Here is a 48,713-nt window from a genome sequence, read left to right on the forward strand (position 1 = left end):
CATGCCCTTGTGCCAGCATCCCTGCTGGCCCATCCGGGTCTTCCTCTCTGCGCTCAGCGCTGCGGATTGCCTGTCACCGGGCCCCACCCGCCTGCTCTTTTTGCTTTGTGCTGGCTGCGGGTAACGGCGGTTTCGGGGGTTACACAAGATCTTTCGGCAAGTTTTAAAAGGAAGAACTCTGCAAATAAGAAAATGGATGAGCATTGCTACAGCTCAAAAGCCTGAATGTTATTAGGGCTTAACTGGACGTCGTGCTGATGATAACTGCGNTCTGCAAATAAGAAAATGGATGAGCATTGCTACAGCTCAAAAGCCTGAATGTTATTAGGGCTTAACTGGACGTCGTGCTGATGATAACTGCGGATAGATAAACGGTTTTACTTAAAGCAGCTCAGCAGCGTGAGAGGTGGATAATCCCAGCGGTTGACGGGCATCCCGCAGCGCTGCGGCGAGGACGGAGGGCCAGGCGAGGGCAGCAGGGATGCTGCACTCAGGGAGCGGCGGGCAGGGATGCCCGCTCGCGACCAGGCCGTCCGGCCCGGAGTCGGAGCCAAAGGCACCAGGCAAAGCCTGGCGTGAGGACGCCCGGCAAACGCTGGGATTGTCCACCGGGATCGCAGGTATTACAGCTAACCAGCTAACCAGCTAACCAGCTAACCAGCTAACCAGCTAACCAGCTAACCAGCTAACCAGTGGAGTATAGGAATATGAGATATCTTCCCCCCACCTGTTCTTTTATAAACATCAGGGTGTGAAAAGGCTCATTTTCTTCATAGAAAAAGTGGTGTAACTGAAAGCAATTCAGAAGCCCGAGAGGTGGACAATCCCTGCGATTGACGGGCAATCCCTGCGATTGACGGGCAATCCCTGCGATTGACGGGCAATCCGCAGCGCTGCGGCGCAGACGGAAGGCCAGGCGAGGGCAGCAGGGATGCTGCTCTCAGGGAGCGGCGGGCAGCCCCCTACTTCATACCAAAGATCGGCTCCGGCAGGCCTGCCACCTCTACCCTGACCGCAAAAAGATCGCCAGACTGTGGGTATGTCTCCAGCTCCTCGGCGCTACGATCCTCACGGGAGCTGGTGATATACAGCGTCTTAAGATCCGCTCCGCCAAATGCGACCATCGTCGGCCAACGAACCGGCAATGGGATCTCATCAACAATTCGGCCATCCGCCGGATCGAGGCGGACAACCCGCGACCCATCGAACATTGCCGCCCAGTAAAAACCTTCGCTATCTACCGCTGCACCGTCGGGCTGACCGCCCTCACCCTGCGCAAATTGACGGACCACCTCACGCGGACCAATCTCGCCCTGCTCGTCCATTGGGTAGCGATAAAGCAGCCCGTGTGGCGTATCAGTCTGGTACATCCAGCGCCCGTCCGGCGAAAATGCAACGCCGTTAGAAATCATGATATCTTCAGCCTGAACGGTCAGTTGAAGAGCCTCGTCCACCCGACACAGCTTCGCGCCGTTACGATCCTGCGGCTCCCACAGGCTGCCGCACCAGAAACGACCAAGGCGATCTACGCCTCCGTCATTGAACCGACTGCGCTCAGCATCACCGGGATTAGGCGCAATACGACTAACAACCTGCCCCTGCTTATCCAGCTGAAAAACGCCGCTGCGCATCGCGGCGATAAAGCCCCCCTGGTGATGCAGCCCGAAACAGCCGATATGCTCCGCTACCGGCATAACCTGATGAGCGCCACTCTGCGGATCGAAGCGATGCAGCGCGGGGGCCAAAATATCGACAAAATAAAGCGCCTGCTCACTGACCGACCAGACCGGGCATTCCCCCAGTTCAGCCTGCACTGCAAGTACATTTTCTACCTGATAACGCATAACGTCTCCTTTAAATGAATGCGAATAGTTTAGGTCATCACCGCCAGTTTGCCTGGTTCAAAAGGGCAGTAGGTAAATAACACAGAATAAAAAGGGTTTCATTTAGGATAATTCTGCCGTCAATGGTTTTTTTCATCATTGTCTGATGTCCATTAATTGTACAGCCATGCAAAATAAACTGAATTACCTGGACATATCTTTATAAAAAAAACGACAAATGCGGCATTATTTCTCCACTATTTGTCGCTAACCTTGTTGGCGTAAGATAAATGAAGTTCTAACATTCAGATAAAGATGCCTGAACGGAAGGATGTACCATGCAGGGCAGTAGATGCGGTCTACAATAAGTATCAGGGCATGGGTGAAAACACCTTGCCCGGCATGGGGTTCGTACAGATTTGATATCGCTAATTACGGGAAAAAGCTCACTTCCCTGGCGGGCAAAGCCTGCGCACAGCAATATAACAATAAAGAAATAACGCTATTCAGGGCGGGGGATTTCCCCGCCCTTTTTTATATTTTATCCCTTAATACTGTAATTACACTGATACCATGCTTTCATTAATCCCGGAAGACGGCTCGCCTGAGGTTTAATCGGTTCGACGGTGTCAAAACCCCGATCGGCACAATAGCGTTGCACATCTTCTCGCATCGCCGTTTTATTTACCGTTGTCGGATTAAAACGATACTGAACGGTATTTACAGCCGGGTCTTCATCCACTCTTTCAAACGCCCCAGGTTTACCTGACGTACAGCCTGCTAATAGCAGTGCAGCCAGGGCAACAAGGCAGGGAATACTCTTTTTCATCTCATTACTCTCCTCTGGTGCGGCATGATATCAGCCCCGGCTCTCCTCGCTATCGGAAAAAGCTATATTTGCGCTTTCTTTAGCCGACATTTGCATTAACTTACCTATTGATTCGATTCAGCGAACCATCTGGCGTCATTGGCGAGGGAATGCGATTATGCAGTCAGACACAGTAACGAGTCTGCACCACACCAGGATTTACTATAAAATTACAATGATTTATGCCCGCGGCGAGCGGGCTTTTTTTTTGCTTAATTTGCATTTCCGCTGAGTATGATACGCAAAACGGCCGCAGAACGCTTAACCGGAAGTGCCAGCACGGATTGATACAGATCGAGGGTCATATCACAGAGTTTAGTCCGGTTAATGTCTGGCTCGGCGGGTGTATTGAGCGTTTGCAGGTCGCTGCCCCATTTCCGATAGAGCGTTCGGACAGTCGTGTGTAAATCCCGATTTGCACCCGACACATCCTGCTGCGTTACCGTTTCGCTGGCGTGTTGCAGAAAGCTGTCCATTGCATCTTTCTCACGACTTAACAGCGATTCCGGCAACAGTTCATCGGTATTGATCCCGCCGCTGACCTGAGGAAAAAGGAATTTGAAACACAGATTGGGATCTTTCTGCCGCAGTACCATCATCTCTTCGACTGAAATACGCATATAGGCAACCACATCGCTGTCGCTGGCATAAGCGAGTCGCTGATTAAGCAGGTCAGCAAGATCCGGGCGCAGCCGCTGCTGGGCTTCCGCTTCATTGGCCCCCTCTTTCAGCGCCGTCAGATATTCCTGCTCTATTTTTTTATAGAGGTCAGGCTGCTGGGCTTTTACCGTGCGCCAGACCGGCTGCAGGGCCAGATGCCTGACTGCCTCAGCAATTTTCTCTGCATGCTGCTCCTGCGGCAGCCGCCAGCCGAAATAATAGAAATTTCCGACAAAGAGCAGGGCAAATGCCAGTATGGCGGCGGTTGTCTTACTGAAGGCGCCGCGTTTTTGCAGCAGGGAGAGCACGAGAATAACGGCAAGGCCGAAGATAAAGGAAATAAGGGTAGGCTGTGAAATCAAAATGGCATCCTGTTATGCAGGGCCAGCTTGCGCCAGCCCTGATAATAAAGCGCTAGTCGGCGCGTACGTCCACCAGCACCGGACAGCTGGCATGTTCGATCACGGCCGCACTCACCGACCCTTTAAGCAGCCGGTTAAATGAGGAGAGATGGCGGCGCCCCATAATAATCATCGCCGCGTGCAGCTCGTTCGCCACCGCTACAATCGTTTCCGCCGATTCACCGGCTACCACGCGTCCGGTTGCCGTAACGCCAGCGGCCTGTAAGCCCGCCAGCGCCTGACGCACGGCGGCCTCGGCGGTGTTCTGCTCGTCCAGGGCCGCGCCAAAGTCACCCGGGTCTTCCCCGGCCTCAATAATCCAGGCGCCAGTCGTGCTGGCGTAGCTGGCATCAACGCAGCATAACACCACCACCTGTGCCTGAAGTGCGCAGGCCTGCTCACTGGCCAGCTGTACGACCTTACGGGCAATAGCCGAGTTATCAACGGCCACTAAAAGCGTTTTCATATCCCTCTCCTGTCAGTTACGAAGGGTCACCTTGCCTATCTCATCCACCAGCGCCTCTTTGCATTTAAGGATCTCGGTACGATAGAGCGCCTCATGCTTTTGAAAACGGGTGGATGGAACCAGTAAGCTAATGGAAAAGCGCCCCAAAATAGTATCGATCGCTACCGCCATAGTAGAAATCCCTTCCAGCGTCTCACCGCGGTCATAGGATAATCCGGTACGGCGGATCTCATGCAGCCGCGCAAGCAGCTCTGGAAATGCCTTTACGGTAAGGTCTGTCATCGCCTTATAGGCATCGCCCACCAGCGCCCGGGCCTGCTCATCGCTGTCCAGCGCCAGCAGCGCTTTGCCGCCTGAAGTGCTGTACAACGGCAGGTTAAGACCGATGCGCGGTACCACCCGCAGCTCGCGGTCGGCCACCACGCAGTGAACAATCGCCAGCTGAACGCCACTTGCCCGCGCCAGCGACACGGTTTCGCCAGTAGCATCACTCAGCGCCTGTAGCCACGGCTGAGCAATGGCCACCACGTCAGTATGCAGCGTAGCAATGAGTCGCAGCAGCGCCGGGCCCAGTCGCACTCCGCCAACGCCGTGGCTGCGCACCAGCTGTACCGAGTCCAGCGCACTCACGATCCGCTGTACCGTCGAGCGCGGCAGGGAAACCGCCTGAGCGATTTCACCCAGGCTCATGCCGTTCGGACAGTCACCCAGGGCATTCAATATTTTAGCCGCCCGTGCGATGACCTGAATCCCACCCGCTCGATCTTCATCCCGCGGGATTGAAAGTTCAGACATAAGCGTTCCTTCTTTTTGGATGGCGATACTTTAGCACTAATTTATCCTCACCGGCACGCTGTACCGCATTGCAATACAGGTTATCGCAGAGTAATATCGTCAGCCACTGTATCGCTATGCAATACAGTGCACCAATAACCCTATTTTTCCTGCGGAACCCTGTTATGAATGCTGTACCGGCCCCGGCCCCTCATCCTTTTACCCTGCGTCTGGCGCTGGGAATGGTGGGCGTGCTGATAGCGGCGATGACCTCGGGGCTTAATGACCGCGTCACCGACCTGGCACTGGCCGACGTGCGTGCGGCGATTGGCTTTAGCTACGACAGTGCAACCTGGGTAACTTCAGCATGGCAGGCAGCGGAAGTCTCAGCGATGATGGTTGCACCCTGGTTTGCCGTCACTTTCTCACTGCGCCGGTTTGCGCTGGTGATGACCTTTGGCTTCGCCGCCACCGGCCTGCTGCAACCCTTTGCGCCCACGCCCGGCCTGTTTGTCGCCCTGCGGGTCGTTCAGGGCCTGTTCGGCGGCGCGCTGCCGCCGCTGCTGATGACCGTGGCGCTGCGTTTTTTACCGCCGCCGTTCAAACTCTATGGCCTTGCCGCCTATGCGCTGACTGCGACCTTCGGTCCCAATATCGCTGCCTCGCTGGCCGCTTTCTGGACCGACTCTGTCGGCTGGCAGTTTGTTTTCTGGCAGGTAATACCGCCCAGCCTGGTGGCTGGCCTGCTGATTGGCTGGGGGATCCCTCAGGATCCGCTGCGACTGGCCCGTTTTCAGCAGATCGATCTGTTCGGCATGCTGACCGGCTGTAGCGGAATGGCGCTGTTGATCCTGGCACTCGGCCAGGGTGAACGACTGGACTGGCTGAACTCACCGCTAATCGCCGCCATGCTGCTGGCTGCGGCCGCCCTGCTGGTGGTGTTCTTTATCAATGAGTGGTTTCACCCCGTGCCGCTGTTCAAATTGCAGATGCTGGCGCGCAGAAACCTGAGCCACGGGCTGCTGGTGCTGGCGGGCGTACTGCTGGTCGCGCTTTCCGGGTCCGCCCTGCCATCGGCCTGGTTTGCTCAGGTAGGAGGGTTCCGCCCCGCACAGTTTGCTCCGCTGGCGCTGACTATCGGTCTGCCTCAGCTGCTAATCGCACCACTGCTCGCCGCCCTGCTTAATCTGCGCTGGATTGACTGCCGCTGGATGCTGACCCTTGGCGCGATCCTGCTCAGTCTCTCCTGCCTGATGGGTATGCAGCTGACGGATGAGTGGAGCAGACAGAACTTCTGGCTGATCCAGACGCTTCAGGCTTTTGGGCAACCAATGCTTATTTTGCCAGTGCTGATGAGCGCCACCAGCGTCGTTCAGCCGCCGGAAGGGCCTTACGCCTCGGCGATGTTCAATACCGTGCGGGGGTTCTCCAGCGTGGCGGCCGGTAGCCTGGTCGAAAACTTCCTTACCCACCGCGAGAAGTTTCATTCTCATATCCTGGTCGATCAGCTGGGGAATCGGCCCTGGCTGATTACGGCGGATAATGCTGCCAGTGCGGGCCCGCTCTCGCCACTCCTGCCGGACGGATCAGTCAGCTCGGTGGAAAATGTAGGCCACTTTGCCACGCTGGTTAAACATCAGGCGGTGATCCTCAGCATCAGCGATGGCTACCTGCTGATTATCGGTGCCGCCCTGCTGTTGGTCCTGCTGACGGCGTGGCTCCCAAAACGCGTGTATCCGCCACAAACGCTTCTTCAACATCCTATCCAGGTGCCAGGAAAATTATCATGAGTTTAGTCACTGCAAAACGCCCTCTGCTTTTAGCGCTGCTGCTGATCCTGCTGCTGGCCTGCGCCTTTGTGATCTGGTCAGCAATGCGCCACCATCATGCCCGGACCGATGATGCGACGGTGGTGGCCGATTACACGCTGGTCGCACCCAAAGTGTCGGGCTATATCCGTAGGGTGAACGTCAGCGATAATCAGCAGGTGAAGGCGGGCGACACGCTGGCCACGATTGACGACAGCGATTACCGCGTGGCGCTGGAAACGGCACTGGCAAACCTGGAAATCAGTCAGGCAAAGTTAAGCAGCGTACAGGCTCAGCTGGAACAGCAGCAGGCGGCGATCGCGCAAAGCGATGCGGCAGTCAGCGCCAGCGAAGCCACCCTTAACTATGCGCAGCAGAATGCCGGGCGCTACCGTCGCCTTCTGAACACCGGCACCGGCACTGCGGATGAGCAGCAAAAAACCCAGGCGGCCATGCAGGAAGCCGCCTCCCAGCTGCGTCAGAGCCAGGCAGCCGCGCTTTCGGCTCGTAAACAGACCGGTGTCCTGCGCGCCAGCCTCCGCCAGGCGAATGCCGATATCGCGGCTTCGACGGCGGCAGTAGATCAGGCCCGCCTCAACCTTTCTTACACTATTATTCGTTCACCGGTTGATGGCACCGTCGGCCAGCGTACGGTGCGGCAGGGCGCGTGGGTGACGGCAGGCACGCGCCTGCTGGCGGTCGTGCCCCTCAGCCAGTCTTACGTGCTGGCTAACTTCCTGGAAACGCAGCTGGGCGACGTCAGATCCGGTCAGCCCGTGACCCTCAGCGTCGATGCCCTGCCCGGCGTCACCCTGCATGGGCGCGTTGACAGTATTGCACCGGCTACCGGCTCAACCTTTGCGGCGATTACCGCTGATAACGCCACCGGTAATTACACTAAAGTCACCCAGCGCCTGCCGGTAAAAATTGTGCTGGAACCGGGTCAGGTTGACCGGACGCGTCTGCGAGTGGGAATGTCAGTCATTGCGGAAATTGAACCGCGTTAACGGTGGGGGTATTCTCAGCGTATCCGACTTTATTCAGGCGAGAATAACGGGTAAATTGACCCGCTGTTCTGCCATCACCGCTCAGAGGACGCGTTTGTGAAATATGCACTGATGGGAATTTCGTTCATTCTGCTGATTTGGGTTGGCACTTTTTTACTGATGCTGTAACCCCTGGACAGGGGCCAGGCCTGACGGCCCGGCCCTCGTCGTTAAACGTCCTCTTCGCTGACTTTAGTGGTCACAGGAAGAAGGCCGTCCGCACGAAACATCGCCTTGATCCCTCTTACCGCCTGACGAATGCGATCGCTATTTTCAATCAGCGCAAAGCGCACGTGGGTGTCACCGTAATCACCAAATCCGATGCCTGGGGAAACGCACACTTTCGCTTCCTGTAGCATATGTTTGGCGAAGTCCAGCGATCCCATTGCGCGGTAGTGGTCGGGGATCTTCGCCCAGACGTACATGGAGGCTTTAGGGATTTCAACCATCCACCCCGCCTCATGCAGACCTTTAACCAGCACGTCACGGCGGCGTTTATACTGCTCAGCAATATCGCGCACGCACTGCTGATCGCCCTCCAGCGCGGCGATGGCCGCCACCTGTAGCGGCGTAAAGGTGCCGTAGTCGTGATAGCTTTTGATGCGCGCCAGCGCAGCAACCAGCTCCTTATTCCCCACCATAAAGCCAATACGCCAGCCGGCCATATTGTAACTTTTCGACAGGGTAAAGAACTCTACCGCCACCTCGCGCGCACCGGGCACTTCCATAATAGAGGGCGCTTTCCAGCCGTCATAAACGATATCCGCATAAGCGAGGTCGTGGATCACCAGCACGTTGTACTGCTTCGCCAGCGCGATAACCCGTTCAAAAAAATCCAGCTCCACGCACTGGGCGGTGGGATTTGACGGGAAGCCGAGGATCATCATTTTCGGCTTCGGATAGCTTTCCCGGATCGCCCGCTCCAGCTCGTTAAAAAAATCTACGCCCTCAACCAGCGGTACCGAACGGACCTGAGCACCGGCAATCACGGCGCCATAGATATGAATCGGATAGCTGGGATTTGGCACCAGCACCGTATCACCGTGATCCAGCGTCGCCAGCATCAAATGGGCCAGCCCCTCTTTCGAGCCAATGGTGACAATCGCCTCTGTTTCAGGATCGATATCAACCTGATAGCGGTCGGCATACCAGCGAGAAATGGCGCGGCGCAGGCGGGGAATACCGCGCGAGGTGGAGTAGCCGTGCGTATCATCGCGCTGGGCGACGGTGCACAGTTTTTCTACGATATGCGGCGGCGTGGGGCCATCGGGATTCCCCATGCTGAAATCAATAATATCTTCACCGCGACGGCGCGCAGCCATCTTCAGTTCGGCGGTAATATTGAAAACATAGGGCGGTAGACGTTCGATACGGGAAAAACGACGTGCAGAGCTGATGTCAGCCATTGAAACCTCTGATTTACGTTAGCGCCCGGACCGTCCGAGCGACGCCGACCAGAAACTGGTCTGTCAGTGAACATATCGCAGGCAGCCCGGGTCTGTCGAGATGAGGCGTAACATTTTTTTAACGATCGCGCGCCAGGCAACCAAAGGTCCAGTCATTTACCCACTGACCGCGCAGCAGGTAATTCTCGCGCAGCGTGCCCTCAAGCTGGAAGCCGTTTTTCTCCAGCACCCGGCGCGAAGGCCAGTTCCCCTCCACCACCTGCGCCCTGAGCTTATGGAACTCACAGGTCTCAAACAGGTAGTCCACCATCGCCGACAGCGCTTCGGTGCCATAGCCCTGGTTAAAATGCCCGCTGAGCAGCGAGTAGCCCACTTCAGCCTGACGCCAGGGGATCCATTCGGCATTCGCGCCAATCAGGCCAATGGCTTCACCCGTTTCCGCCAGGCGGATCGTCAGGCATAGCATATGGTAGCTGGTCACCTGCCAGGGCGCGAGGCGCAGGGTAAAGCGTTGGCGAATATCGGCCTCCTGCGGGATCTCGCTGATAAATGCCATGCTAGTTTTATCCCGGTGTACCTGTTGAAACAGCTGCCAGTCGTCTGGCACCAGCCGGGTCAGTCGAAGCCTGTCAGTGGTCAGTTGCATAAATATCCTCTGGCGGTCTGCAAGGTGAAAATTGATCAAGATACCTGTTCGGGGTAATCCACGACCTCATGCCTGGCACAACCTCCCCACTTTACATATTATAGGCGATGACTTTTTCACGTCTGCCGAGGCGCCCGTGCACACTACCTTTGATATGCTGCTTGCCGTATTAGAACGCGCTGCCCTGATGCTGATTTGCCTGTTTTTTATGACCCGCATTCATCAATTTCGTCAGCTGCTGCAAAAAGATGAGCACTCATGGCAGGAGCTGGTTGCGGTCACGGCGATTTTCAGCCTGTTTGCCCTGTTTGGTACCTGGAGCGGCATCAACGTTGAGGGCTCGCTGGTCAACGTGCGCACCATCGCGATTATGTCCGGCGGCATTTTATTTGGGCCCTGGGTCGGCATCATTACCGGGGTGATTGCCGGTCTGCACCGTTTTCTGACGGACGTTCACGGCGTCAGCGCGGTTCCCTGTCTGATCACCAGCATCATCGCCGGATTTGTTTCCGGTGCGATTAACCTTAAGGTTATCAAGGAAAAGCGCTGGAGCGTAGGTATTCTTGGCGGCATGCTGTGTGAATCACTGACCATGCTGCTGATCGTGCTCTGGGCGAGGCCGTTTTCTCTTGGCCTGGAGATTATTAGCGAAATTGCCCTGCCGATGATCCTCGGTGCCGCCAGTATTGGCCTGATTGTGCTGCTTATTCAGAGCGTTGAGGGGGAAAAAGAGGCCATTGCTGCCCAACAGGCCAAGCTGGCTCTGGATATCGCCAATAAAACGCTGCCGCTGTTTCGCCAGGTGAACAGCCAGTCGATGCGCAGCGTATGCGATATTATCCGCAGCGATATCAAAGCGGATGCGGTAGCCATCACCAATAAGAACCAGATCCTCGCCTATGTCGGCGTGGGGGAAGAGAACTACGAAAACGGTGATGATGACATCAGCCCGACTACGGCCAAAGCCATCGCCTACGGTCAAATCATTATCAAAAATAACGATGAGGCGCACCGAACGCCGGAAATTCATTCGATGATCGTCATTCCCCTGTGGGAAAAAGGCGAGGTCACCGGCACGCTGAAAATCTATTATCGCCATGCCCACCGCATTACCTGGTCGCTACGGGCGATGGCGATTGGCCTGTCGCAAATTATCTCTACGCAGCTGGAAGTCTCCCGCGCCGAGCAGCTGCGGGAGATGGCTAACAAGGCGGAGCTGCGGGCGCTCCAGAGCAAGATAAATCCCCACTTTCTCTTCAACGCCCTTAACGCCATCTCCTCCTCCATTCGCATCAATCCCGATACTGCCCGCCAGCTGATCAGTAATCTCGCCCGTTATCTACGCTATAACCTTGAGCTGAACGATGATGAGATGATTGATATCAGGAAAGAGCTGTATCAGATAAAAGATTATATCGCCATTGAACAGGCGCGCTTTGGCGACAAGCTCACCGTGATTTACGATATTGATGAAGAGGTTAACGGCGTGCTGCCCAGCCTGCTGATCCAGCCGCTGGTGGAAAACGCCATCGTACACGGCATCCACCCCTGTCGGGGTAAAGGGGTGGTCACGCTCAGCGTGAGGGACCAGGGCGACCGGCTGCGTATTTCGGTGCGCGATACCGGTCATGGCATCAGCGAGGAGGTGGTCGCCAGAGTCGAAAAAAACGAAATGCCCGGCAACAAGATTGGTCTGCTTAACGTCCATCACCGGGTCAAACTGCTGTACGGTGAAGGGCTGCATATACACCGGCTGATGCCGGGCACGGAAATTGCCTTTTACATCAGTAAAAACGGGGCGATCCTGCCGGAAAAACAGCGTATGTCACTGACGGCCTGAGGTCGTATTAAGCGGAAATAAGCCTGTGAAAGCGATTATAGTCGAAGATGAATTTCTGGCGCAGCAGGAGCTGAGCTGGATGATTGAGCAGCATAGCCAGCTGACCATCGAGGCAACCTTCGATGACGGACTGGATGTCCTGAAGTATCTGCAAACGCACCAGACGGATGTCATTTTTCTGGATATTAATATCCCCTCGCTGGACGGCGTACTGCTGGCACAGAATATCAGTAAATTCGCCGTCAGGCCGCTCATTGTCTTTATCACCGCCTGTAAAGAGCATGCGGTGGAAGCCTTTGAGCTGGAGGCATTTGACTACATCCTTAAGCCCTACCATGAGATGCGTATTGTCACTATGCTGCATAAGGTGGAGAACACGCTGCAGCAGGCAAAACTGCACACCGCGCCCGGGGCCATACGCCCCCAGCCCCGCACGGTAAATCTGGTGAAGGATGAGCGCATTATCGTGACCGATATTAACGATATCTACTATGTCGAAGCGCACGAGAAGTTAACGTTTGTTTATACCCGGCGTGAAGAGTATGTGATGTCGATGAATATCTCAGAGTTTTGCAACCGCCTGCCCGAGGATGCCTTCTTTCGCTGCCATCGCTCCTGGTGCATCAACCTGAGCAAAATTCGCGAAATCGAACCCTGGTTTAATAACACCTATATGCTCAAACTGCGCGATCGGGACTTCCAGGTGCCGGTCAGCCGCAGCAAGGTGAAAGCGTTCCGCCAGTTAATGGGGCTGTAAACGGGAAGCGTGGATGCCAGCCGGGCAGTGGTTAAAGATATTCGTGGATGTCTGAGACCGCAGTTTAGGGTAAGTGACAGCTCCAGCGGCCCATGCCGCTGTCGCCTGTCAGGGGGTGATGCCCCCAGGGCCGCTGTGGCCCCTGAGGGTGGCGCATTTACAGAATGCTGCCCAACACCTGGCGCAGGTGAGCCCCGGCACCCAGCAGGCCCGGCTGGTCGTGGGTGATAAGGTAAACGGGGATATTCTGCACGTAATCCTTGAAGCGCCCTTTATCCTCAAACGCCGCGCGGAAGCCGGACGCTTTGAAGAAGGAGAGGAAGCGCGGCACAATGCCACCGGCAATATAGACGCCGCCAAAGGTACCCAGATTTAGCGCCAGGTTACCGCCAAAGCGGCCCATGATCACACAGAACATCGCCAGCGCGCGACGGCAGTCGGTGCAGCTATCGTCCAGCGCACGGGATGAAACGTCCTTCGGCTTCAGGTTATCCGGCTCCCGCCCGTCGGATTTGACAATCGCCCGATAGAGGTTAACCAGGCCCGCGCCCGACAGCACGCGCTCGGCAGAGACGTGGCCCAGCTCGGCGCGCAGCACTTCAAGGATCAGGTCTTCCTCTTCGCTATTGGCAGCGAAATCGACGTGGCCGCCCTCGCCCGGCAGGCTGACCCAGCGCTGGTCAACGTGCACCAGATGCGCCACACCCAACCCGGTTCCCGCACCGTAGACGGCAATCGGCTTGTCCTTCACCGGTTCGGTCCCGCCGAACTGCATAACGTCCTCTTCCGAGAGCATCGGAATGGCCATCGACACGGCGGTGAAGTCATTGATAATTTCCAGATGCTCAAAGCCAAGATTAGCCTTCATTTTGCTGCTGGAAAATGCCCAGTCGTGGTTGGTCATCTCAACCCAGTCTTCCGTGATCGGGCAGGCGATAGCGATACAGCCATCGGTTATGTCCTGCTGCTGCTCGTCAAGATAAGCGCGGATCACCGCTTCCAGGCTTGCAAAATCTGCTGTGGAGAACGTTTTGGCTTGTGACAGGGCACCGTTCTCAACTTCACACAGTGCCAGGCGGGCGTTAGTGCCGCCGACATCACCTACCAAAGCATACTTAGTCATTATTGTTTTGCTCCGCTTACGTCATTTAAACACACTATAAATTTCCCCCGCTGAAACAACAACGTCCTCCACACAATGGAGAGCGTAAAAAGCGCTGCCGCCGCCTACCTTACCTGCCTGCGCGCCACTTGCCCACGGGCATCAATCCTAATTACGTCTTTAACCACCGTTACGCTGGCTCATGGATGCGCTGACCGACTGTAACAAAGGGGGGATATCCATCTGCGGCAGTACCACTTCAACCAGCGACAATCGGGAAGTTTGCGCGATAACCTGCATAACCTCAACCAGCTGCGCCGTTTCCGTTATCCGCCAGCTCTGGGCTTCGTTGCGCACGCTAAGACCGCCGGGAAGCTGGGTCCAGTTCCACTCAGCAATATCATTGTAGCGCTGATGCTCGCCATGGATAGCCCGCTCCACGGTATATCCGCTGTTATTCAGCACAAAGATCACCGGTTTCAGCCCATCACGCAGCATTGAGCCCAGCTCCTGTATCGTTAACTGTGCAGCACCGTCACCGATAAGCAGCACTACCCTGCGTTCAGGGGCGGCAATCTGCGCACCATAGGCAGCGGGAAGCGTGTAACCAATCGATCCCCACAGCGGCTGGCAGATAAAGGTCACCTCCTCAGGGAGCCGCAGCACCGCTGCACCAAAGGCGGCGGTCCCCTGATCGGCCAGCACGATATCACCGGGCCGGAGAAAATCCTGCATGGCCTGCCAGAGCGTACTCTGGGTCAGCCTGTCGGAGGGCGCGTTGCTTGAGGCGGGCGGCGTGGGCAGCGTCAGATTCCAGCCGCTGGTATAACGCCGCGCGAGCTGATGGACGATCTCCAGCGCCTGCGCCATGGGTAAGGGCGAGAACGCCTCCTCACCTATCTGACTTTCGTGAAGGTCTATCGCAATGGTTTTGGCACTGTCGATTTGCTGGGTAAACCCGGCGGTAATGGAGTCAGTGTAGCGCACGCCCAGGGTAATAATCACTTCAGCCCGTTCGATAATCGACTGCGTCTTGCCCGCACTCGCTGCCCCGGCGTAGGTTCCGGCAAAGCCATTCAGAGACTCCGGCAGTACGCTCTTACCCATCAGCAGGGTGGCAAAGGGCATCGGTATTTCGGTCAGAAACTGGTGTAGCGCGGGCCTCAGCCCTGCCCGGTCGGCGAGAAAATCAGCCAGCAGCGCGACGCTCTTTGCCGCAGCGAACCGCTGCTCAACGGCGCGGGAAAACGCTTCTGCTACCTGCGGGGCAGCCAGCTGCGGCGTGGAAAGCGCTGCGGCAGGCGCAGCGATGCTGGCCTCCGCCACGTCGGTGGCAAGATAAATGTAAACCGGTCGACGCGCGTGCAGGGCAATCTGCAACAGGCGATCGATCTCCGCTGCGGCATTTTCTGGCGTTAGCACCGCCTGCGCGGCCGTCACCTCCTGAGAGATACGCAGAAAGTGATCGTAGTCGCCGTCTCCCAGCGTATGGTGCAGCAGCAGCCTGCTGCGGCTGTTCTCCCGGGCGGGGGCGCCGACGATATGCACCACCGGCAGATATTCAGCATAGCTACCCGCTACCCCGTTGAGGGCGCTAAGTTCGCCGACGCCAAAGGTGGTCAACAAGGCACCTGCCCCCCGGCAGCGTGCATAGCCATCCGCCGCGTAGGCCGCATTCAACTCATTGGCGCAGCCTACCCATGCGATATCCGGGCTGTTGATAACCTGGTCAAGAAAGCGAAGATTGTAATCCCCCGGCACGCCGAAAAGATGATCGATCCCTGACTGGTGTAAGCGAGAAAGCAGATACTCCCCAACGGTGCAGCTTTTCATGGTTTTCCCCGGTAAACAGCAAACGTAGTAGAGAGTATTACCGATAATTTTCACTGCGTTAAAGATGCACGCCAGCGCTAAACGGCAACAAAGCGTTACGCCTCGGAATTTTCCTCAAGTTGCGATCGGCCCCGCTATTCCATTTAGTGTAACCGTATACACTGCTATGCTTTAGGTAAAATCGGCCCGACACTTACAGGAAATTTCAATGGTTTATCAGGCAGATGCACAGCGTTACGGCGGAATGGTCTATCACCGCTGCGGACGAAGCGGACTTAAGCTCCCGGCCATCTCACTGGGGCTGTGGCACAATTTTGGCGATGCCACCCGGCTGGACAACAGTCGTCAACTGTTACGACATGCCTTTGATAACGGTATCACCCATTTTGACCTGGCCAATAATTACGGCCCCCCTCCCGGCTCGGCTGAGGAGAATTTTGGCCGCCTGCTGCGGGAAGATTTTGCCCCCTATCGGGACGAGCTGATTATCTCCTCCAAGGCGGGCTATACCATGTGGGATGGCCCCTATGGCGACTGGGGATCGCGGAAATATCTGGTCGCCAGCCTTAACCAGAGCCTTAAGCGCATGGGCATTGATTACGTCGATATTTTTTATCATCACCGGCCTGACCCGGAAACCCCGCTGGAAGAGACGATGATGGCGCTGGACCACATCGTGCGCCAGGGCAAAGCCCTGTATATCGCGCTCTCTAATTATCCGGCCGACCGCGCAGCAGAAGCCATCGGCCTGCTGAAGCAGCTGGGAACGCCCTGCCTTATCCACCAGCCGAAATACTCCATGCTCGAGCGCGCGCCAGAGCAGGGTCTGCTGGATGTGCTACAACAAGAGGGGGTCGGCTGCATTGGCTTCTCTCCGCTGGCGGGAGGCATACTTACCGATCGCTACCTGAACGGCATTCCGGATGACTCGCGAATCGCCAGCGGGAGCCAGTTCCTCAGCGCCGATCGGCTGACGCCGGAAAATATGATCCGAGTGCGTGAGCTTAATGAGCTGGCGGCGCAGCGCGGTCAGAAACTGTCGCAAATGGCGCTGGCATGGGTGCTGCGCGGCAACCGCGTCACCTCTGTACTGATTGGGGCCAGCAAAACCAGCCAGATCGACGATGCCGTTGGCATGCTCGCGAATCCTGATTTCACTGAGCAGGAGCTGGCGCGCATCGACGCCATACTCGGCTAAAAGCATGAGGGGCTGGACACCGCGTCAGCCCCACTATCAACACGCCGGCTTTATCGTTAAAGATTAAGCGCCATCGCGACCAGCAGGTAGAGATTCAGCGCGACCACTATGGCTACGATCACCTTACCCACCGTCTGCATCAGGCGGGAGTTCACCATATCCCCCATCAGTTCGCGATTGCCGGTGAAAGCCAGCAGCGGCACCAGCGCCAGGGCAATACCAAAACTCAGCAGAACCTGACTCATCACCAGGATCCGGGTAGGCTCCCACCCGGCCAAAATCACAATGAAAGAGGGCAGCATAGTAATGACCCGGCGTACCAGCAGCGGAATATGAATATGGGTAAACCCCTGCATCACCACCTGCCCGGCCAGGGTGCCCACCACGGTCGATGAGAGGCCAGCTGCCAGCAGGCTCAGGCCAAAGACCAGCGCAGCTGCGCGTCCCAGCAGCGGATCGAGCGTAAGCCAGGCCTGCTCAAGGTCCGCAATCCCGGTATGACCGCTGAAATGAAAGGCCGCCGCCGCCGTTGCCATCATCGCCAGATTCACAAATCCAGCAATGGTCATGGCGATAGCCACATCCAGCTTGGTCGAGCGATAACGCTCCGCCCGCGTGCCGCCATCCGGACTTTGAGTCAGCGAGGAGTGCAGGTAGATGACGTGCGGCATAATGGTGGCACCCAGCACGCCCGCTGCCAGCAGCACCGCATCCGCGCCAGGCAAAGCAGGAACGGCCATCCCGCGCACCAGAGCGGCAATGTCAGGCTGGGAAAAAAACAGCTCTATGACATAGGCTGCCGCCACAAACAGCAGCAGGCCGCCAATCACCAGCTCAAGGGGCTTTTGCCCACGCCGTTGCAGCATCAGGATCAGAAAGGTCACCACCCCGGTCAGGACGGCGCCCTGTAACAGACTGACGCCAAATATCAGCTTGAAGCCGATCGCCGCCCCGATAAATTCTGCCAGGTCGGTCGCCATCGCAATGATTTCAGCCTGCACCCAGTAAAACCAGACGGCAGGACGGGGAAAACGGTCACGGATGTGTTCGGCCAGATTCTTACCGGTGGCGATCCCCAGCTTGGCTGACATCAGCTGGATAACCATCGCCATAATATTCGCCCACACCACCACCCACAGTAGTTTATAACCATAGGAGGCACCCGCCTGGATATTGGTGGCGAAGTTGCCGGGATCGATATAGCCGATAGCAGCAATAAAGGCCGGCCCCATGAGCGCGAACTTAATTTTACGGGAACCACGGGCAATTTGCTCCACGGTGCGGCCTTCCAACATAGTTATTTCCCCTGCTAATCACCTTAGAATCGCATTGTCTTTTAGATGATAATGATTATCAAGTGCACGTAGATGGGTTGTTGTTATCGCTGTGATAGCCAACGGTAAGAAACATAGCAAAGGCTATACCTCAGGGCAAATTACGTTACTGCTAACAAATGAGCAACTCTTTTAACTCTAGGTGAGAGAGTAAGACCTCACAAGCCGTCGGGTGTCTTTTAATTAAGGGTAGCCTTCGACAGAGCAGTGACTCGCCTTCCCTCTGTCACCAACGCACCGGTTTATGGATGCACTAATGCCTGGCACAGGAGACAGTATGGAGACACATTTGTCCTAAACCGCCATGGATTAACCGCTATTCTGTCGTATTCCATAAATTGCAGTATGTCAGGCCAGTGTTCCCGTGTAATCATGGCTACAAAAGAAGCAATGGAGAAGCGCATGGCTAACAGGAAAGCTAAAAGTAGTGCAAAGGGTACCCCGACCCCACATGACCTGGTGTTTAAACAGTTTCTTACGCATTCCGATACCGCACGGGATTTCATGCAGCTGCATCTGCCCACAGAACTGCAGGCTGTCTGTGACTTCAGTACCCTCAAGCTGGAGTCAGGCAGCTTTGTGGAGGAAAGCTTACGCCCTTACTTTAGCGACGTACTCTACAGCCTGAGAACCACAGCCGGTGATGAGAGTTATATCCACGTACTCATCGAGCACCAGTCCACACCTGACAGACATATGGCGTTCCGGCTTCTTCGTTACTCAATTGCGGCTATGCAACGCCATCTGGACGCCGGGCATAAAAAGCTGCCGCTGGTGATCCCGGTGCTGTTCTACACGGGCAGGCGCAGCCCCTACCCTTATTCTACCCGCTGGCTGGACGAATTTAACGATCCTGAGCTGGCCGAAAAGCTCTATAGCGCTGACTTTCCAGTGGTCGATGTGACAGTCATACCTGATGAAGAGATTATGGGCCACCGCAGTATGGCCGCGTTGACGCTGCTGCAGAAACATATTCACCGGCGCGATCTGGCTGACCTGCTGGACAATCTGGTCAGCCTGCTGCTGGCAGAACACATGACAGGACAGCAGCTGATTTCACTGATAAACTATCTCGTACAGGCAGGCGAAACTTCAGACGCAGAGGCCTTTGTACGTGAACTGGCACAGCGGGTGCCGCAACATGAGGACGAACTGATGACCATCGCGCAACAGCTTGAACAGAAGGGTATCGAGAAAGGTATCCAGCTGGGCAGACAGGTAGGTCGCAATGAAGCCAAACTCGAAGTTGCCCGTACCATGCTGCAGAACGGCCTTGACCGCGACACCGTTATGAAAATGACGGGTCTGACCGCAGACGATCTGGCGCAGATCCGCCACTGATCGTTGTCCCTGTCCCATCAGCGTACACTGACAGGACAGGGACATTACGTTCAGCCTGCCCCCTAACCCTGAGGGATGTACGGAAAGAGCAAATCAGCCCCGCGTTCTCCTAACCCACCAACCCTGCCCGAAAAACCCTTCACCTACCTTTCCCTGCAGTTATGCTTCAGACCCTCAACAGCGTCAGGATGTGATCGCGAAGAGAGTTCTCAACAGAGAGGCGATAGGTAATTGTTATATTGTGGATTAGCTCTCGTTTTTCCATGTCCCGTTACATAGAATGTGCAGCGAAATATAACAGCCTTCAAATTTGGAGCATACATGTCCCGCATTCTGCATTTTGCTTTAGCACTGGGTGTCGTCACGCTGCTGGCCCTGCTGGTGAGTAGCGATCGCAAGAACATTCGTATACGTTTTGTTATCCAGCTTCTGGTTATTGAGGTGCTGCTGGCGTGGTTCTTTCTCAACTCAGAAGTCGGCCTCGGGTTCGTGCAGGGCTTTGCCGGGTTTTTCGACAAGCTGCTCTCCTATGCTGCACAGGGAACCGGTTTTGTCTTTGGCAACATGAGCGATAAAGGGCTGGCCTTCTTCTGGCTGAACGTGCTCTGCCCGATCGTCTTTATCTCCGCGCTGATCGGCATTTTGCAGCATTTCCGCATTCTACCGGTTGTCATCCGCGCGATTGGCACCGTACTGTCGAAAGTAAACGGCATGGGTAAGCTGGAGTCTTTCAACGCGGTAAGCTCGCTGATTTTGGGACAGTCAGAAAACTTTATCGCCTACAAAGATATCCTTGGAAAAATGTCGCAGCGCCGCATGTACACCATGGCGGCTACCGCGATGTCGACCGTATCAATGTCTATCGTCGGTGCCTATATGACGATGCTCCAGCCGAAGTACGTGGTGGCGGCGCTGATCCTGAATATGTTCAGCACCTTTATCGTACTCTCGCTGATTAATCCCTATCGCGTCGAGAGTGAAGAAGACCTTAAGCTGAACGATCTGCATAAAGGGCAAAGCTTCTTTGAAATGCTGGGCGAATACATCCTGGCCGGTTTCAAGGTGGCCGTGATAGTGGCGGCGATGCTGATTGGCTTTATTGCGCTGATCTCCGCCATTAACGCACTGTTTGACACCATTTTTGGCATCAGCTTCCAGGGCGTGCTGGGCTATGTGTTCTATCCGTTTGCCTGGGTGATGGGCGTGCCTGCGGGAGAAGCCCTGCAGGTTGGCAGCATTATGGCCACCAAGCTGGTTTCAAACGAATTTGTGGCCATGATGGACCTGCAAAAAGTGGCCGGTACCCTGTCGCCGCGCGGCGTGGGCATCCTTTCCGTGTTCCTTGTGTCGTTCGCCAACTTCTCGTCTATCGGCATCGTGGCCGGTGCGATTAAGGGCCTGAACGAGCAGCAGGGTAATGTGGTTTCCCGCTTTGGTCTGAAGCTGCTGTACGGCTCAACGCTGGTGAGCATACTGTCCGCCTCTATTGCCGGGCTGGTGCTGGGCTAAATTGTCCCCTGCCCAGTCGGTTATCAAGGCGACCCCTGTCGGGTCGCCTTTTTTATTGCAGCGGCAGGTTGAGATGGTCGCGCAGCGTCTTCCCCGCGTAATCCTGACGAAAAGCCTCCCGCTGTTGCAGCTCCGGCACAACGTAGTCCGCAAAATCATTGAGCGATGCGGGCATATCGGCGGGCATCAATACAAAACCGTCGCAGGCTCCGCTGTCCACCCAGAGCGTCATTTCATTGGCTATCTCTGCCGCGGTGCCGACCATCACCGGGAACGACGCGCTCGCCGCGTAAGTTTTGGCGACCTGCGCCAGGGTTTTTCCCTCCCTGCGCGCCTGAGCGATAACATACTCAAAGCGCCCTTTACTGCCGCTGATATGCGGGAAAATATCCGGGAAAAGCGCATCAGGATCGTGCTGTGACAAATCGTAATTCATGCTGGCGGACATAAAGCTTAGCCCGGCCAGCGGGTTGACCAGCTCGTCCAGCAGCCGCCGCTTTTCCTCTGCCTCCCGGCGCGTTGCGCCCACTATCGGCATCATGCCGGGCAGGATTTTACAGGCTTCCGGCTGGCGGCCCTGCGCGAGCATCTCTGCTTTAAACTGCTGGTAAAACTGCTGCGCCCGCGCCCGCTCCGGCTGCACGGTAAAAATAACTTCGCCCACGCGGGTGGCCACATCGCGGAAATCCTGTGAGACCCCGGCCAGAATCTGCACCGGCCTTCCCTGGGGAGAGGCTGCCACCGTCAGCGGCCCCTGGATCTGGAAATGCTCGCCGTGGAAATGGGTGTAGCTGACCTTTTGCGGATCGACCCAGACCCCTGAGGCTTTATCAGCCACGCGCGCATCGGGCTGCCAGCTCGCCAGCAGCCGGTGTACTGCATCAATAAACTCCCCGGCACGCTGATAGCGCGCGTTGTGCCCCATATGCTGCGAGCGGCTGAAGTTACGCGCTTCACCGTCGTTAGTGGAGGTAACGGCATTCCACGCCATGCGCCCGGCGCTAAAGTGATCGAGGGTCGCCAGCGTGCGGGCGGCGTGAAAGGGTTCGCCGTAGGTGGTGGAGAGCGTGCCGCCCAGCCCGATGCGATCGGTAAACAGGCCAAGCGCGGTAAGCAGCGCCATCGGTTCCGGGCGGGCATAGCCGGGACGATACTGCACGGTGGTGGCGATATCGCCGCCGTAGATATCATCGATTGACAGCTTATCGGCCACGAAAGCGAAATCAAACTTCGCCTCCTCAGCTTTTTTAACCAGCGTCAGCCAGGTGCTGAGCTGCATCGGATCCGGGTTTTGCGCCTCGGGATGGCGCCAGCCGCCTGCATGCAGCCCGGTATCGCTAAGATAGAGTGCAAGATGCATATTACTTCCTCTGCGACAGGCTGAGATCGATGAAGGCTGCGGCGCTGAGCGGTTTGGGGATCAGGCCATTTTTCACGTACAGGTCAGCGGTATTCTGCTGCACTTTAAGCACCTCCTGACTGTTGTCATCAATGCTATTCACCTCCCGCTTCACCTTGAGCAGCGCCACCGCCTGCGGAATACGCAGCAGCTTACTGATTGACGCCGCATACGCCTCAGGATGCTGCTCACCCCACGCGCGGGCGCGCGTCAGGCGCTGGCTGAAATCAACCAGCTCGGCCCGTTTGCTGGCGATGGCGCTGTTGCTGGCTATCAGGTAGTTGATCGCCGGGTAGTCACAGCCGTCGGCAATAATCTGCGCGCCGGACTGGGACGTGGCGAAAGAGACGTAGGGTTCCCAGGTCGACACCGCATCCACTCCACCCTGATCCAGCACCAGCGTCGCTTCGGCTGGCGTGGTAAAGACAAATGAGACGCTGGCCGGATCGACACCCGCGCGCTTCAGTGCCTGTAGAGCCAGGTTATGGCCGGATGACCCTTTCACCGTCGCAATGCGCTTTCCGCGCAGATCCTCCACCCGATGGATCGCACTGCCCTTTTTGACAATCAGCGCATTACCGGCATAGCGCGTGGCCAGGATCCCCTTTGCATCCAGTCCAGCGGCCACGGCAAAGGTTAGCGGCGCATCGCCGACCGAACCCGCATCAATAGAGCCGGCACGCATCGCCTCCAGCAGCGGTGCCGCATTAGCAAATTCATGCCATTCCAGCGTATAGGGGGTATTTTTTAGCTCTCCGGCGGCCTCGAGGATGGCGCGGGCGTTGCCGCGCTGATCGCCGACGGCCAGCGTATTGGCCGCCAGCGTTGGCGTTGACAGTAACGCCGCGATCAGGCCGAGGGTACTCAGGGTGAATGCTTTCATCTGGTGTCTCAATATGAGTAAAAAACTGAGACTACCACCGGCTTTTTTATTCTCTAAATGCATTTTACGCGCATTCAATATGCAAAATTGACATATCTGTTTGCGGGCGCGCTGCTTATGCTGAGCCTCTTTGCCGGTGGAAAATGGAAAATGAAACTCGACGATCTGCAAGCCTTTGTCACCCTTGTTCAGCTACAGTCGACCCAGCAGACGGCTGAAAAACTGGGTCTGACGCAGCCCGCGGTGACCCGCCGCGTGCAAAATTTTGAAGAGTCGCTTGGCGTTCAACTGCTCGACAGACAGACCAAGCCCCTGAAACCCACGTCGCTGGGCTGGCAGGTTTATCAGCAGTGTCAGCGTATTGCCGGGCAGGTGAATGAACTCAATCAGCTGGTGGCGACAGACGCGCCACCCAGCGGCGTGCTGCGCTTCGGCCTGCCTCACACGCTTTCCGATACCACGCTGCTGCCCGCGCTGGCACTGATGCAGTCTCGCTATCCCCACCTCCAGCTGCGGCTAAACAGCGGCTGGGGCGATCGGCTGCTGGGCTCCCTCGATCAGGCCGCGCTGGATGCGGCGCTGCTGCTGGCCCCCGCCGATAAAATTTTCAATGACGCCCTCAACGCGACGGCGCTGGGAACCGTGCCGCTGGCAATCGTCACCGCTGACGACGGCGAGCCACTGCCTGCCACGCTGGCGGCCTGCTATAAGACGGGGTGGATCCTCAACCCTGACGGCTGCGGCTTTCGCGCAACTCTTGCGCGAGCGCTGGCCGATCGCGGGCTTCCCCTGACGCTGAATGTCGAAGTTCAGGGCGTGGCGATGCAGCTGGCGCTGATTGCCGCAGGACGCGGGCTGGGTATTATGCCGGAGATACTGGTGAAGCACGGTTCCCCTCAGCATCGGGTGCGCAGCGTACCGCTGGCTGACTTTGCTCCCATTAGCCAACTCTGGCTCGTGCACCCTTCCCTTCCCGCAAATCAACAGGCGGCGGTGGCGGTATTTGCTACTGAACTGGCGAAGGGGTATCACCCGGGCGGGGACCGACATTAGTTAGTTTTTATATTAGCTACGTACAATTATGAATTTCACACATATTAGAATTCAGCTTAGGGTTTTCTCTCTGTCGGTAATTTGCCGGCCTTCCTCCAGGAGAAAACATCATGGGCATTCAGTTCCTTGGTATGATCGGCCATAGGCTGGCGTCAGAAATCATCGCTCCCCGCGGCCCGCTTTTTAATAAGCAGTATATTGCAGACTTCGCCCAGGCCCATGAGCAGGCAGGCTTTGACCGCGTGCTGGTCGGTTACTGGTCAGATCAGCCTGATGGCTTTCTGGTTACCGCACATGCGGCGGCGAATACGTCGCGCCTCAAATTCTTACTGGCGCATCGGCCCGGCTTCGTCTCTCCGACGCTGGCCGCCCGCAAGCTGGCCACGCTGGACCAGCTAACCGATGGCCGACTGGCCGTGCATATCATCAGCGGGGGCAGCGACGCGGAGCAGCGTCGCGACGGCGACTTTCTCAACAAGACGCAGCGCTACGCGCGCACCGATGACTTCCTCAGCGTACTGCGACAGAGCCTGGAAGCCGATCATCCCTGGGATCATCAGGGAGAGTATTTCCAGACTGAACAGGCGTTTTCCGCCATCAAGCCGGTGCAGGCGCACCTTCCCGTCTATTTCGGCGGCTCATCGCCCGAGGCTATTGCAGTTGCCGCGCGTCATGCCGATGTGTTCGCTCTCTGGGGCGAGCCGCTGGCGGGCGCGGCGGAAACGGTGCGCACCGTGCGCGCCGCCGCCGCTAAGCAGGGCCGTGAAATCGGCTTCAATATCTCTTTCCGTCCCATTATTGCCCCAACGGAGAAGGAAGCCTGGGAGAAGGCGGAACATATTCTGGAGACGGCGCGCAACAAGTTGACCGCGTCCGGTCACGATTTTGGCCTGCCGAAACCGCAAAGCGTGGGTGCGCAGCGGCTGCTGGCAGCGGCGAATGAAGGGGCGCGGCTGGACAAGGTTCTGTGGACCGGCATTGCCAAACTGGTGAGCGGCGGCTACAACTCCACCGCCCTGGTCGGCACGCCGGACCAGGTGTCTGATGCCCTGCTGGACTATTACAACCTGGGCATTAAAAGCGTACTGATCCGCGGCTTTGATCCCCTCAACGATGCACGGGAGTATGGTAAAGAGCTAATCCCGCTTACGCGGGAAAAAGTGGCGGCACGTCGCGTAGCAAGGAGTGCCTGATGCGATTTTCACTGCTTGTTTTCGGGCTGGCCGCTGCCCTCTCACTGAGTGCCAGCGCGGCGGAGAAGGTTACCCTTAAGCTGGGGGACGTTAAGGGCGACCGGTTCATCTCGCTGCGCGAATCGGGCCAGCTAAAGGATCTGCCCTACGACCTGAAACTGACCTCGTTTGACTCCGGCGCGCCGGTGCAGGAAGCGTTAAACGCCGGTGCGCTGGACATTGGCTTCACCGGCGATCTGCCGTTCCTTTTCGTGTTCGCGGCAGGCGCGCCGGTGAAGGCGGTGGGCGCCTGGCAAAACAATCCGGACAGTATTGCGCTGCTTACGCGACCTGACAGCGGTATTCACAGCCTGAAGGATCTCAAAGGTAAACAGATCGCCGTAAACCGCGGTGGCTGGGGCCATTATCTGCTGCTGGGCCTGCTGGAGCGCGCGGGCCTGAAACTCTCGGACGTGACGCTGCGTTTTCTTGGCCCGGTCGATGGCCGGGCGGCGCTTGCCAGCCATGCCGTGGATGCCTGGGCCACCTGGGAACCCTACGTTTCCTCTGCGGAGGAAGTGGATAAAGATGTGAGGGTGCCGGAGGGCGGCGGCAAAGGGATCCTTTCCGGCTACTCCTATGCGCTGGCTCGGGAGGAGGCGCTAAAGGATCCGGCTAAGCGGGAAGCCATTGCCGATTTAATGACCCGCCTTGCCAGAGCACAGGTCTGGGCCGCGCAGCATCCGCAGGCGTTTGCCAACGCCCTCTCAACATCACTGGGCTTTCCACCCGCGATCGCCGCCCGCTGNCCGGCTGCGCGACTTTGTCGGAAGCCTGGCCTCGCTGCTGGATAGCCATCCCAGCGAGGAAACCATTCTGCACCAGGGTCGTCAGCTCCTCGGTGAACTTATCCGCCATGATGACTGGCTTGGGCCGGAATTCGCCCAGCCGGATCCTGAACGTTATCAGCAATATCTGCTGCACGCCGATGCGCAACAGCGTTTTTCGGTCGTGAGCTTCGTCTGGGGGCCTGGTCAGCGCACGCCGATACACGATCACCGCGTCTGGGGGCTGATTGGCATGCTGCGCGGCAGTGAAATTTCTCAGGGGTATCGACGGGAGGCTCAGGGCCTGACGCCCGACGGCGAGCCGGTTCGCCTCGAACCTGGCAGCGTGGAGGCCGTCTCGCCCGCAGCAGGGGATATCCACCGCGTCAGCAATGGGCAGGATCGCGTTTCGATCAGTATTCACGTTTACGGCGGCAATATTGGTGCCGTAAAGCGGGCCGTCTATCAGCCCGATGGCAGTGAAAAAACCTTTATTTCTGGCTACAACAACGCTTTTTTACCCAATATATGGGATCTTTCACATGACTGACACACCACTACATTTTCGTCGCGCAGCCGAGATTCGTTCCGCCCTCCTTCAGCACCAGGAGGTGGCGCTCATCGACGTGCGCGAAGAGGCGTACTACGCCACCGGCCATCCGCTGTTTGCGGTTAATATCCCCCTTTCGAAGCTGGAGATTGAAATCCTCAACCGCGTGCCCCGGCTGGCAACGCCGGTGACGATCTACGACGGCGGTGAAGGACTGGCGGCCGTCGCGGCCGCGCGCTTATCCGCGCTTGGCTACGCTGATGTAGCGCTGCTGGAGAATAACCTGGCAGGCTGGCAGGCGGGCGGCGGCGAGCTGTTTATTGACGTCAACTCCCCCAGCAAGGCCTTCGGCGAGCTGGTCGAAAGTCGTCGTCACACGCCCTCTCTGCCTGCGGAAGAGGTGAACGCCCTGCTGCACAGCGGCAGCCCGGTGGTGGTGCTGGACAGCCGTCGCTTTGATGAGTATCAGACGATGAGTATTCCCGGCGGCATCAGCGTACCGGGTGCTGAGCTGGTATTGCGCGTACGGGATCTGGCTCCCTCGGCGGAAACAACCATCGTCGTTAACTGTGCGGGACGCACCCGCAGTATTATCGGTACGCAGTCCCTGATTAATGCCGGGATTGATAATCCTGTTTATGCACTGCGTAACGGCACTATCGGCTGGACGCTGGCCGGATTGAAGCTGGATCATGGGCAAACGCGCCGCTTTAGCAAGGTGAGCGAGAATGCAAAAATTCAGGCTGCAAAGGGCGCGCGAAAAGTCGCCGATAGCGTCGGCGTTAAGCGTTTGTCAGGCACGCAGCTCAGCCAGTGGCAGCAGCAGGAAACACGTACGCGCTATCTTTTCGACGTGCGTGACGCCGAGGAGTATGCCGGGGGGCATCTGCCAGGCGCGCGTCACGTGCCGGGCGGCCAGCTGGTTCAGGAAACCGATCACTACGCCAGCGTCAGAGGGGCGCAGGTGATATTGGTTGATGATGATGGCGTACGGGCCAATATGAGCGCTTCCTGGCTGGCGCAGATGGGCTGGGATGTGGCGGTAGTGGACGGGCTCAGCGCCGGCGATTTCAGTGCCACCGGGGCCTGGTCACCTACAATCCCTGCCCTGCCCCACCAGGAGGAGGTTGAGCCTGCCGTACTGGCAACGTGGCTGGATCAGGGAGGCACCCAGCTGCTGGACTTCACCACCAGCGCTAACTACGTTAACGGCCATATACCCGGTGCCGCCTGGCTACAGCGGGCGCTGCTGACCCAGAAAGGGAAAGAGGCGATACCGGCTGCGCAACGCTATGTGGTGACCTGCGGCAGCAGCATGCTGGCGCGCTTTGCGGTTCAGCAGATCTCCGAGCTGACCGGCAGGCCGGTGGTGGTGCTGAAGGGCGGCAACACGGCCTGGAAAGCCGCAGGGCTGCCCGTGGAGCAGGGAGAGACAAGGCTACTCCAGCCGCGCGACGATCGCTATCGCCGCCCCTATGAGGGCACCGACAACGCCCCCGAAGCGATGCAGGCTTACCTCGACTGGGAGTTTGGTCTCATTGCCCAGCTGGATCGCGATGGCACCCACGGCTTTCACGTATTGACGGAAAACGTTGCCGGGGCGTAGAGCGTTCATCAGACAGCGTCGCGGGATAAGGGCCCATCGGGCCCTGAACACCAGAGACAGGCGTGGTCAGTCAGCTTTGTATTGATGCCCCTGGATTAAAGACCCAGATCTGACAGACCGGGATGGTCATCCGGGCGGCGCCCTGCCGGCCAGTGGAATTTGCGGTCTGACGCGTTGATCGGCATATCATTAATACAGGCAAATCGCCGGGTCATCAGGCCATCTTCGTCAAACTCCCAGTTTTCATTGCCATAGGAACGAAACCAGTTTCCTGAATCGTCATGCCACTCATAGGCATAGCGAACGGCAATGCGGTTATCGGCAAAGGCCCACAGCTCTTTTATCAGGCGGTAATCCAGCTCTTTACGCCATTTCCGTTCAAGAAAGGCTTTACACTCATCGCGGCTCTCGACGAATTCGGCGCGATTTCGCCACCGGGTATCGACGGAGTAAGCCAGCGAGACTTTTTCTGGATCGCGGCTGTTCCAGCCATCCTCGGCCAGACGAACCTTCTCAATGGCTGATTCGCGCGTAAAAGGGGGAAGCGGTGGGCGTGGGGTCTGACGATCGGACATAGCAACTCCTCGGTATAAAATACAATCAGATCAGTTGATCAAGCGGCATCAGGCTGGCGCAGAACAGGCCCTCTCCAGCAACGTTATGGCAATCGTTTTGGCACTCTCAGCGGCTTCGGGATCGCCCATCACTTTTGCCACGGTAATGGCCCCATCTATCAGGATTAGCAGCTGTCTGGCCAGGGCTTCCGGCTGTGCGCACTCTGCCCGTTCACACAGTAAAAGCGCATAATTGAGTAATTTCTTCTTGTGTGACTGACTTATCAAACGCACCGGATCGGCGGGGTTACCCACCTCGCCTGCCGTGTTAATAAACGCACAGCCGTGAAAATCGGACAACGTTTAGAGGAACACCGACAAAGACAGGATAAGGAGGGGCTGCCAGAAAAATCGGTCAGGGAAAGTACAATGAGAAACAACACCATTTTATCAGACACAATAACGTGAGCGGTATGACCCGGCGTGATTTCGCGGACTTAATGTTGAATTACGATTGATTTGAGCGTTGAAAATCTGGCGAACCCACACGACAGGGCTGGTGGCCATCATAGCGGGAGCAGAAATGTGCTTTTTTGGAACGGAGAAATTCGATATCAAGAGATGATTGGTGGAGATAAGCGGGATCGAACCGCTGACCTCTTGCATGCCATGCAAGCGCTCTCCCAGCTGAGCTATACCCCCACAACAAAGAAACTGCTTTTCAGTCCAAATCTGCTGGTGAAGATTTGGTGGAGCTAAGCGGGATCGAACCGCTGACCTCTTGCATGCCATGCAAGCGCTCTCCCAGCTGAGCTATAGCCCCGTACCGAAAAACCTTGTCGTCTTGACGGCGGGGATAATATGAAACAGCGTCTGCGGTGTCAACGGCAAATTACCGATCTGCGGTCAATCGCTGAAAAAGCCGCCACAATGCGTTTTTTTTGGCAGCCTGGCCCTCAGACCCGACAGCATAAACGCGCTCAGGCCTGCATGCCGGGATGCATAATATGCCGCGTCGAAGCAAATTAAGCCGCAATATGACTACACCCCTCTTTTGTCCGCCGCAATCATGTAAACAAGGCGTTAAAAACAGCTCTAATCGGCCTTGTTTTTGTTAAGACCGCGTGTAAAACTGCGACGTTTTTGACGGCCAGCCCGCACACAGCAAGGTTCAGGCGCATTTTCCTGACGCGATGCCTTTGGCCATTTTCATTATCACACCAGAAACTTAGAGCTACTATGTCCTCCTATTCACCTAAAGAAATTGCGGCGTTCGCCATTCAGTCAGGCGTTGCCAAAAGCCAGTATTCCGTCGCCACGCTGATTATCCTCGGTTTTATGGCCGGTGCATTTATTGCCGTTGGATTTCTGCTGGATATTCACGTTATCAACTCCCTTCCTGCTGACTGGGGTTCGTTCAGCGGGCTGTTAGGGGCCGCCGTGTTCCCGGTCGGCATCATTCTGACTATTCTGGCGGGAGGGGAGCTTCTGACCGGTAATATGATGACCCTGCCCATCGCCTGGTTTGCCCGCCAGATAAGTGGCTTAAGCCTGCTGCGTAACTGGTTCTGGGTCACCCTGGCGAACTTTGTCGGCAGCCTGGCCGTCGCCTGGTTCTTTGGCCATATCCTGGGCATGACCGAAGGTGACTACCTGAAAAAGACCGTTGCCATCGCCACGGCCAAAGTAAATGCCGATTTCACCCACGCTTTTATCTCAGGTATTGGCTGTAACTGGCTGGTGTGCCTGGCGACGTGGCTGGCCTTTGCCAGTAAAGACGTGGTGGGTAAAATTTTTGGTATGTGGTTCCCGGTCATGGCCTTCGTTGCCATCGGCTTCCAGCACGTCGTCGCCAATATGTTTATCGTCCCCGCCGCTATTTTCGCCGGTCAATTAAGCTGGGCTGCCTACCTGCCTAATTTTACAGCTGTTTTTCTGGGTAACACCGTCGGCGGTGCCGTCTTTGTTGGCCTGGCCTATTTTATGGCTTACCGCTCACAGCTGAATGCCGTAGTCCCCCGCTAATACCAATACCCCCCTGTCTTCAGGACCGGGGGGTATTGTTCTCCCGATCTGCCTGCCAAATTTTCTGCCCCTTTTAAGGCTTCCTGTTAGTTGTTCTGGGAACATTTTGCTGTAATATGATCGTGTTACATAACTCGCAAAAGGGATTGCACAATGAAAAAGGAATGGTTAACGCCAGAAGAACTGGCGCAGGAAACGGGTTTCAGTCGTCAGACCATCAACAAATGGGTTAAGAAAGAGCAATGGACAACCGCGCCTAAACCCGGCGTTCAGGGCGGTAAAGCACGGATGATATTTATTGATGAGCGGGTTAAAAACTTCCTCAAATCTACACGTCACGCCGCAGAGCCCACCGCTACCTATCGCGTAACCCATAACTCCCTTCCTGCCCTGCTAATGACGTCACTCCAGCAGATGAATGCCGAAGAACAGGATCAGCTTTACTCACTGTTATTACGCGAAGGCATACAGGGATTATTGAATCGGCTGAGTATTCGCGGTAACGATCAATAATAGCGGTTCGCCGGGCGGGAGATGACCTTTCGTCCGGTTGTTCCGGGAGCTAACATGGGTTAATACGATTGTGGCCCCTGGAATCGGCAGCACATGCTTTCATCACAAATCATTCAGTTACCTCACTGCCAGATGAAAAGCTGCCTGCCGGGCTGCATTACCCTGACGTGTCTCAGCACTAAGGATGACGGGTCCATTCGGCGCTGGCTAAAAAAAAGCCGTTCACCCGATCTCGGGTGAACGGCTTTTCGCTGCACGATTTTATCAGACTGACTGCTGAACTTCCCGCGCCTCAATCCAGCTGAGGGCCTGATTAATGCGGGCGACACAGCGCGCCTTACCGATAGCATGGACCGTAACATCAAGCGCCGGAGACTGGCCCGCGCCGGTTACCGCGACGCGTAAAGGCATGCCCACTTTGCCCATGCCCACTGCAAGGTCGTCAGCGGTAGCCTGAATAGCCTGATGTACGCTTTCAGCCGTCCAGTCGGTTAACGCGCTAAGTTTGTCACGCACGACCTCAAGCGGCTGGCGTGCCACTGGTCGCAGATGTTTCTTCGCAGCGTCAGGATCAAAGGCGTCAAAGTCCTCATAGAAGTAGCGGCAGGATGCAGCCATCTCTTTCAGCGTCTTACAGCGCTCACCCAGCAGCTTCACCAACTGGGCCAGTTCAGGACCGGTGCGGGTATCAATCTTCTCCTGCTCGATATGCCATTGCAGGTGCGTCGCCACGTATTCCGGTGCCAGCGAATTGATGTAGTGATGATTCAGCCACTGTAACTTTTCAGTGTTAAACGCGCTGGCTGATTTGCTGACCGCGTCCAGACCAAACAGCTGCTTCATCTCATCGATGCTGAAAATTTCCTGATCGCCATGCGACCAGCCCAGACGGACAAGATAGTTCAGCAACGCTTCCGGCAGATAACCGTCGTCACGATACTGCATCACCCCTACCGCACCGTGGCGCTTGGAGAGCTTTTTACCGTCGTCGCCGAGGATCATGGATACGTGTGCGTAGACCGGTACCTGAGCACCGATTGCCTTCAGGATATTAATCTGACGGGGCGTATTATTGATGTGATCCTCACCGCGGATAACGTGGGTAATTTCCATATCCCAGTCGTCGATCACCACGCAGAAGTTGTAGGTCGGCGCACCATCGGTACGACGAATGATCAGATCGTCCAGCTCCTGGTTACTGAATTCAATCGGCCCACGGATCTGATCGTCGAAAATAACCGAACCTTCCTGAGGGTTACGGAAACGCACCACGCAGGGTTCATCAGCAGCATGATGCTCATGGCTGTCACGGCAGCGACCGTCATAGCGCGGCTTCTCATTATTAGCCATCTGCGTTTCACGCAGCGTCTCAAGGCGCTCTTTGGAGCAGTAGCACTTATAGGCCGTGCCTGCTTCCAGCATCTGGTCAATGACTGTGTTGTAGCGATCAAAACGTTTGGTCTGATAGTACGGGCCTTCATCCCAGTCCAGACCCAGCCAGTTCATTCCGTCCATAATGGCATCAATAGCCTGTTGGGTAGAACGTTCCAGATCGGTATCTTCAATACGCAGCACGAACTCACCGCCCTGATTACGGGCAAACAGCCACGAGTATAGCGCGGTGCGCGCGCCGCCAACGTGCAGGTAGCCCGTGGGGCTGGGAGCGAAGCGGGTTTTGATTTTCATTAACAGCTGCCTTATTACGCTATCAGATTCGGCCATTGCCGGAGGAGGTCTGATAAAGACCAAAAGAGAGTGGGCAACATTCTACCATCTGCAAGCGAATCCTCAACGCCATTCCCCCGCTTACTGCCAGGGTTAGCGGTAACCCCCCCCGGCAGACGGCCGTTTTTGCATAAAAGCCCAACATCTTGTTTAAATTTAAGACGAACAGTGATTTTCGTTTCAAAAACCGTTGACTCATTTCCCGCGATCCCTATAATGCGACTCCACACAGCGGGGGTGATTAGCTCAGTTGGTAGAGCATCTCCTTTACACGGAGGGGGTCGGCGGTTCGAGCCCGTCATCACCCACCACTCTAAACCGGTGGCTCCGCAGTGTAGGCAGTACCAGACGTGTACAGAAATGGGTGATTAGCTCAGTTGGTAGAGCATCTCCTTTACACGGAGGGGGTCGGCGGTTCGAGCCCGTCATCACCCACCATTTCTGAACAGGTTGTTATGAAGTACCGAAGTGGGTGATTAGCTCAGTTGGTAGAGCATCTCCTTTACACGGAGGGGGTCGGCGGTTCGAGCCCGTCATCACCCACCACTTCGGGTCGTTAGCTCAGTTGGTAGAGCAGTTGACTTTTAATCAATTGGTCGCAGGTTCGAATCCTGCACGACCCACCAATGTAAAAAGGCGCCCTAAAGGCGCCTTTTTGCTTTTCTGCATTTGCTCATTTGCTCATTTGCTCATTTGCTCATTTGCTCATTTGCTCATTTGCTCAGCATTTGACCCTGCGGCACCATTACTTTCACTGACAGTCAGAGAGATAAACCCATGGCTTGCCGTACGGCGCAGAGTTAATATCGGGCGGCATATCCACCGAGTAGAAGTTCTGCCTGTAAATCTTCTCTTTATATGAAACCTTTTCGCCATAAACACTATAGGTTTTTTTACTCTCCCACTCTGTGTAGCCCGGACAGTTACCTGTAGGATTGGGGACGGGATCTGGAGATGTGGTATAAAAGTTGGCAACTGCTTCGCGGCGTTCATTTAGCCGACGGGCATTATCCTCGTATTTGGCACTCCCCATGGGAACACCATTGTAGGTGATGCGCGGATTAGAGAAATAATTCAGGCGCGGACAGCTCCCGGTCTGACAATTATAGGACATGATAGTACGCCACTTAGGCTGACTCGCTGCCACTTCATATTTAAATCCATGCCGGTAACAGGGTTCACGCGTTGGCGCTCCCCCGTACTGATACAGATCGTGGCTGGCTCCTATGTTGTGACCCATTTCATGAGCAAAAGTATAGGTGCCCGTCAGAGACGAATATCGGATGACCGACGCAGCATTTGCCTTAGTGGCGTCTACCGTTCCATTCCCCGTACCCGAGGTATCTTTCACCAGCATCACTACCAGATCGGCACCGGTTTTATCCCTGAAGGCATTAATCTCTTTGCTCAGCGCGGAACCCGAACTGACCAGCATTTGCCTGCGCATACTGGAATAATCGCCCATTTCATTATATGTCGCATCCAATATGCCCGCATTTTCAAAGGTTATTTTAACATCACTGTTTTTCGCGCCCTGATTCGCTTCGGCAAAGGCAACCGATGCCAGCGCGTTGATGTTCAGTGAAGCCATTACCGCTCGGGACTGGTTGGTCGTCACTAATGCCACTCTGATCGTACTTTGCTCTTTAACCGGATCAACGAATTGTCCTGGATTATCCGGGCAGACGATAGCGGCTTTGCTGCCGGAGAAAACAGGCAAGGATTCGTCGTTGTTATCTTCCGAAACTTTAGCTTCATCTACCCTGACGATAGCAACCTGCCCAGTGCCACCGCTGAGTGGAAAGATCTGATAAAGCTGACCGCGGGTTCTGAACGTTCCAGCCAGCGTATGATGATTAAATACCAGGGTAGCCACATTTTCAGGATCGCTAATGGCCCCTTTTCCCATTTCACCTCTTACTAACATCGGGTCTGTTGAGGCATGCTTTGTTGCTGTCCCCGTCCAGGTATAACTCCCATCGTTATTGAGGATCGAGGACCACCGCTTATATTCAACGGTATTACCTGCTGTAGTCAGCAACGTCAGTTTAGCGCTGTCGGGATTTAATATAGAATAGTCAATGCTTGCTAAACGTATTTCACGGGTGGAACGAGAAACAGTAATATCTGAAAGAAATGTGTTGTTTGATTTATTAAGGCCACCCTGCATGCCTGGGTTTTTTAGATGTGAGATAAGTGGAGGCGCAGCATGTGCCAGCGTAACCAGACATATTGCGATATAAATAGCATTAAAAAGAAACGCTCCAACTGCCCATTTTTTTTGCATTATAGTTTACCTGTTTGAAATGAAAAACAGTCAGCCACCTGACAGGCCCCTGTTTCCTATTCTGGCAAAGCACAGAGGGATAGCAAATTCACTCAGTGATATTATCAATTATTTTTTATTGATAAATTTATTATTATTATTCTCTGAATAACAGGAAATATATTAATCACGCCTGACCGCTAACCACATTTTTTCTTATACTGCTCACGAGAGGCGTTCATCGTCTCCGCCGCCCTGCACGCCACCGGGCCTCAGGTCCTGCCTGCGCACCTTTTCGAATTCTTAGCGATTTTTTTACGAATTCTCTTATCAAGTATCTCCTTCAACCCTCCGATAACCGTACTGGTCTATTACAAAGGAGAATACGATGACGACTATCAGTGGTAGCAGCACAAGTTCAATTGGGTCGGCAAGCTCGGGCGGCGGTTCAACCTCCCAGATTGCCACGCTGACCAAGCAGATTACTCAGCTGGAAAATCAGCTTAAGAGTCTGGGCACTGACGATTCGCTCACTACCGAGCAAAAGTCAGAGCAGGAACAGCTTATCCAGAGCCAGATTCAGATGATCGAATCTCAAATCGCCCAGATTGAGCAGCAGCAGGCGCAGAAGGCTCAGGAAAAGCAGGAAGCGAAAAAAGAGACGGCCAGCACCAACGTAGCCGATGGCATCAACCGTCCAACCGCGACCAACTCAATTAACGTTTACGTCTAAAACGCTGGCATAACGCGGCGTTGCTGCGTCAGCAGGGTTGCCTGCTGACGCACTTCCTGCCAGATAGCCTCTGCTGCCGGCGTGAGCGAGCGGTTTTTACGTCGTACCAGCATAATCGTCCTGTTGATTTCCGGTACCATTCGCCTGACAAGCAGCGGCCTGCCCTGCGGCAACGGTAGCGCCAGCGCGGGCAAAATGCTGATACCTATCCCCGCCTCCACCATCGGATAGAGCGTGGCCGGATGACCGATTTCCTGCACAATCTCCGCCCTCACCTGCTGCGCGCGCAGCGCTTCATCGATCAGCACCCGACTGCCAGAGGTATAATCCTGAAGCACCAGCGGCCGGTCGTTCAGCATTTCCCAGCTGATGGTTTGCTCTGCGGCCAGCGGATCGTCCTGACGGCAAAGCAGGAGAAAAGGCTCATCGAGGATCGGTTCACAGGTGAAATCCTCAACCGTTAAAGGGCCAATGACGATGCCGAAATCCACTTCCGCGTTACGCACGCTTTGCAGTACCCACTGCTGTGGCCGGTCGCGCAGCATTATCCTGATGTCAGGGTAGTTTTGCTGGCTGGCCGCCAGGCACTGGGGCATCAGATGAGCTGATATCGTCTGGCTGGCCGCAACTCTTACCGTGCCGCTGCGCTGCTGCCCATAGCTGCGAACATCCAGCAGCGTGGTATTCAGCTCCTCCAGCAAACGCTCAAGCCGACTGGCAAGCTGTTCGCCCGCCTCGGTCAGCATCACCTCCCGGGTGGTGCGGTCCAGCAGGCGAATCCCCATTTCCCCCTCCAGTTCCTTGATGCTGTGACTGACCGCAGACTGGCTCAGGCCAATCTGTTGACCCGCCTGGCTAAAACTACCCTGCTGTGCCACGGCAACAAATACCCGCAGCTGGCGAAGCGTATAATTCATCTATTTTATTCATATATGGATTCAATAAATCAATTTTATTTCTAAACACGTCCGGCGCACAATAGCCACATTGTTTTTTAACCAGGCATTAACAATGGGACTCTTCCGCATCGATCCACTGATGTTAAAATTGATTATCACCGTGCTGCTGGCGACGTTCATCCCCGCGCGCGGTCATTTCGTCGATATATTTGAATGGCTGACGACGGCGGCTATCGCCTTGCTGTTCTTTATGCACGGCGCCAAGCTGTCGCGGGAGAAAATTATCGCAGGCGGCGGCCACTGGCGGCTTCACCTCTGGGTGATGTGCAGCACCTTTGTGCTCTTCCCCCTGCTGGGACTACTGTTTGTCTGGTGGCATCCGCTGCCGGTCAGCGCGGAGATTTACACTGGCTTCCTCTATTTATGCATCCTGCCTGCCACCGTTCAGTCGGCTATTGCCCTGACCTCACTGGCAGGCGGTAACGTTGCGGCGGCGGTTTGTAGCGCCTCTGCATCCAGCCTGTTAGGCGTATTTATCTCTCCGCTGCTGGTCAGTCTGGTGATGGACGTCCATAACGACGCTGCCAGTGGTAACCTGGAGCAGATCGGTAAGATTATGCTACAACTACTGGTACCCTTTTTGGTCGGGCACCTTTCACGACGCTGGATCGCCGGATGGGTGGAAAAACACCGTGGGCTGATTGGTAAAACGGATCAGGCCTCCATTCTGCTGGTCGTCTATTCCGCCTTTAGTGAAGCCGTTGTAAATGGTATCTGGCACCGCGTCGGCGTCAGCACCCTGCTGTATATCGTGGCGGGTAGCCTGGGTATCCTGTTTGTGGTGTTACTGATCAACCTGCTGGCGGCCAGAATCTTCGGGTTTAACCGTCCGGATGAGATCACCATTCTGTTCTGCGGCTCGAAAAAAAGCCTCGCAAACGGCGTCCCGATGGCCAATATCCTTTTCCCGTCGGCATCGGTAGGGATTATCGTACTGCCGCTGATGATCTTCCATCAGGTGCAGCTGATGGTCTGTTCGCTGCTGGCACAGCGCTATAAGAAGGCCGGAGAAAAGCTGGCGCAGGAGAAGCAGGCGCAGAATGAAAAAGCGCCTCAAAACGTGGTCCAGTCGCAAAAATAGTTACGCTGTGAGCCTGTCGAAGAATCAGCCTGGCGGCTATTCTTCGCTGGGCTCAAAAGCTTCGCGTCTCTGTTTTGTTCACATCCGCCTGCTGATGCGCATTACCTAGCCCGCGACCGGGCAACGTCTGACAGGCCCCACCCTTATTCAGCGGCGCAGCATCAGGATAGCTTTCATCCGGCGTAATATAGACTTCGGTGGTTGCCACATAGCCATCCCGAAATATCGCTTCAACGTAAGCGGCCTGCCAGCCTTTATGCGGCTTCACCAGCGTCAGCGTTATCCTGCTTTTAACCGGTAGAGTAGAAGACTCATAGTTAACGCCGCAGGCCAGACGGAAGTCGCGATCGTTCGCGTTATAAGCCCGCCACAGGGTTAACTGTTTAGGATATTCTGAAAGCTTAATATCCAGCAGCCCTTTTTTTAACGACGTATGGATTTTGGGTAAGGGCTTTCCGCTCTGAATACGGTTGATAAAGGGAATCAGTGACGATTCGGCGAATCGACGAATACCCGCATGGTCGCTATTAGGAACGACCCTTAAAGACTTCATACCCGGCAGCTGGTCATAATAGTAGCGGGAATTATCAGGCACGTAGAAATCGTCACCGCTGGCATTGATAATGTATTTTTTAACAGCCAGCCGTTTTTTATAGGCCGAAGACTGATATTCAAGCGGATCCTGTATCTTCAGCAGCTTGCTGAAATTCGGCATATCAATGCTGGTATCAATACCCTCCTGATAATAAGGCGAGAACGCCACTGGCCAGTTGTGTCCATATACCCGATACATATGCTTGAGTGCCTGCCGGGTACCCAGCATATCCATCACAAAGGGCGCGATTGCCTCGACCCGGGGATCGGCTATGGCAGCCAGCCAGCTGCTCCAGCCACGTTTGGAAAGCCCGGTGACGATAAACTCTTTAATTCTCCACTCCCTCAGCTCTCTTTCAGCCAGCGACATCGCCTGAGATACGCTGGCGGCCATAGGGATATGCAGCGGTAAAAGTGACCGCTCCGTCGGGTTTTGCATAAACAGAGACCAGCTATGGGCTACGCTGTTATCCTCCGCCCGTGTTTTATTATCGTCACGCCAGGTCTGATACTGATTAGGGACATCACTCAGAGAGAGGATAATGGTGCGCGTTGCCTGAGCCAGCGCCGTCAGCTGGGGAGGTGTCATATCGCTGGGTGCAACGGGCGGCTTATTGTCGATATTATTATTAGTGCCGTTATTAACAAATATAACCGCCTTCCCCCTTTTGGCTCTGGGAGGGATATAGATATCTACATCATGCTGCCACTCTTCAGGCTGTACCAGACCGGCAGGCGACCATGACTGCGAATTCATGCGATAATGTAAAATATCAACCCCCGCTACCTGCTCATCGCTTATCCTGGTATATTTCGGCGGGGACTCGGAAATACTTCTGGTATAACAAGGTAATACATCACTAAAATCTCGCTTCTCACTGAGGCAGCGGTCGTTGTGCCTGCTCGCTTCAGCTGACGAGCTAACAGCGATGAATAGCAGTAAGGCTAGTCCATATTTTATTTTCATCAGATCACCCCTTCGCCCATTATTGTCCTGAGTTCGAGGGTTAATATGAATCATAGCTTTTTAGGGTACAAATCAATTAACGATGTTAAAAGATTATATAAGCGTTAGTAGCGTAGCGGATTAATCAGCCCCTCAAGCCCTTCAATTTTTATGGCCAGCGTCAGCTGCATCAGCTCACCCAGTTTTCCCTCAGGAAATTCGCCCTTACGGGCGAACCATAGCAGATAAGGCTCCGGCAGATCGATAAGTCGCCGCCCTTTGTATTTACCAAAGGGCATTTCGGTGTTAGCAATGTCAATCAGCTGCTCTTTTTCCATCTCAGTTATCCAGCAGGCGAATAAGCTCAGCCTCGTCGATAATCTTAATATCCAGCGCCTGCGCCTTCACCAGCTTAGAGCCTGCCGCTTCACCGGCGATAACCAGATCCGTTTTCTTCGACACGCTGCCGCTGACCTTAGCGCCCAGCGCAGCCAGGCGATCTTTTGCCTCATCGCGAGACAGAATGGTCAGAGAACCCGTCAGCACCACGGTTTTTCCGGCGAAGGGGCTGTCAATTTCGTCTTTATTAACCACCTCAACTGCCGGCCAGGTGACGCCTGCCACCTCGATCAGCTGACGAATCACTTCCCGGTTGCTCTCTTCGTCCATAAAGTTTCGCACGTGGCTGGCAACCACGGTGCCGACGTCCTGCACGGCGATCAGCTCTTCTAAAGAGGCGTTGATAATGCTTTCAAGCTTACCAAAATGTGCAGCCAGGTTGGCGGCGGTCGCTTCGCCCACCTCGGTAATCCCCAGAGCATAGAGAAAGCGGGCCAGCGTGGTCTGCTTCGCTTTTTCCAGCGAGCTGACCAGGTTTTGTGCTGATTTTGGCCCCATCCGATCCAGGCCCGTCAGCTTACCGGCGGTCAGGCTGAAGAGATCGGCAGGCGTTTCGACATACTGTTTTTCCACCAGCTGGTCGATAAGTTTGTCGCCCAGGCCATCAATATCCATCGCCCGGCGTGAAACAAAGTGCTTCAGTGCGCCTTTACGCTGCGCGCCACAGATCAGGCCGCCGGTACAGCGCGCAACCACTTCCCCCTCTACCCGCTCTACGTCCGATCCACACACCGGACAGTGGCCAGGAAACACTATCGTACGGGCATCATCCGGGCGGTCGGCCTCAACCACGCCCACAACCTGGGGAATAACATCCCCGGCGCGGCGGATAATAACGCGATCGCCGATATGCAGACCCAGACGATCAATTTCATCTGCATTATGCAATGTCGCATTGCTGACCATCACCCCCGCTACCTGCACCGGCTCCAGTCGGGCGACCGGCGTAATCGCGCCGGTACGACCCACCTGAAACTCTACGTCCCGTACCCAGGTCAGCTGTTCCTGCGCCGGGAACTTAAACGCAATCGCCCAGCGCGGCGCGCGGGCAACAAAGCCAAGCTGTTCCTGGAGTTCCTGAGAATCCACTTTGATGACCACGCCATCAATATCAAAACCGAGCGTCTCACGCGCCGCTTCCACCTGATGATAAAACGCCAGCACCTCTTCCGGGGTGTGGCACAGGCGAATACGATCGCTTACCGGCACACCCCAGGCTTTAAGCTGCTGGAGTCGGGCGTGATGCGTACGCGGCATATCACCGCCTTCGAGCAGGCCGAAACCGTAGCAGAAGAACGTCAGAGGGCGTTTAGCGGTAATGCGGGGGTCAAGCTGGCGCAGCGAACCTGCCGCAGCGTTGCGCGGATTAGCGAACACCTTGCTCTCTTTGCGACGCGCTTCCTCATTCATCGCCTCAAATCCCGCCTGCGGCATAAAGACCTCACCGCGCACTTCGATACGCGCAGGGATGTTGTCCCCCCTCAAACGCAGCGGGATGGCGCGAATGGTGCGCACGTTGGCGGTAATATCTTCACCGGTGGTGCCGTCGCCGCGCGTGGCCGCCCGCACCAGCAGGCCGTTTTCGTACAGCAGGCTGACGGCAAGACCGTCCAGTTTCAGTTCGCAGCAGAAGGTGATGTTATCGCTATTTTTCAGCCTGTCCTGTACCCGCTTGTTGAAAGCGAGATAGCTCTCTTCATCAAACGCATTATCCAGCGACAGCATCGGCACTTCATGCCGAACCTGCCCGAATGCGCTGAGCGGTGCGGCCCCCACGCGCTGCGTCGGCGAATCCGGGGTAATCAGCTCAGGATGCGCCGCTTCCAGCGCCTTAAGCTCCTGCATCAGACGATCGTACTCCGCATCAGGAACGTCCGGCGCGTCCAAAACATGATACTGGTATTCATGATGGCGGAGGGCAGTTTGAAGCGCGATAATTTGGTCTTGAACGGGTTGCATAGCGGCACCATAACGATAAAAAACCCCCGGCAGGCGGGGGTCTTGTCAAACGTGAATTCAGGTTGTCAGCCCGACCCGGTTGCGGTTCAGGCGTTAGCCTCAATCACATCACGAATACGGTTTTTATAAGTTTCCAGCTTTTGCGGCGTCATCATGCGGCGCTCATCATCCAGAACCACGCCGCCAACGTCGTCGGCAATACGCTGTGCGGACTGAAGCATCAGCTTGAAGTTCTGATTGGCATCACCGTACGAGGGCACCATCATAAAAATCGAAATGCCGGGCGTGGAGAAGTCAGACATCTCATCCGGGTTGAATGATCCGGGCTTAACCATATTGGCCAGGCTGAAGAGGACCGGGCCACTGCCCGCCGGGCTGAGATGACGATGGAAGATGTTCATTTCGCCGAACTGGAAGCCAGCCTGCAGGACCCCTTGCAGCAGCGCCTCACCGTTTAACACACCGCCTGCATGTGCGCCAACGTGCAGCACCAGCACCGTCTCTTTTGCGCGCTCCTGGCGAGGAGGCGCAGGCTTTTCAACTGGCGCACTGGGTTGAACTTCTTCCTCAACAACCGGATCGAAAGCAGGTTCAAAGGTCGGTTCGACAGGCTCTGCCGGAACGGCCACGGATTTAACCGGCGGGGCTGATGGGCGCACAGGCTGAGGACGCTGAACGGGTTCGGCGACGAATTCAGGTTCCTCAGGTTCAGGCGCATGAGGTAGCTCACCGCTAAACAGAGGATCCAGCTCCGGCTGCGTATCAGCCAGCGGCTGATGTCGCACAGGTTCTGCGGGTGCGCGAGTCTTTGATGGCCGCGATGGCGCATCATCAACGCTGCGGGCATCGAAACCAGGCTCAGCCTCGTCATCCCCGCGCGATCGAGGGCGCTGCACGCGCACTTCCCCTACGCCATCATCAGCGTTGTCGAAAGACTCTTCTTTATCCTGTTTTAAACGCTTGTGAGGGCGATCGCGAAAAACGGATGAGCGCTCTTTACGGCTGGTCCAGAGGCCATGAAGTAAGAGCGCTATTATGGCGATCGCGCCAACAACGATTAATATCAGACGCAAATCCTGCATCATTGTATTCTCTGTTGTTCCAATACCTTGCCACCGCGGCAAACTTTATCCTCTAACTGTATTTGCCCTGGGTAACAAGTGCAAGTCCATGCAGTATTTTCTGACAAATAAGCGTGCATCGACACGGTTTTTTGCTGCTTTTTCATGCAAAAGCCCCTCGGCCTGCATAAATGATCGCGTTATGATAGCGCCGCATAGCCGCATAAAGGAGAAAAGCAGCCTATGAACCCACATCACTCCCCCGCTCGCTCGCAGGGTATTCACTATTTTTCCGAAGGGTGGAGGCTGGTTCGTCTGCCCGGTATTCGCCGCTTCGTCATTGTGCCGCTGCTGCTCAATATTGTGCTGATGGGGGGCGCGTTTATCTGGCTGTTCTGGCAGCTCGGTAAATGGGTTCCCGCGCTGATGACGCTCATACCTGGCTGGCTACAGTGGCTGAGCTATCTGCTATGGCCACTGTGCGTGATTTCGATTGTGCTGATATTCAGCTACTTCTTCTCGACGGTCGCTAACTGGATAGCCGCCCCGTTCTGCGGCCTGCTGGCTGAACAGCTTGAGGCAAGGCTGACCGGTAAACCACTGCCCGATAGCGGCTGGGGCGCGCTGGTCCGGGATCTGCCGCGCATTATGAAGCGCGAATGGCAAAAGTTTGTCTGGTATCTTCCCCGCGCCCTTGGGCTGCTGCTGCTTCACGTTATTCCGGGTTTTGGCCAGACGGTGGCACCGCTATTGTGGTTTCTCTTCAGCGCATGGATGTTATCTATCCAGTACTGCGACTACCCGTTCGATAATCATAAGGTCAGCTTCCGGGAGATGCGTCAGGCACTGAAACAGCACAAAACAGACAATATGCAGTTTGGCGCCCTGGTCAGCCTCTTTACGCTGGTGCCTATTCTGAATTTAGCGATTATGCCAGTCGCCGTATGCGGGGCAACGGCGATGTGGGTGGATCGCTACCGCGGGCAGTACAGTCGGCAGTAGAGGCGGCTTATGCCATTTCATTTATCCTTATTGCTGCATAACATATATATATACGATTTCTTCACTTCCTTGAGAAAATGAACGAGGTATGCTCTTAGTATTCCCAAAATTTCATACAGTAAGGACGGGCTATGAGTAAGATCTATGAAGACAACTCGTTAACAATCGGTCATACGCCGCTGGTTCGACTGAACCGCATCGGTAACGGTCGCATTCTGGCAAAAGTGGAGTCGCGCAACCCCAGCTTCAGTGTTAAATGCCGTATCGGTGCCAGTATGATTTGGGACGCTGAAAAGCGCGGTATTCTGAAACCCGGTATTGAACTGGTTGAGCCGACCAGCGGTAACACCGGTATTGCGCTGGCCTACGTAGCCGCCGCACGCGGCTATAAGCTCACGCTAACCATGCCTGAAACCATGAGCGTTGAACGTCGCAAGCTGCTGAAAGCGCTGGGTGCCAGACTGATCCTGACCGAAGGCGCCAAAGGAATGAAAGGCGCCATCGCAAAAGCGGAAGAGATCGTTGCCAACGAGCCGGATAAATTTGTTCTGCTTCAGCAGTTCAGCAATCCGGCTAATCCGGAAATTCATGAGAAAACCACCGGTCCTGAAATCTGGGATGATACCGATGGTGAAGTTGACGTATTTATTGCTGGCGTCGGCACCGGCGGTACGCTGACCGGCGTGAGTCGCTATATCAAAAACACTAAGGGTAAAAAAGAGCTGATAACGGTCGCGGTTGAGCCTACCGATTCGCCGGTTATTGCTCAGGCATTGGCGGGTGAAGAGATTAAGCCTGGTCCTCACAAAATTCAGGGGATTGGTGCCGGTTTTATCCCGGGCAATCTCGATCTGAATCTGATTGACCGCGTGGTGGCTATCTCTAACGAAGAGTCCATTTCGACGGCCCGTCGTCTGATGGAAGAAGAAGGTATCCTCGCCGGTATCTCTTCCGGCGCAGCCGTTGCGGCCGCGCTGAAGCTTCAGCAGGAAGAGGCATTTGCGAATAAAAATATTGTCGTGATCCTACCCTCCTCTGGCGAACGCTATCTGAGTACTGCCCTGTTTGCCGATCTTTTCACCGAGAAAGAATTGCAGCAGTAGTGCCATTTGCGTTGAAATGAGTAAAAAAGCACCCAATTGGGTGCTTTTTTGTGGGCTGCGTCAAACTTTTGCCTGGATGCAGATTGCAATTACCCGGCAGTGTCTGTTATCTAAGCAACCAATTAATTCGGCCCGTGAAATTAATCGCCCTTTGAACTGGATCAAGCTGAATCGATTTACTGGTTTGGCGCGGCAGCCTAAATAGCGGCATAATGGGGCAAGGGAAAGCGAAGCGTGGATTGCTGAGTGCGCATCGCCGTTTCCAGCCGGACCAGCGCAGTTTTTGGCACGTTAATGAACGCAGGCCAGCGCGACACATCCAGGCTAAAGTCTCGGTCTCAGACTAGACTTTAGTTCAACAACATCAAACGACATAAGTTGGGGAAAAATAATGTTCCAGCAAGAAGTTACCATCACTGCACCAAACGGCCTGCATACCCGTCCTGCTGCGCAGTTTGTGAAAGAAGCGAAAGCATTTAACTCAGACATTACCGTGACGTCTAACGGCAAGTCAGCCAGCGCAAAAAGCCTGTTTAAGCTGCAAACGCTGGGTCTGACTCAGGGTACCGTCGTCACATTGTCGGCGGAAGGCGAAGACGAGCAGAAAGCCGTTGAGCATCTGGTTAAGCTGATGGCCGAACTCGAGTAAACCCTCTGACTGTCTGCTCACCGCCTTATCAGGTGAAATTAGTGCAAACATATTGATCGCGGACAGCTTGTCCGCGTTGTTGCTTTCGTAAACTCCTTCGCGGGCCAGCCGAAGGCAATAATCAAATTGCAGAAAGCCTGATGCGCCCGGCTCGCTGAGTAGATTAGCCGACAGTCCAGGATTGATCGCCTCAGGTGATTATCAGTTATAAAAAAAGGTAGGGTTATGATTTCAGGAATTTTAGCATCACCGGGTATCGCTTTTGGTAAAGCTCTTCTACTGAAAGAAGATGAGATAGTTATCAACCGGAAAAAGATTTCTGCCGACCAGGTCGGTCAGGAAGTTCAGCGCTTTCTCGATGGTCGTAAAAAGGCTTCAACGCAGCTGGAAGCGATCAAAATTAAAGCCGGAGAAACCTTCGGTGAAGAGAAGGAAGCCATCTTCGAAGGGCATATTATGCTGCTGGAAGATGAAGAGCTGGAGCAGGAAATCATAGCCCTGATTAAAGACGATCTGGCTTCTGCTGACGCGGCCGCATTCTCTGTGATTGAAGGCCAGGCGAAGGCGCTGGAGGAGCTGGACGACGAATACCTGAAAGAGCGCGCGGCTGACGTACGTGATATCGGTAAGCGTCTGTTGCAGAACATCCTTGGGCTGCACATTGTTGACCTGAGCGCCATTGCGGATGAGGTTCTGCTGGTCGCTAAAGATCTGACGCCGTCAGAAACGGCTCAGCTAAACCTGGACAAGGTACTGGGCTTTATCACCGACCTCGGTGGTCGCACTTCCCACACCTCGATTATGGCCCGCTCGCTTGAGCTGCCTGCTATCGTGGGCACCGGAAACGTGACCAGCCAGGTAAAAAATGGCGACTTCCTGATCCTCGACGGGGTAAATAACAGTATTTACATTAACCCGACTTCGGAAAAAATTGACGAACTGAAGGCGATTCAGACCCAGTACGTTACCGAAAAGAACGATCTCGCCAAGCTTAAAGATCTGCCGGCCATTACGCTGGATGGGCATCAGGTTGAAGTCTGTGCCAACATCGGTACCGTGCGCGACGTTGCGGGCGCAGAGCGCAACGGGGCTGAAGGCGTTGGTCTGTATCGCACCGAGTTCCTGTTTATGGACCGTGAGTCACTGCCGACCGAAGAAGAGCAGTTCCAGGCGTATAAAGCCGTTGCCGAAGCAATGGGCTCACAGGCGGTGATTGTTCGCACGATGGATATCGGCGGCGATAAAGACCTGCCCTATATGAACCTGCCAAAAGAGGATAACCCTTTCCTCGGCTGGCGTGCGATCCGCATCGCGATGGATCGTCCCGAAATTCTTCATGCCCAGCTTCGCGCCATCCTGCGTGCCTCGGCATTCGGTAAGCTGCGCATTATGTTCCCAATGGTGATCTCCGTTGAGGAAGTACGTATTTTGAAGGGCGAACTTGAGAGCCTGAAAAGCCAGCTGCGCGAAGAAGGCAAGGCCTTTGATGAGAGCATTGAGACGGGCATCATGGTTGAGACCCCGGCGTCAGCGGCAATTGCCCATCATCTGGCGAAAGAAGTCGATTTCTTCAGCATCGGTACTAACGATCTGACTCAGTACACGCTGGCGGTCGATCGCGGCAATGAATTAATCTCCCATCTGTATAACCCAATGTCTCCTTCGGTGCTGACGCTTATCAAGCAAGTTATTGATGCATCTCATGCTGAAGGTAAATGGACAGGCATGTGTGGTGAGCTGGCAGGCGATGAACGTGCTACACTACTGTTATTGGGAATGGGGCTGGACGAGTTCAGCATGAGTGCCATTTCTATCCCACGCATCAAGAAAATTATTCGTAATACGAATTATGAGGATGCGAAGGCATTAGCAGAGCAGGCAATGGCTCAACCTACAGCGGACGAGTTGATGAACCTGGTCAACAAGTTCATTGAAGAAAAAACACTCTGCTGAGACCTCGTGACGCTGGCCCAATATTACTGCTTAGGAGAAAATCATGGGTTTGTTTTCAAAGCTTTTTGGCGATAAGTCAGATACCTCAACTGGAGCCATTGAGATTGTCGCACCGCTGTCAGGAGAGATCGTCAATATCGAAGACGTACCGGACGTGGTGTTCGCAGAAAAAATTGTTGGCGACGGTATCGCTATCAAACCGACTGGCAATAAAATGGTTGCGCCGGTTGATGGTACCATCGGTAAAATTTTCGAAACCAATCATGCATTTTCCATTGAATCAGACAACGGCATTGAGCTGTTTGTCCATTTCGGAATTGATACGGTTGAACTGAAGGGTGAAGGCTTTAAGCGTATCGCTGAAGAAGGGCAGAAGGTTAAAAAAGGTGACGTCGTCATCGAATTTGATCTGGCGCTTCTGGAAGAAAAAGCGAAATCAACGCTAACGCCAGTGGTCATTTCCAATATGGATGAGATCAAAGAGCTGGTTAAACTGACGGGTAACGTTATCGTGGGTGAAACCCCGGTTATCCGCATCAGAAAATAATCAGCGCTCCTTAAATCAAAGCCCTCTGAGCAATCAGGGGGCTTTTTTTTGCCTGTTTCCGCGTGACGTGATCAGGCGCTTATCCGCAATGCCTGCCGCAAATCAAACACCTCGGGAGAGGTCGTGAGATTAAGCTGTTGGTCAATAACATTCAGATGCTCTTCCATCAGCGTCTGAGCGAGCCGGATATCACCTGTTTTTAACGCCTCAATGATGCTGCTGTGCTCGCAGCACTGACAGTCAGGGGCATTGTAAGTATCCCAGCTTTAGTTCCACGCACTTTTTGAGATTTCCAGTTTCTCAGCCATCAGCCCATATTCTTCCGGCGTCAGGTTATTCAGG

The 48,713-nt window shown here is 55.2% G+C and carries 44 protein-coding genes, 6 tRNA genes and 1 pseudogene; 27 read left to right on the forward strand and 24 right to left on the reverse strand.

Features of this window, described 5'->3' with window-relative positions:
• A partial coding sequence (locus tag A1830_RS23345) for a hypothetical protein (RefSeq protein ID WP_231877615.1) occupies window positions 1-225 on the forward strand: 225 nt, incomplete at its 5' end.
• A gap of 737 nt (window positions 226-962) precedes the next feature.
• On the opposite strand, the gene A1830_RS11355 is transcribed toward A1830_RS23345, so the two are convergent.
• The 5 genes from A1830_RS11355 to A1830_RS11375 all read right to left on the reverse strand — a co-directional run bounded on the left by A1830_RS11355 (window position 963) and on the right by A1830_RS11375 (window position 5,013).
• The gene (locus tag A1830_RS11355; protein WP_067705824.1) at window positions 963-1,844 is read right to left on the reverse strand and encodes an SMP-30/gluconolactonase/LRE family protein; all 882 of its coding nucleotides are present in this window, start codon (window positions 1,842-1,844) and stop codon (window positions 963-965) included.
• Window positions 1,845-2,364: 520 nt separating this feature from the next.
• On the reverse strand, window positions 2,365-2,652 hold the full coding sequence (locus tag A1830_RS11360) for a hypothetical protein (RefSeq protein WP_067705825.1): 288 nt from the start codon (window positions 2,650-2,652) through the stop codon (window positions 2,365-2,367).
• Between the two features lie 251 nt (window positions 2,653-2,903).
• Window positions 2,904-3,713, reverse strand: coding sequence for a hypothetical protein (locus A1830_RS11365; RefSeq protein WP_231877616.1), 810 nt, complete (start codon window positions 3,711-3,713; stop codon window positions 2,904-2,906).
• Window positions 3,714-3,765: 52 nt separating this feature from the next.
• Window positions 3,766-4,218, reverse strand: a complete 453-nt coding sequence (locus A1830_RS11370) for a universal stress protein (RefSeq protein WP_067705826.1) — start codon at window positions 4,216-4,218, stop codon at window positions 3,766-3,768.
• Between the two features lie 12 nt (window positions 4,219-4,230).
• Window positions 4,231-5,013 carry an IclR family transcriptional regulator gene (locus A1830_RS11375; protein WP_067705829.1) on the reverse strand — a complete coding sequence of 261 codons (783 nt, stop codon included), beginning with the start codon at window positions 5,011-5,013 and terminating at the stop codon, window positions 4,231-4,233.
• A 164-nt stretch (window positions 5,014-5,177) separates the two neighbouring features.
• On the opposite strand from A1830_RS11375, the gene A1830_RS11380 reads away from it, so the two are divergent.
• The 3 genes from A1830_RS11380 to ypdK all read left to right on the forward strand — a co-directional run bounded on the left by A1830_RS11380 (window position 5,178) and on the right by ypdK (window position 7,975).
• The gene (locus tag A1830_RS11380) at window positions 5,178-6,782 is read left to right on the forward strand and encodes an MFS transporter (RefSeq protein WP_067705830.1); all 1,605 of its coding nucleotides are present in this window, start codon (window positions 5,178-5,180) and stop codon (window positions 6,780-6,782) included.
• A complete protein-coding gene (locus A1830_RS11385; RefSeq protein WP_067705831.1) occupies window positions 6,779-7,807 on the forward strand; it encodes an HlyD family secretion protein in 1,029 nt (342 codons plus the stop codon). The genes A1830_RS11380 and A1830_RS11385 overlap by 4 nt, the downstream gene beginning before the upstream one ends.
• A gap of 96 nt (window positions 7,808-7,903) precedes the next feature.
• On the forward strand, window positions 7,904-7,975 hold the full coding sequence (ypdK, locus tag A1830_RS22640; RefSeq protein WP_156484989.1) for a membrane protein YpdK: 72 nt from the start codon (window positions 7,904-7,906) through the stop codon (window positions 7,973-7,975).
• A 41-nt stretch (window positions 7,976-8,016) separates the two neighbouring features.
• Here ypdK and alaC read toward each other — a convergent pair whose 3' ends face one another.
• A complete protein-coding gene (gene alaC, locus A1830_RS11390) occupies window positions 8,017-9,252 on the reverse strand; it encodes an alanine transaminase (RefSeq protein WP_067705834.1) in 1,236 nt (411 codons plus the stop codon).
• 118 nt (window positions 9,253-9,370) lie between these two features.
• Window positions 9,371-9,898, reverse strand: a complete 528-nt coding sequence (locus A1830_RS11395; RefSeq protein WP_067705836.1) for a GNAT family N-acetyltransferase — start codon at window positions 9,896-9,898, stop codon at window positions 9,371-9,373.
• Between the two features lie 154 nt (window positions 9,899-10,052).
• Here A1830_RS11395 and A1830_RS11400 point away from each other — a divergent pair, with 154 nt between their 5' ends.
• On the forward strand, window positions 10,053-11,738 hold the full coding sequence (locus tag A1830_RS11400) for a sensor histidine kinase (protein WP_067705909.1): 1,686 nt from the start codon (window positions 10,053-10,055) through the stop codon (window positions 11,736-11,738).
• Between the two features lie 25 nt (window positions 11,739-11,763).
• The gene (locus A1830_RS11405) at window positions 11,764-12,495 is read left to right on the forward strand and encodes a LytR/AlgR family response regulator transcription factor (RefSeq protein ID WP_067705837.1); all 732 of its coding nucleotides are present in this window, start codon (window positions 11,764-11,766) and stop codon (window positions 12,493-12,495) included.
• Between the two features lie 157 nt (window positions 12,496-12,652).
• On the opposite strand, the gene glk is transcribed toward A1830_RS11405, so the two are convergent.
• Both glk and A1830_RS11415 read right to left on the reverse strand, forming a co-directional pair.
• Window positions 12,653-13,618, reverse strand: coding sequence for a glucokinase (gene glk / locus A1830_RS11410; protein WP_067705838.1), 966 nt, complete (start codon window positions 13,616-13,618; stop codon window positions 12,653-12,655).
• 159 nt (window positions 13,619-13,777) lie between these two features.
• On the reverse strand, window positions 13,778-15,430 hold the full coding sequence (locus A1830_RS11415) for an alpha-keto acid decarboxylase family protein (protein WP_067705839.1): 1,653 nt from the start codon (window positions 15,428-15,430) through the stop codon (window positions 13,778-13,780).
• A 208-nt stretch (window positions 15,431-15,638) separates the two neighbouring features.
• Between A1830_RS11415 and mgrA the strand changes: the two genes are divergently transcribed.
• Window positions 15,639-16,628 carry an L-glyceraldehyde 3-phosphate reductase gene (gene mgrA, locus A1830_RS11420; RefSeq protein WP_067705841.1) on the forward strand — a complete coding sequence of 330 codons (990 nt, stop codon included), beginning with the start codon at window positions 15,639-15,641 and terminating at the stop codon, window positions 16,626-16,628.
• Window positions 16,629-16,684: 56 nt separating this feature from the next.
• Here mgrA and A1830_RS11425 read toward each other — a convergent pair whose 3' ends face one another.
• Window positions 16,685-17,923 (reverse strand): Nramp family divalent metal transporter, encoded by a 1,239-nt coding sequence (locus A1830_RS11425; protein WP_067705843.1) that lies wholly within the window; start codon window positions 17,921-17,923, stop codon window positions 16,685-16,687.
• Between the two features lie 441 nt (window positions 17,924-18,364).
• Here A1830_RS11425 and A1830_RS11430 point away from each other — a divergent pair, with 441 nt between their 5' ends.
• Window positions 18,365-19,303: an Rpn family recombination-promoting nuclease/putative transposase gene (locus A1830_RS11430; protein ID WP_067705845.1), complete on the forward strand. Its 939-nt coding sequence runs from the start codon at window positions 18,365-18,367 to the stop codon at window positions 19,301-19,303.
• 321 nt (window positions 19,304-19,624) lie between these two features.
• Window positions 19,625-20,812, forward strand: coding sequence for a NupC/NupG family nucleoside CNT transporter (locus A1830_RS11435; RefSeq protein WP_067705846.1), 1,188 nt, complete (start codon window positions 19,625-19,627; stop codon window positions 20,810-20,812).
• Between the two features lie 52 nt (window positions 20,813-20,864).
• Here the strand turns inward: A1830_RS11435 and A1830_RS11440 are convergent, their stop codons facing one another.
• Window positions 20,865-22,172, reverse strand: coding sequence for an NtaA/DmoA family FMN-dependent monooxygenase (locus tag A1830_RS11440; protein WP_067705848.1), 1,308 nt, complete (start codon window positions 22,170-22,172; stop codon window positions 20,865-20,867).
• A gap of 1 nt (window position 22,173) precedes the next feature.
• A complete protein-coding gene (locus A1830_RS11445; protein WP_067705849.1) occupies window positions 22,174-23,094 on the reverse strand; it encodes an aliphatic sulfonate ABC transporter substrate-binding protein in 921 nt (306 codons plus the stop codon).
• Between the two features lie 150 nt (window positions 23,095-23,244).
• Between A1830_RS11445 and A1830_RS11450 the strand changes: the two genes are divergently transcribed.
• The 5 genes from A1830_RS11450 (at window position 23,245) to A1830_RS11470 (ending at window position 28,302) form a co-directional block, all read left to right on the forward strand.
• Window positions 23,245-24,147: a LysR family transcriptional regulator gene (locus A1830_RS11450; RefSeq protein WP_067705912.1), complete on the forward strand. Its 903-nt coding sequence runs from the start codon at window positions 23,245-23,247 to the stop codon at window positions 24,145-24,147.
• A gap of 110 nt (window positions 24,148-24,257) precedes the next feature.
• Window positions 24,258-25,340, forward strand: coding sequence for an LLM class flavin-dependent oxidoreductase (locus A1830_RS11455; RefSeq protein WP_067705850.1), 1,083 nt, complete (start codon window positions 24,258-24,260; stop codon window positions 25,338-25,340).
• Complete coding sequence (locus A1830_RS11460; RefSeq protein WP_082804151.1) at window positions 25,340-26,173, forward strand: ABC transporter substrate-binding protein; 834 nt, start codon at window positions 25,340-25,342, stop codon at window positions 26,171-26,173. Before A1830_RS11455 ends, A1830_RS11460 begins: the two co-directional genes overlap by 1 nt.
• Complete coding sequence (locus tag A1830_RS11465; RefSeq protein WP_067705852.1) at window positions 26,073-26,696, forward strand: cysteine dioxygenase family protein; 624 nt, start codon at window positions 26,073-26,075, stop codon at window positions 26,694-26,696. The genes A1830_RS11460 and A1830_RS11465 overlap by 101 nt, the downstream gene beginning before the upstream one ends.
• A complete protein-coding gene (locus A1830_RS11470; protein ID WP_067705853.1) occupies window positions 26,689-28,302 on the forward strand; it encodes a rhodanese homology domain-containing protein in 1,614 nt (537 codons plus the stop codon). The genes A1830_RS11465 and A1830_RS11470 overlap by 8 nt, the downstream gene beginning before the upstream one ends.
• A 95-nt stretch (window positions 28,303-28,397) precedes the next feature.
• Here the strand turns inward: A1830_RS11470 and A1830_RS11475 are convergent, their stop codons facing one another.
• The 4 genes from A1830_RS11475 to A1830_RS11490 form a co-directional block, all read right to left on the reverse strand.
• Window positions 28,398-28,877 (reverse strand): nuclear transport factor 2 family protein, encoded by a 480-nt coding sequence (locus A1830_RS11475; RefSeq protein ID WP_067705854.1) that lies wholly within the window; start codon window positions 28,875-28,877, stop codon window positions 28,398-28,400.
• A 48-nt stretch (window positions 28,878-28,925) separates the two neighbouring features.
• Complete coding sequence (locus A1830_RS11480; RefSeq protein WP_156484988.1) at window positions 28,926-29,216, reverse strand: hypothetical protein; 291 nt, start codon at window positions 29,214-29,216, stop codon at window positions 28,926-28,928.
• Between the two features lie 266 nt (window positions 29,217-29,482).
• Window positions 29,483-29,558: transfer RNA gene (locus tag A1830_RS11485), tRNA-Ala, on the reverse strand.
• Between the two features lie 45 nt (window positions 29,559-29,603).
• Window positions 29,604-29,679: transfer RNA gene (locus A1830_RS11490), tRNA-Ala, on the reverse strand.
• 416 nt (window positions 29,680-30,095) lie between these two features.
• Between A1830_RS11490 and A1830_RS11495 the strand changes: the two genes are divergently transcribed.
• Window positions 30,096-30,881, forward strand: a complete 786-nt coding sequence (locus tag A1830_RS11495) for a formate/nitrite transporter family protein (RefSeq protein WP_067705857.1) — start codon at window positions 30,096-30,098, stop codon at window positions 30,879-30,881.
• A 153-nt stretch (window positions 30,882-31,034) separates the two neighbouring features.
• Window positions 31,035-31,394 (forward strand): YfeC-like transcriptional regulator, encoded by a 360-nt coding sequence (locus tag A1830_RS11500; RefSeq protein ID WP_067705859.1) that lies wholly within the window; start codon window positions 31,035-31,037, stop codon window positions 31,392-31,394.
• A gap of 264 nt (window positions 31,395-31,658) precedes the next feature.
• On the opposite strand, the gene gltX is transcribed toward A1830_RS11500, so the two are convergent.
• Window positions 31,659-33,080, reverse strand: a complete 1,422-nt coding sequence (gene gltX, locus A1830_RS11505; RefSeq protein ID WP_067705861.1) for a glutamate--tRNA ligase — start codon at window positions 33,078-33,080, stop codon at window positions 31,659-31,661.
• 274 nt (window positions 33,081-33,354) lie between these two features.
• Between gltX and A1830_RS11510 the strand changes: the two genes are divergently transcribed.
• From A1830_RS11510 to A1830_RS11525, 4 genes are all read left to right on the forward strand, one after another.
• Window positions 33,355-33,430 (forward strand) — tRNA-Val (locus A1830_RS11510).
• Window positions 33,431-33,481: 51 nt separating this feature from the next.
• Window positions 33,482-33,557, forward strand: a tRNA-Val gene (locus A1830_RS11515).
• A 32-nt stretch (window positions 33,558-33,589) separates the two neighbouring features.
• Window positions 33,590-33,665 (forward strand) — tRNA-Val (locus tag A1830_RS11520).
• A 4-nt stretch (window positions 33,666-33,669) separates the two neighbouring features.
• Window positions 33,670-33,745: transfer RNA gene (locus A1830_RS11525), tRNA-Lys, on the forward strand.
• A 125-nt stretch (window positions 33,746-33,870) separates the two neighbouring features.
• Here the strand turns inward: A1830_RS11525 and A1830_RS11530 are convergent.
• Window positions 33,871-35,406 (reverse strand): M12 family metallo-peptidase, encoded by a 1,536-nt coding sequence (locus tag A1830_RS11530; protein WP_082804152.1) that lies wholly within the window; start codon window positions 35,404-35,406, stop codon window positions 33,871-33,873.
• A gap of 367 nt (window positions 35,407-35,773) precedes the next feature.
• On the opposite strand from A1830_RS11530, the gene A1830_RS11535 reads away from it, so the two are divergent.
• Window positions 35,774-36,118, forward strand: a complete 345-nt coding sequence (locus tag A1830_RS11535; protein WP_067705865.1) for a FlxA-like family protein — start codon at window positions 35,774-35,776, stop codon at window positions 36,116-36,118.
• Here A1830_RS11535 and A1830_RS11540 read toward each other — a convergent pair.
• Window positions 36,115-37,035, reverse strand: a complete 921-nt coding sequence (locus A1830_RS11540; protein ID WP_067705867.1) for a LysR family transcriptional regulator — start codon at window positions 37,033-37,035, stop codon at window positions 36,115-36,117. The genes A1830_RS11535 and A1830_RS11540 overlap by 4 nt on opposite strands.
• Before the next feature lie 94 nt (window positions 37,036-37,129).
• Here A1830_RS11540 and A1830_RS11545 point away from each other — a divergent pair, with 94 nt between their 5' ends.
• Window positions 37,130-38,158, forward strand: coding sequence for a bile acid:sodium symporter family protein (locus A1830_RS11545; protein WP_067705869.1), 1,029 nt, complete (start codon window positions 37,130-37,132; stop codon window positions 38,156-38,158).
• Between the two features lie 52 nt (window positions 38,159-38,210).
• Here A1830_RS11545 and A1830_RS11550 read toward each other — a convergent pair whose 3' ends face one another.
• From A1830_RS11550 to zipA, 4 genes are all read right to left on the reverse strand, one after another.
• Complete coding sequence (locus tag A1830_RS11550; RefSeq protein ID WP_067705871.1) at window positions 38,211-39,719, reverse strand: PhoPQ-activated pathogenicity-related family protein; 1,509 nt, start codon at window positions 39,717-39,719, stop codon at window positions 38,211-38,213.
• Window positions 39,720-39,823: 104 nt separating this feature from the next.
• The gene (locus tag A1830_RS11555; protein WP_067705872.1) at window positions 39,824-40,036 is read right to left on the reverse strand and encodes a DUF3820 family protein; all 213 of its coding nucleotides are present in this window, start codon (window positions 40,034-40,036) and stop codon (window positions 39,824-39,826) included.
• Window position 40,037: 1 nt separating this feature from the next.
• The gene (ligA, locus tag A1830_RS11560; RefSeq protein WP_067705874.1) at window positions 40,038-42,056 is read right to left on the reverse strand and encodes an NAD-dependent DNA ligase LigA; all 2,019 of its coding nucleotides are present in this window, start codon (window positions 42,054-42,056) and stop codon (window positions 40,038-40,040) included.
• 86 nt (window positions 42,057-42,142) lie between these two features.
• Window positions 42,143-43,141 (reverse strand): cell division protein ZipA, encoded by a 999-nt coding sequence (gene zipA / locus A1830_RS11565; protein ID WP_067705875.1) that lies wholly within the window; start codon window positions 43,139-43,141, stop codon window positions 42,143-42,145.
• A 219-nt stretch (window positions 43,142-43,360) separates the two neighbouring features.
• Between zipA and cysZ the strand changes: the two genes are divergently transcribed.
• The 5 genes from cysZ (at window position 43,361) to crr (ending at window position 48,371) form a co-directional block, all read left to right on the forward strand.
• Window positions 43,361-44,119: a sulfate transporter CysZ gene (cysZ, locus tag A1830_RS11570; protein ID WP_067705876.1), complete on the forward strand. Its 759-nt coding sequence runs from the start codon at window positions 43,361-43,363 to the stop codon at window positions 44,117-44,119.
• A gap of 131 nt (window positions 44,120-44,250) precedes the next feature.
• Window positions 44,251-45,222 carry a cysteine synthase A gene (gene cysK / locus A1830_RS11575; protein WP_067705877.1) on the forward strand — a complete coding sequence of 324 codons (972 nt, stop codon included), beginning with the start codon at window positions 44,251-44,253 and terminating at the stop codon, window positions 45,220-45,222.
• A 391-nt stretch (window positions 45,223-45,613) separates the two neighbouring features.
• A complete protein-coding gene (gene ptsH / locus A1830_RS11585; RefSeq protein WP_067705882.1) occupies window positions 45,614-45,871 on the forward strand; it encodes a phosphocarrier protein Hpr in 258 nt (85 codons plus the stop codon).
• A 225-nt stretch (window positions 45,872-46,096) separates the two neighbouring features.
• Entirely contained in the window at window positions 46,097-47,824 is a 1,728-nt protein-coding gene (gene ptsI, locus A1830_RS11590) for a phosphoenolpyruvate-protein phosphotransferase PtsI (RefSeq protein WP_067705884.1), read from the forward strand.
• Window positions 47,825-47,867: 43 nt separating this feature from the next.
• Window positions 47,868-48,371: a PTS glucose transporter subunit IIA gene (crr, locus tag A1830_RS11595; protein WP_067705886.1), complete on the forward strand. Its 504-nt coding sequence runs from the start codon at window positions 47,868-47,870 to the stop codon at window positions 48,369-48,371.
• A gap of 266 nt (window positions 48,372-48,637) precedes the next feature.
• Here crr and A1830_RS23980 read toward each other — a convergent pair.
• Window positions 48,638-48,713: pseudogene (locus tag A1830_RS23980) on the reverse strand (integrase); the annotation flags it as partial.

The organism is Erwinia sp. ErVv1, assembly GCF_900068895.1.
Classification (GTDB): domain Bacteria; phylum Pseudomonadota; class Gammaproteobacteria; order Enterobacterales; family Enterobacteriaceae; genus Erwinia.

What these genes read in the sequence shown, in the direction of transcription:
- alaC (WP_067705834.1), bottom strand. Translation starts at nt 9,252, where the DNA reads ATGGCTGACATCAGCTCTGCACGTCGTTTTTCCCGTATCGAACGTCTA.
- A1830_RS11355 (WP_067705824.1), bottom strand. Translation starts at nt 1,844, where the DNA reads ATGCGTTATCAGGTAGAAAATGTACTTGCAGTGCAGGCTGAACTGGGG.
- cysZ (WP_067705876.1), top strand. Translation starts at nt 43,361, where the DNA reads ATGAACCCACATCACTCCCCCGCTCGCTCGCAGGGTATTCACTATTTT.
- A1830_RS11435 (WP_067705846.1), top strand. Translation starts at nt 19,625, where the DNA reads ATGTCCCGCATTCTGCATTTTGCTTTAGCACTGGGTGTCGTCACGCTG.
- A1830_RS11455 (WP_067705850.1), top strand. Translation starts at nt 24,258, where the DNA reads ATGGGCATTCAGTTCCTTGGTATGATCGGCCATAGGCTGGCGTCAGAA.
- A1830_RS11395 (WP_067705836.1), bottom strand. Translation starts at nt 9,898, where the DNA reads ATGCAACTGACCACTGACAGGCTTCGACTGACCCGGCTGGTGCCAGAC.
- A1830_RS11370 (WP_067705826.1), bottom strand. Translation starts at nt 4,218, where the DNA reads ATGAAAACGCTTTTAGTGGCCGTTGATAACTCGGCTATTGCCCGTAAG.
- A1830_RS11430 (WP_067705845.1), top strand. Translation starts at nt 18,365, where the DNA reads ATGGCTAACAGGAAAGCTAAAAGTAGTGCAAAGGGTACCCCGACCCCA.
- A1830_RS11495 (WP_067705857.1), top strand. Translation starts at nt 30,096, where the DNA reads ATGTCCTCCTATTCACCTAAAGAAATTGCGGCGTTCGCCATTCAGTCA.
- A1830_RS11470 (WP_067705853.1), top strand. Translation starts at nt 26,689, where the DNA reads ATGACTGACACACCACTACATTTTCGTCGCGCAGCCGAGATTCGTTCC.
- mgrA (WP_067705841.1), top strand. Translation starts at nt 15,639, where the DNA reads ATGGTTTATCAGGCAGATGCACAGCGTTACGGCGGAATGGTCTATCAC.
- A1830_RS11375 (WP_067705829.1), bottom strand. Translation starts at nt 5,013, where the DNA reads ATGTCTGAACTTTCAATCCCGCGGGATGAAGATCGAGCGGGTGGGATT.
- A1830_RS11535 (WP_067705865.1), top strand. Translation starts at nt 35,774, where the DNA reads ATGACGACTATCAGTGGTAGCAGCACAAGTTCAATTGGGTCGGCAAGC.
- gltX (WP_067705861.1), bottom strand. Translation starts at nt 33,080, where the DNA reads ATGAAAATCAAAACCCGCTTCGCTCCCAGCCCCACGGGCTACCTGCAC.
- crr (WP_067705886.1), top strand. Translation starts at nt 47,868, where the DNA reads ATGGGTTTGTTTTCAAAGCTTTTTGGCGATAAGTCAGATACCTCAACT.
- A1830_RS11450 (WP_067705912.1), top strand. Translation starts at nt 23,245, where the DNA reads ATGAAACTCGACGATCTGCAAGCCTTTGTCACCCTTGTTCAGCTACAG.
- ptsH (WP_067705882.1), top strand. Translation starts at nt 45,614, where the DNA reads ATGTTCCAGCAAGAAGTTACCATCACTGCACCAAACGGCCTGCATACC.
- A1830_RS11475 (WP_067705854.1), bottom strand. Translation starts at nt 28,877, where the DNA reads ATGTCCGATCGTCAGACCCCACGCCCACCGCTTCCCCCTTTTACGCGC.
- ptsI (WP_067705884.1), top strand. Translation starts at nt 46,097, where the DNA reads ATGATTTCAGGAATTTTAGCATCACCGGGTATCGCTTTTGGTAAAGCT.
- A1830_RS11500 (WP_067705859.1), top strand. Translation starts at nt 31,035, where the DNA reads ATGAAAAAGGAATGGTTAACGCCAGAAGAACTGGCGCAGGAAACGGGT.
- A1830_RS11415 (WP_067705839.1), bottom strand. Translation starts at nt 15,430, where the DNA reads ATGAAAAGCTGCACCGTTGGGGAGTATCTGCTTTCTCGCTTACACCAG.
- A1830_RS11385 (WP_067705831.1), top strand. Translation starts at nt 6,779, where the DNA reads ATGAGTTTAGTCACTGCAAAACGCCCTCTGCTTTTAGCGCTGCTGCTG.
- A1830_RS11550 (WP_067705871.1), bottom strand. Translation starts at nt 39,719, where the DNA reads ATGAAAATAAAATATGGACTAGCCTTACTGCTATTCATCGCTGTTAGC.
- A1830_RS11555 (WP_067705872.1), bottom strand. Translation starts at nt 40,036, where the DNA reads ATGGAAAAAGAGCAGCTGATTGACATTGCTAACACCGAAATGCCCTTT.
- A1830_RS11440 (WP_067705848.1), bottom strand. Translation starts at nt 22,172, where the DNA reads ATGCATCTTGCACTCTATCTTAGCGATACCGGGCTGCATGCAGGCGGC.
- A1830_RS11545 (WP_067705869.1), top strand. Translation starts at nt 37,130, where the DNA reads ATGGGACTCTTCCGCATCGATCCACTGATGTTAAAATTGATTATCACC.
- A1830_RS11400 (WP_067705909.1), top strand. Translation starts at nt 10,053, where the DNA reads ATGCTGCTTGCCGTATTAGAACGCGCTGCCCTGATGCTGATTTGCCTG.
- zipA (WP_067705875.1), bottom strand. Translation starts at nt 43,141, where the DNA reads ATGATGCAGGATTTGCGTCTGATATTAATCGTTGTTGGCGCGATCGCC.
- A1830_RS11530 (WP_082804152.1), bottom strand. Translation starts at nt 35,406, where the DNA reads ATGCAAAAAAAATGGGCAGTTGGAGCGTTTCTTTTTAATGCTATTTAT.
- A1830_RS11380 (WP_067705830.1), top strand. Translation starts at nt 5,178, where the DNA reads ATGAATGCTGTACCGGCCCCGGCCCCTCATCCTTTTACCCTGCGTCTG.
- A1830_RS11425 (WP_067705843.1), bottom strand. Translation starts at nt 17,923, where the DNA reads ATGTTGGAAGGCCGCACCGTGGAGCAAATTGCCCGTGGTTCCCGTAAA.
- A1830_RS11445 (WP_067705849.1), bottom strand. Translation starts at nt 23,094, where the DNA reads ATGAAAGCATTCACCCTGAGTACCCTCGGCCTGATCGCGGCGTTACTG.
- A1830_RS11540 (WP_067705867.1), bottom strand. Translation starts at nt 37,035, where the DNA reads ATGAATTATACGCTTCGCCAGCTGCGGGTATTTGTTGCCGTGGCACAG.
- A1830_RS11360 (WP_067705825.1), bottom strand. Translation starts at nt 2,652, where the DNA reads ATGAAAAAGAGTATTCCCTGCCTTGTTGCCCTGGCTGCACTGCTATTA.
- ligA (WP_067705874.1), bottom strand. Translation starts at nt 42,056, where the DNA reads ATGCAACCCGTTCAAGACCAAATTATCGCGCTTCAAACTGCCCTCCGC.
- glk (WP_067705838.1), bottom strand. Translation starts at nt 13,618, where the DNA reads ATGACTAAGTATGCTTTGGTAGGTGATGTCGGCGGCACTAACGCCCGC.
- cysK (WP_067705877.1), top strand. Translation starts at nt 44,251, where the DNA reads ATGAGTAAGATCTATGAAGACAACTCGTTAACAATCGGTCATACGCCG.